This is a genomic window from Pelagibacterium nitratireducens, assembly GCF_037044555.1.
GTDB lineage: Bacteria > Pseudomonadota > Alphaproteobacteria > Rhizobiales > Devosiaceae > Pelagibacterium > Pelagibacterium nitratireducens.
On sequence record NZ_CP146275.1, the window covers coordinates 1 to 57,671 of the forward strand.

The 57,671-nt window shown below is 62.6% G+C and carries 49 protein-coding genes and 2 pseudogenes (1 of these 51 running past the window's edge); 20 read left to right on the forward strand and 31 right to left on the reverse strand.

Going from position 1 to position 57,671, the window contains the following annotated elements; all coding sequences use genetic code 11:
- The first annotated feature begins 36 nt into the window (after positions 1-36).
- The 4 genes from dnaA to gyrB all read left to right on the forward strand — a co-directional run bounded on the left by dnaA (position 37) and on the right by gyrB (position 6,784).
- Positions 37-1,473, forward strand: coding sequence for a chromosomal replication initiator protein DnaA (gene dnaA / locus V6617_RS00005; protein WP_338608323.1), 1,437 nt, complete (start codon positions 37-39; stop codon positions 1,471-1,473).
- Positions 1,474-1,803: 330 nt separating this feature from the next.
- The gene (gene dnaN / locus V6617_RS00010; RefSeq protein ID WP_338608324.1) at positions 1,804-2,922 is read left to right on the forward strand and encodes a DNA polymerase III subunit beta; all 1,119 of its coding nucleotides are present in this window, start codon (positions 1,804-1,806) and stop codon (positions 2,920-2,922) included.
- Between the two features lie 169 nt (positions 2,923-3,091).
- Positions 3,092-4,216 (forward strand): DNA replication/repair protein RecF, encoded by a 1,125-nt coding sequence (gene recF / locus V6617_RS00015; RefSeq protein ID WP_338608325.1) that lies wholly within the window; start codon positions 3,092-3,094, stop codon positions 4,214-4,216.
- Between the two features lie 111 nt (positions 4,217-4,327).
- Positions 4,328-6,784, forward strand: coding sequence for a DNA topoisomerase (ATP-hydrolyzing) subunit B (gene gyrB, locus V6617_RS00020; protein WP_338608326.1), 2,457 nt, complete (start codon positions 4,328-4,330; stop codon positions 6,782-6,784).
- Positions 6,785-6,898: 114 nt separating this feature from the next.
- Here gyrB and V6617_RS00025 read toward each other — a convergent pair whose 3' ends face one another.
- Complete coding sequence (locus V6617_RS00025) at positions 6,899-7,780, reverse strand: AraC family transcriptional regulator (RefSeq protein WP_338608327.1); 882 nt, start codon at positions 7,778-7,780, stop codon at positions 6,899-6,901.
- A 134-nt stretch (positions 7,781-7,914) separates the two neighbouring features.
- Here V6617_RS00025 and V6617_RS00030 point away from each other — a divergent pair, with 134 nt between their 5' ends.
- Positions 7,915-8,886, forward strand: coding sequence for an aldo/keto reductase (locus tag V6617_RS00030; protein WP_338608328.1), 972 nt, complete (start codon positions 7,915-7,917; stop codon positions 8,884-8,886).
- 166 nt (positions 8,887-9,052) lie between these two features.
- Here V6617_RS00030 and V6617_RS00035 read toward each other — a convergent pair whose 3' ends face one another.
- Entirely contained in the window at positions 9,053-9,280 is a 228-nt protein-coding gene (locus tag V6617_RS00035; RefSeq protein ID WP_338608329.1) for a hypothetical protein, read from the reverse strand.
- A gap of 233 nt (positions 9,281-9,513) precedes the next feature.
- On the opposite strand from V6617_RS00035, the gene V6617_RS00040 reads away from it, so the two are divergent.
- Positions 9,514-11,667, forward strand: coding sequence for a transglycosylase domain-containing protein (locus V6617_RS00040; protein ID WP_338608330.1), 2,154 nt, complete (start codon positions 9,514-9,516; stop codon positions 11,665-11,667).
- 73 nt (positions 11,668-11,740) lie between these two features.
- On the opposite strand, the gene V6617_RS00045 is transcribed toward V6617_RS00040, so the two are convergent.
- The gene (locus V6617_RS00045; RefSeq protein ID WP_338608331.1) at positions 11,741-12,475 is read right to left on the reverse strand and encodes a SprT family zinc-dependent metalloprotease; all 735 of its coding nucleotides are present in this window, start codon (positions 12,473-12,475) and stop codon (positions 11,741-11,743) included.
- Positions 12,476-12,761: 286 nt separating this feature from the next.
- On the reverse strand, positions 12,762-13,205 hold the full coding sequence (locus V6617_RS00050; RefSeq protein WP_338608332.1) for a DUF2852 domain-containing protein: 444 nt from the start codon (positions 13,203-13,205) through the stop codon (positions 12,762-12,764).
- Positions 13,206-13,338: 133 nt separating this feature from the next.
- Between V6617_RS00050 and V6617_RS00055 the strand changes: the two genes are divergently transcribed.
- The 3 genes from V6617_RS00055 to V6617_RS00065 all read left to right on the forward strand — a co-directional run bounded on the left by V6617_RS00055 (position 13,339) and on the right by V6617_RS00065 (position 16,927).
- Complete coding sequence (locus V6617_RS00055) at positions 13,339-14,682, forward strand: ActS/PrrB/RegB family redox-sensitive histidine kinase (protein WP_338608333.1); 1,344 nt, start codon at positions 13,339-13,341, stop codon at positions 14,680-14,682.
- Positions 14,683-14,755: 73 nt separating this feature from the next.
- Positions 14,756-15,310: an ActR/PrrA/RegA family redox response regulator transcription factor gene (locus V6617_RS00060; protein WP_338608334.1), complete on the forward strand. Its 555-nt coding sequence runs from the start codon at positions 14,756-14,758 to the stop codon at positions 15,308-15,310.
- Positions 15,311-15,340: 30 nt separating this feature from the next.
- On the forward strand, positions 15,341-16,927 hold the full coding sequence (locus tag V6617_RS00065; RefSeq protein WP_338608335.1) for an MBL fold metallo-hydrolase: 1,587 nt from the start codon (positions 15,341-15,343) through the stop codon (positions 16,925-16,927).
- 57 nt (positions 16,928-16,984) lie between these two features.
- Here the strand turns inward: V6617_RS00065 and V6617_RS00070 are convergent, their stop codons facing one another.
- The 15 genes from V6617_RS00070 to V6617_RS00140 all read right to left on the reverse strand — a co-directional run bounded on the left by V6617_RS00070 (position 16,985) and on the right by V6617_RS00140 (position 34,333).
- Positions 16,985-18,067: a hemolysin family protein gene (locus tag V6617_RS00070; protein WP_338608336.1), complete on the reverse strand. Its 1,083-nt coding sequence runs from the start codon at positions 18,065-18,067 to the stop codon at positions 16,985-16,987.
- Positions 18,068-18,134: 67 nt separating this feature from the next.
- A complete protein-coding gene (ybeY, locus tag V6617_RS00075; protein ID WP_338608337.1) occupies positions 18,135-18,623 on the reverse strand; it encodes an rRNA maturation RNase YbeY in 489 nt (162 codons plus the stop codon).
- Positions 18,620-19,657, reverse strand: a complete 1,038-nt coding sequence (locus V6617_RS00080) for a PhoH family protein (protein WP_338608338.1) — start codon at positions 19,655-19,657, stop codon at positions 18,620-18,622. Before V6617_RS00080 ends, ybeY begins: the two co-directional genes overlap by 4 nt.
- Positions 19,658-19,706: 49 nt before the next feature.
- Positions 19,707-21,092, reverse strand: coding sequence for a tRNA (N6-isopentenyl adenosine(37)-C2)-methylthiotransferase MiaB (gene miaB, locus V6617_RS00085; RefSeq protein ID WP_338608339.1), 1,386 nt, complete (start codon positions 21,090-21,092; stop codon positions 19,707-19,709).
- Positions 21,093-21,101: 9 nt separating this feature from the next.
- The gene (locus V6617_RS00090; RefSeq protein WP_338608340.1) at positions 21,102-21,884 is read right to left on the reverse strand and encodes a lysophospholipid acyltransferase family protein; all 783 of its coding nucleotides are present in this window, start codon (positions 21,882-21,884) and stop codon (positions 21,102-21,104) included.
- Between the two features lie 113 nt (positions 21,885-21,997).
- Positions 21,998-22,441: a Fur family transcriptional regulator gene (locus V6617_RS00095; RefSeq protein ID WP_338608341.1), complete on the reverse strand. Its 444-nt coding sequence runs from the start codon at positions 22,439-22,441 to the stop codon at positions 21,998-22,000.
- A 36-nt stretch (positions 22,442-22,477) separates the two neighbouring features.
- The gene (gene rimI, locus V6617_RS00100; RefSeq protein ID WP_338608342.1) at positions 22,478-22,957 is read right to left on the reverse strand and encodes a ribosomal protein S18-alanine N-acetyltransferase; all 480 of its coding nucleotides are present in this window, start codon (positions 22,955-22,957) and stop codon (positions 22,478-22,480) included.
- Entirely contained in the window at positions 22,954-23,550 is a 597-nt protein-coding gene (gene tsaB, locus V6617_RS00105) for a tRNA (adenosine(37)-N6)-threonylcarbamoyltransferase complex dimerization subunit type 1 TsaB (RefSeq protein WP_338608343.1), read from the reverse strand. Before tsaB ends, rimI begins: the two co-directional genes overlap by 4 nt.
- A gap of 123 nt (positions 23,551-23,673) precedes the next feature.
- A complete protein-coding gene (locus V6617_RS00110) occupies positions 23,674-24,240 on the reverse strand; it encodes a NifU family protein (RefSeq protein ID WP_338608344.1) in 567 nt (188 codons plus the stop codon).
- Positions 24,241-24,456: 216 nt separating this feature from the next.
- The gene (locus tag V6617_RS00115; RefSeq protein WP_338608345.1) at positions 24,457-24,951 is read right to left on the reverse strand and encodes a universal stress protein; all 495 of its coding nucleotides are present in this window, start codon (positions 24,949-24,951) and stop codon (positions 24,457-24,459) included.
- Positions 24,952-25,039: 88 nt separating this feature from the next.
- The gene (gene trpS, locus V6617_RS00120) at positions 25,040-26,074 is read right to left on the reverse strand and encodes a tryptophan--tRNA ligase (protein ID WP_338608346.1); all 1,035 of its coding nucleotides are present in this window, start codon (positions 26,072-26,074) and stop codon (positions 25,040-25,042) included.
- Positions 26,075-26,141: 67 nt separating this feature from the next.
- Positions 26,142-27,704, reverse strand: coding sequence for a murein biosynthesis integral membrane protein MurJ (gene murJ / locus V6617_RS00125; RefSeq protein ID WP_338608347.1), 1,563 nt, complete (start codon positions 27,702-27,704; stop codon positions 26,142-26,144).
- Between the two features lie 229 nt (positions 27,705-27,933).
- Complete coding sequence (locus V6617_RS00130) at positions 27,934-30,744, reverse strand: [protein-PII] uridylyltransferase (protein ID WP_338608348.1); 2,811 nt, start codon at positions 30,742-30,744, stop codon at positions 27,934-27,936.
- Positions 30,704-33,409: a DNA mismatch repair protein MutS gene (gene mutS / locus V6617_RS00135; RefSeq protein ID WP_338608349.1), complete on the reverse strand. Its 2,706-nt coding sequence runs from the start codon at positions 33,407-33,409 to the stop codon at positions 30,704-30,706. Before mutS ends, V6617_RS00130 begins: the two co-directional genes overlap by 41 nt.
- 81 nt (positions 33,410-33,490) lie before the next feature.
- Positions 33,491-34,333 (reverse strand): GNAT family N-acetyltransferase, encoded by an 843-nt coding sequence (locus V6617_RS00140; protein WP_338608350.1) that lies wholly within the window; start codon positions 34,331-34,333, stop codon positions 33,491-33,493.
- A 118-nt stretch (positions 34,334-34,451) separates the two neighbouring features.
- On the opposite strand from V6617_RS00140, the gene V6617_RS00145 reads away from it, so the two are divergent.
- The 4 genes from V6617_RS00145 (at position 34,452) to V6617_RS00160 (ending at position 40,045) form a co-directional block, all read left to right on the forward strand.
- Positions 34,452-35,501, forward strand: coding sequence for a LacI family DNA-binding transcriptional regulator (locus tag V6617_RS00145; RefSeq protein ID WP_338608351.1), 1,050 nt, complete (start codon positions 34,452-34,454; stop codon positions 35,499-35,501).
- 127 nt (positions 35,502-35,628) lie between these two features.
- Positions 35,629-37,092 carry a xylulokinase gene (gene xylB / locus V6617_RS00150; protein ID WP_338608352.1) on the forward strand — a complete coding sequence of 488 codons (1,464 nt, stop codon included), beginning with the start codon at positions 35,629-35,631 and terminating at the stop codon, positions 37,090-37,092.
- A complete protein-coding gene (gene xylA, locus V6617_RS00155) occupies positions 37,089-38,396 on the forward strand; it encodes a xylose isomerase (protein ID WP_338608353.1) in 1,308 nt (435 codons plus the stop codon). Before xylB ends, xylA begins: the two co-directional genes overlap by 4 nt.
- A 71-nt stretch (positions 38,397-38,467) precedes the next feature.
- Positions 38,468-40,045, forward strand: coding sequence for a glycoside hydrolase family 43 protein (locus V6617_RS00160; RefSeq protein ID WP_338610768.1), 1,578 nt, complete (start codon positions 38,468-38,470; stop codon positions 40,043-40,045).
- Positions 40,046-40,097: 52 nt separating this feature from the next.
- Here V6617_RS00160 and V6617_RS00165 read toward each other — a convergent pair whose 3' ends face one another.
- Positions 40,098-40,526 (reverse strand): organic hydroperoxide resistance protein, encoded by a 429-nt coding sequence (locus tag V6617_RS00165; RefSeq protein ID WP_338608354.1) that lies wholly within the window; start codon positions 40,524-40,526, stop codon positions 40,098-40,100.
- A gap of 138 nt (positions 40,527-40,664) precedes the next feature.
- Between V6617_RS00165 and V6617_RS00170 the strand changes: the two genes are divergently transcribed.
- Entirely contained in the window at positions 40,665-41,120 is a 456-nt protein-coding gene (locus V6617_RS00170) for a MarR family transcriptional regulator (protein ID WP_338608355.1), read from the forward strand.
- Positions 41,121-41,222: 102 nt separating this feature from the next.
- On the opposite strand, the gene V6617_RS00175 is transcribed toward V6617_RS00170, so the two are convergent.
- Positions 41,223-42,623 carry a helix-turn-helix domain-containing protein gene (locus tag V6617_RS00175; RefSeq protein ID WP_338608356.1) on the reverse strand — a complete coding sequence of 467 codons (1,401 nt, stop codon included), beginning with the start codon at positions 42,621-42,623 and terminating at the stop codon, positions 41,223-41,225.
- A gap of 176 nt (positions 42,624-42,799) precedes the next feature.
- On the opposite strand from V6617_RS00175, the gene V6617_RS00180 reads away from it, so the two are divergent.
- Both V6617_RS00180 and aceA read left to right on the forward strand, forming a co-directional pair.
- Positions 42,800-43,021: a hypothetical protein gene (locus V6617_RS00180; RefSeq protein ID WP_338608357.1), complete on the forward strand. Its 222-nt coding sequence runs from the start codon at positions 42,800-42,802 to the stop codon at positions 43,019-43,021.
- A 42-nt stretch (positions 43,022-43,063) separates the two neighbouring features.
- The gene (gene aceA, locus V6617_RS00185; protein WP_338608358.1) at positions 43,064-44,359 is read left to right on the forward strand and encodes an isocitrate lyase; all 1,296 of its coding nucleotides are present in this window, start codon (positions 43,064-43,066) and stop codon (positions 44,357-44,359) included.
- A 92-nt stretch (positions 44,360-44,451) separates the two neighbouring features.
- Here the strand turns inward: aceA and V6617_RS00190 are convergent, their stop codons facing one another.
- Together V6617_RS00190 and V6617_RS00195 are read right to left on the reverse strand one after the other, a co-directional pair.
- Positions 44,452-44,874 (reverse strand): DUF1294 domain-containing protein, encoded by a 423-nt coding sequence (locus tag V6617_RS00190; protein ID WP_338608359.1) that lies wholly within the window; start codon positions 44,872-44,874, stop codon positions 44,452-44,454.
- Between the two features lie 69 nt (positions 44,875-44,943).
- Positions 44,944-46,326 carry an MFS transporter gene (locus V6617_RS00195; RefSeq protein WP_338608360.1) on the reverse strand — a complete coding sequence of 461 codons (1,383 nt, stop codon included), beginning with the start codon at positions 46,324-46,326 and terminating at the stop codon, positions 44,944-44,946.
- 160 nt (positions 46,327-46,486) lie between these two features.
- Between V6617_RS00195 and V6617_RS00200 the strand changes: the two genes are divergently transcribed.
- Entirely contained in the window at positions 46,487-48,067 is a 1,581-nt protein-coding gene (locus V6617_RS00200) for a peptide chain release factor 3 (protein ID WP_338608361.1), read from the forward strand.
- A gap of 140 nt (positions 48,068-48,207) precedes the next feature.
- Here the strand turns inward: V6617_RS00200 and V6617_RS00205 are convergent.
- The 3 genes and pseudogenes from V6617_RS00205 to V6617_RS00215 all read right to left on the reverse strand — a co-directional run bounded on the left by V6617_RS00205 (position 48,208) and on the right by V6617_RS00215 (position 50,714).
- Positions 48,208-48,777, reverse strand: a pseudogene (locus V6617_RS00205) (DinB family protein).
- On the reverse strand, positions 48,774-49,190 hold the full coding sequence (locus V6617_RS00210; RefSeq protein WP_338608362.1) for a GNAT family N-acetyltransferase: 417 nt from the start codon (positions 49,188-49,190) through the stop codon (positions 48,774-48,776). Before V6617_RS00210 ends, V6617_RS00205 begins: the two are co-directional and overlap by 4 nt.
- Before the next feature lies 1 nt (position 49,191).
- Positions 49,192-50,714, reverse strand: a pseudogene (locus V6617_RS00215) (YifB family Mg chelatase-like AAA ATPase).
- Between the two features lie 301 nt (positions 50,715-51,015).
- Between V6617_RS00215 and V6617_RS00220 the strand changes: the two are divergent.
- Entirely contained in the window at positions 51,016-51,378 is a 363-nt protein-coding gene (locus V6617_RS00220) for a response regulator (RefSeq protein WP_338608363.1), read from the forward strand.
- Positions 51,379-51,536: 158 nt separating this feature from the next.
- Positions 51,537-52,376 (forward strand): GH25 family lysozyme, encoded by an 840-nt coding sequence (locus V6617_RS00225; RefSeq protein ID WP_338608364.1) that lies wholly within the window; start codon positions 51,537-51,539, stop codon positions 52,374-52,376.
- A gap of 22 nt (positions 52,377-52,398) precedes the next feature.
- Here V6617_RS00225 and V6617_RS00230 read toward each other — a convergent pair whose 3' ends face one another.
- The 4 genes from V6617_RS00230 to rsmI all read right to left on the reverse strand — a co-directional run bounded on the left by V6617_RS00230 (position 52,399) and on the right by rsmI (position 55,310).
- Positions 52,399-53,034 (reverse strand): MarC family protein, encoded by a 636-nt coding sequence (locus V6617_RS00230; RefSeq protein WP_338608365.1) that lies wholly within the window; start codon positions 53,032-53,034, stop codon positions 52,399-52,401.
- Positions 53,035-53,105: 71 nt separating this feature from the next.
- A complete protein-coding gene (gene gshB, locus V6617_RS00235; RefSeq protein WP_338608366.1) occupies positions 53,106-54,047 on the reverse strand; it encodes a glutathione synthase in 942 nt (313 codons plus the stop codon).
- Positions 54,048-54,070: 23 nt separating this feature from the next.
- Positions 54,071-54,457 carry a YraN family protein gene (locus tag V6617_RS00240; RefSeq protein ID WP_338608367.1) on the reverse strand — a complete coding sequence of 129 codons (387 nt, stop codon included), beginning with the start codon at positions 54,455-54,457 and terminating at the stop codon, positions 54,071-54,073.
- A complete protein-coding gene (gene rsmI / locus V6617_RS00245) occupies positions 54,426-55,310 on the reverse strand; it encodes a 16S rRNA (cytidine(1402)-2'-O)-methyltransferase (protein WP_338608368.1) in 885 nt (294 codons plus the stop codon). The genes V6617_RS00240 and rsmI overlap by 32 nt, the downstream gene beginning before the upstream one ends.
- Before the next feature lie 152 nt (positions 55,311-55,462).
- On the opposite strand from rsmI, the gene V6617_RS00250 reads away from it, so the two are divergent.
- The gene (locus V6617_RS00250; RefSeq protein ID WP_338608369.1) at positions 55,463-56,686 is read left to right on the forward strand and encodes a penicillin-binding protein activator; all 1,224 of its coding nucleotides are present in this window, start codon (positions 55,463-55,465) and stop codon (positions 56,684-56,686) included.
- Here V6617_RS00250 and hemW read toward each other — a convergent pair.
- Positions 56,683-57,671 carry the 3' portion of a radical SAM family heme chaperone HemW gene (gene hemW, locus V6617_RS00255; protein WP_338608370.1) on the reverse strand. The gene runs 163 nt beyond the window's last position, so 989 of the gene's 1,152 nt are visible here — the last part of the coding sequence; its start codon lies off the right edge, out of view; the stop codon is at positions 56,683-56,685. The two genes, V6617_RS00250 and hemW, sit on opposite strands and share 4 nt — an antisense overlap.

The window sequence follows — 57,671 nt, forward strand, 5'->3', positions numbered from 1 at the left end:
CAAAAGACGACAACAGGGGCGAAAGGGGAAACCAAGATGACGATGGATGCCGATCAGGTCTGGCTGCGCGTGCGGGCGCGGCTGAGGGCAGCGGTTGGCGAAGATGTCTTTACGTCGTGGTTTGCCCGGCTCGAGCTCGAGGAAGTGGTGGGCGATCTGGCCCATCTTTCGGTGCCCACGCGGTTCTTGTGCTCGTGGATACAATCGAACTACGTCGAAAAGATTCTCGAGGCCTTCAAAAGCGAGGACCAGTCCATCGGACGGCTGCACCTGACGGTCCGTGTCAACGGCCAGGCCCGGCCCCGGCTGGTGAGCTCGCAAGAGCCCTCGGCCGCCGAAGCGGACGCTCCGGCCGACACCCAGGCAGTGCGCACGGTGCCGGCGCTGGTCACCAGCCAGCCGGCCAGCGGCACCCGCGCCAACGCCCTTTCGGGCTCGGCGCTCGACCGCAAGCTGACCTTCGACACTTTCGTTTCGGGCAGCGCCAATGAAATGGCGCTCAATGTTGCCAAGCAGGTCGCCTCGGCTGCCGCCAACAATGTGGTGACCTTCAACCCGGTCTATCTTCATTCCTCGGTCGGGCTGGGCAAGACCCACCTTTTGAACGCCATTGCGTGGGCGGCGGGGGCGTCGGACACCTCGCGCAATATCGTCTATCTGACGGCCGACCATTTCATGTACCATTTCATAACCGCGGTGCAGCACCAGTCAGCGCTGGCCTTCAAGGAATGGCTGCGCGGGATCGATCTCTTGCTGATCGACGACATGCAGTTTTTGCAGGGCAAATCGGCCACCGAATTCGGCCATACGCTCTCGACCCTGATTTCGGGCACCAAGCAGGTTGTGGTGGCGGGCGATGCGCCCCCGCGCGATCTCGAAATGCTCGACGACCGTGTGCGCTCGCGGCTTTCGGGCGGGCTTGTGATCCCGATCACCCAGTTCGATCCCGAACTGCGCCGAGCCATCGTGCAGAAACGGGCTGACCAGGCGGCAAGCCGGTTTACCGGGCTGAGCTTTCCCGGCCCTGTCATCGATTACGTGGCGCGCTCGATCGTGAGCCATGGTCGCGATCTCGATGGAGCGGTCAACCGGCTGGTGGCCGCCAACCAGCTGACCGGCGAGCCGATCACCGTGGGGCTGGCCGAAAAGACCCTGCAGGACCTCATTCGCTCGCGGGACACACCCAGGGTGCGGATCGAGGACATCCTGAAAATCGTCGCCCGGCATTACAAGGTGCCGCGCAATGAGCTTTTGTCGTCGCGCCGCTCGCGCGATGTGGTGCGCCCGCGCCAGATCGCCATGTATCTGGCCAAGTCGCTGACCTCGCGGTCCCTGCCCGAAATCGGCCGCCGGTTCGGCGGGCGCGACCACACGACCGTGCTCCATTCGGTGCGCAAGGTGGAGCAGCTGATGAGCCAGGACGGGGAATTGACCCAGGAAATCGAACTGCTCCGCAGAATGCTGGAGGAGTAATCTGCCGGTCGCTGCGCGATCCAAAGCGCCGGTGGCGCTTTGGAAGGCAGACTGCGCCCGAAGAGCTATGCGCGAGGCCAGGCAGCGCCAAAGCCAATAGAGTGCCCCTTGCCCGCCGCCGCTGTGCGGTGCGCGCTCCCCAAGCGAGAGGCGGGCCGGGCTGGCTGCCAACTATCCACCAGATTTTCGCTTCGCCGGCGCCCTGCGGCCCGGTGGGGCCTTGCGTTTTTTTACCCGGCGATGCAGGGTCTGTGCCCGGCTTTTGCGCCGGTGATGGCCCGTCCAGGGCCAGCGAAAACCAGACAGAAAAGATCAGGGGTCCAAAAAGCCATGAAGGTCACGCTCGAGCGCAACCATCTGCTCAAGTCACTGGGGCATGTGCACCGCGTTGTCGAGCGGCGCAACACCTATCCGATCCTCGCCAACGTTCTGATGAGCGCCACGGGCGACGGGCTGGATTTGCGGGCCACCGACCTCGATATCGAAGTGACCGAAACCGTGCCGGCCATGACGGGCACGCCGGGCACGACCACCGTGCCTGCGCACACCCTTTATGAAATCGTGCGCAAGCTGTCCGATGGCGCCGATGTCGTGCTGGAGACCGACGGGAACGATCAGATGTTGATCAGTTCAGGCCGGTCGCGCTTTCATCTGGCGTGTTTGAACCCGGACGGGTTCCCTGACCTGAAATCGGGCGCGTTCACCCACAATTTCTCGATCAAGGTCGAGATGCTCAAGGATCTGATTGAGCGCACCCAGTTCGCGATTTCCAACGAGGAAACGCGCTACTATCTCAACGGGATTTTCGTGCACACCGTGGACGGCCCGGACGGGGTGGTGATGCGCGCGGTGGCAACCGACGGGCACCGGCTGGCGCGGGTGGAAGCCGAAGCGCCACAGGGTTCGGCGGGGATGCCGGGCATCATCATTCCGCGCAAGACCGTGGCCGAAGTGTTAAAATTGCTCGACGGGGTCGAGGACGAGGTCAAGGTCGAGCTTTCCGATACCAAGATCCGCTTTACGCTGGGCGGGGTGATCCTGCTCTCAAAGCTGATCGAGGGCAGTTTCCCCGATTACGAGCGTGTAACGCCCAAGAACAACGACAAGGCGCTGGTGGTCGATCGCGACAGCCTGGCACGGGCCGTGGACCGGGTATCGACAATTGCGTCCGAACGCGGCGGCAAGGCGGTCAAGTTGGCGCTGACGCCGGGGCAGCTCGAATTGAGCGTGACCAATCCCGATCACGGCACGGCGAATGAAGAGCTGGCCGTCGAATTCGACCTCGAAGGGTTCGAGATCGGGTTCAACGCGCGCTATCTTTTGGAAATCATCGCCCAGATCCGCACGGAAAGCGCGACCTTCATGTTCAACGACGCCGGATCGCCGACGCTGGTGCGCGAGGATGGGGAGACCAAGGCGCTTTTCGTCCTCATGCCCATGCGTGTGTGATTCAGGTAAGGACGGGCTGCAAGCCGCACATTTCTGCACTTCCGGTGCTCACGTACTGTAAGTGCGCTCCGCTCCGGTTCTCGAAATGTACGGCTTTCGCTCCGGCCTGACCTGAATCCGCCACCACGAGCGTTCAGGACATCCCATGCTGGCGGCGCGGACTGAACTCATGACCGATGCACAGCGCTATATTTCCCGGCTGCGGCTGACGGGGTTTCGCAATTATCCCAGCGCGGCGCTCGATCTCGATCATCGCCATGTGGTGCTGACGGGCGAGAACGGGGCGGGCAAGACCAATCTGATTGAAGCGATTTCGCTGCTGGCGCCGGGGCGCGGGTTGCGGCGGGCCGGGTTCGACACGCTGGGAACGGTCGGCGGGGACGGGCTGTGGGCCGTGGCGGCAAGCATCGAGACGGCGTTCGGGCCGGTCGATATCGGCACGGGCGCCAGCGCCGACGCCTCCGGGCGGCGGGTGCGGATCAACGGCGCCAATGCACGGGCCATCGAAGAGATGAGCGAGCATGTGCGCATCTTGTGGCTCACGCCATCGATGGACGGGTTGTTTACCGGCCCGGCCAGCGAGCGGCGGCGGTTTTTAGACCGGCTGGTCACCGCGCTCCATCCGGGCCATTCGAGCACCGTTTCCGATTTCGAGAAGGCCATGCGCCAGCGCAACCGGCTGCTCGAGGACAATGGTGACGCCGCCTGGCTGAGCGCCATCGAGGCGCAGATGGCCGAATTGGCCACCGCGATCTATTTCGCGCGCGCCGATTCACTGGCCCATCTGCAGGCGCTTATGGAGAAGTCGGTTGCCGATACGGGTTTTCCCGCGGCGCTGCTGGCGATTACCCCGATGATGGAAGGGGAGATTCCGCAAACCGCCAGCGGGCTGGAAGCGGCGCTGAGCGGGCTGTGGCGGGCGGCCAGGGGGCTTGATCGGGCGGCCGGACGCACCACATTAGGACCACACCGCATCGATCTCGATGTGACCCATGCGCCAAAAGCGATGCCGGCGGGATTGTGCTCGACAGGCGAGCAGAAGGCGCTTTTGATCGGGCTGGTGCTGATCCATGCGCGGCTGGTTTCGACAATGACCGGGATCACCCCCATCCTTTTGCTCGACGAGATCGCCGCCCATCTCGATCCGGTGCGGCGGGGCGCGCTGTTCGATGCGCTCGAGAAGCTGGGAACCCAGTGCTGGATGACCGGCACGGACCCTGTGCTTTTCGCCGCTTTGGGCGACCGCGCGCAACCGTTTTCGGTGCATTCGGGCGTGGTGCGGCCCGTGGGCTGAAAAAGCCGTCACATTGTGGTGCTGGAAAGCCAAAAACGGGCCAAATTGCTTGGGGATAAGCCCCCAATCAGGTACAAGTTATCAATTCCCAACAAGGCTGATTCTTCTTTCATGAGCGACACGCCCCCGATCCCCAATGATGCAGAGTATGGCGCGGATTCGATCAAGGTCCTAAAGGGCCTCGATGCGGTCCGGAAACGGCCGGGCATGTATATCGGGGACACCGACGACGGCACGGGCCTGCACCACATGGTCTATGAGGCCGTCGACAATTCGGTCGACGAGGCGCTGGCCGGCCATGCGGATCTGGTTTCGGTGACGCTCAATGCCGATGGCTCGGTGACGGTGACCGACAACGGGCGCGGCATTCCCACCGATATCCACAAGGAAGAGGGGATTTCGGCGGCCGAAGTGATCATGACCCAGCTTCATGCGGGCGGGAAATTCGACCAGAATTCCTACAAGGTCTCGGGCGGTTTGCACGGGGTGGGAATTTCGGTGGTCAACGCGCTTTCGGTCTGGCTCAAGCTCAAGATCCGCCGGGCCGGTGGCATCTACGAGGTGAACTTCACCCATGGGGTGGCCGACGGGCCGCTCAAGCGGATCGGCGACTATGTCGAAGACAAGCAGCCGGGCACCAATGAGGGCCGTTCGGGTACGGAAATCACCTTCATGCCCTCGAGCGAGACCTTCACCATGGTCGAGTTCGACTTCAAGACGCTCGAGCACCGGTTGCGCGAACTGGCGTTCCTCAATTCGGGCGTCCACATCATCCTGCGCGACAAGCGGCATCCCGAGATCGTCGAGATCGACCTGATGTATGAGGGCGGGCTCGAGGCCTTCGTTCAGTATCTCGACAAGAACAAATCGGCGCTGCTCGACAAGCCCATTTCGCTGATTTCGGAAAAGGACGGGATCACCGTGGAAGTGGCGCTGTGGTGGAACGACAGCTACCACGAGAACGTCTTGTGCTTTACCAACAACATTCCCCAGCGCGACGGCGGCACGCACCTTGCGGGGCTGCGCGGCGCGCTGACGCGGCAGGTCAATGGCTATGCCGAGCAGAGCGGGATCACCAAGCGCGAAAAGGTCTCGCTGACCGGCGACGATACCCGCGAGGGGCTGACCTGCGTGCTGTCGGTCAAGGTTCCGGACCCCAAGTTCTCGTCTCAGACCAAGGACAAGCTGGTCTCGTCCGAAGTGCGGCCGGTGGTCGAGAACGTGGTCAACGACAAGCTCAACCAGTGGTTCGAGGAACATCCCGCTGAAGCCAAGGCCATCGCCACCAAGGTGGCCGAGGCCGCGGCGGCGCGTGAAGCGGCGCGCAAGGCGCGGGAATTGACGCGGCGCAAATCGGCGCTGGAAATCTCCTCGCTTCCGGGAAAGCTCGCCGATTGCCAGGAGCGCGATCCGGCCAAGGCGGAGATCTTTATCGTCGAGGGCGATTCGGCCGGTGGTTCTGCCAAGCAGGGGCGCGATCGGGCTACCCAGGCGGTGCTGCCGCTGCGCGGGAAAATCCTGAACGTGGAACGCGCCCGGTTCGACCGGATGATTTCGTCCGACCAGGTGGGTACGCTGATCACCGCTTTGGGCACGGGCATCGGGCGCGAGGAGTTCAACCCCGACAAGCTCCGCTACCACAAGATCATCATCATGACCGACGCCGACGTGGACGGCGCCCATATCCGTACGCTGCTTTTGACGTTCTTTTACCGGCAGATGCCCGAAATCATCGAGCGCGGGCACCTCTATATCGCCCAGCCGCCGCTCTACAAGGTGACGCGCGGGCGCTCCGAGCAGTATCTCAAGGACGAGCGGGCGCGGGAGGATTATCTTCTGGCCGGCGGGGTCGAGGATGCGGTGCTCACGACGCGGGCCGGGACAACCCATGCGGGGGCCGATCTGCTTTCGATCGTGGAACAGGCACGCGACCTCAACCATCTGATCGACAACCAGAACGCGCGTTACAACCGCCAGATGATCGAACAGGCCGCCGTTGTCGGCGCGCTCGATCCGGCGGTCATGGACACTCCCGAGACCGCCCAGGGACTGGCCGACCGGGTGGCCAACCGGCTGAACCGCATGTCGGACGAGACCGAGCGCACCTGGGAAGGCGCCCTGGACGGCGAGGGCGGATACATCTTTTCGCGCGTGGTGCGCGGTGTGACCGAGAGCCACACGCTCGATGCGGCGCTGCTGGGCTCGGCCGATGCGCGCAAGCTGCGCAATCTGGCCGGCAAGCTCGACGAGATCTATGGCGGCGTTCCGACGCTGATGCGCCGCGAGATCAACCAGGAGGTCTATGGACCGCGCTCGCTGTTCGCGATCGTTCAGGCGGCGGGCGCCAAGGGCGTTTCCATGCAGCGCTACAAGGGGCTGGGCGAAATGAACGCCTCCCAGCTGTGGGAAACCACTATGGACAAGAACGGGCGCACGCTTTTGCAGGTGCAGATCCGGGAAACCGACGACGCGGATTCGATCTTTTCCCAGCTGATGGGCGATCTTGTCGAGCCGCGGCGCGATTTCATCCAGGACAATGCGCTCGCGGTTTCCAACCTCGATATCTGATGGGGTCGGGGTGCGGCTCGGGCGGCGGGTTTCGCCGCCACACGCCGCTCATCGGTAGCACGCGCGCATAATCTGGTAAGCTGCCGCCTTTTGCGAACGCGATGATGCCGGGCTTTATGGACCGGCTTCAACAATCGCCTGCAAGGAATCCGCGTCACGACGCGGCGGAGCACCGAACAGCCTTTTGTACTCGCGTGAGAACTGGGACGCGCTTTCATATCCAACGGCATAACCCACGGTCGCGGCCTCGGCATGTTCAGTCACGAGGCGCCGGCGTGCCTCGTGCAGCCGAACATGCTTCTGATATTGCAGCGGGCTCACGCCGGTCACCGCCTTGAAACGGCGATGAAACACCGACACGCTCATGCCGGCAATCGCCGCCATGGCGCTAATGCTGAGATGGTCGGCATAATGGTGGCGAACGTAAGCCATCGCCCGGCGAATATGGGACAGCCGCGTGTCGGCCCCGGCAATCTGGCGCAGCAATGCACCATGCGGTCCCATCAGCAGACGAAACATCAGTTCATGCTCGAGGTGAGGCGCAAGGACCGGGATTTCCTGAGGTCTGTCGAGCAGGCTGGCGAGCCGGTGCCACGCATCAAGCAGTGCGGGGCCGGCTTTGGCAACGCCGAAGCCCGAGCCGATGGCAGGCTCGGCGAGCGCGTTCATGTCGAGCAGGATCGTCGAAATCACCGCAGGATCGAGAAAGAGATTGAGCGCCACAAAGGGCTCGTCGGTCGAGGCTTCGCAGACCTGTCCCATCGCCGTCAGCTCGGCCGCCACGACCATGCAATCACTGGCGCCATATTCGAGCGCTCCATCTCCGATAAACGTGCGTTTGCGGCCCTGCAGCACGAGGCAGACGACCGGCTGATAGATCAGGCCATTGGCGTCGGTCGGGTTGTCGATGCAATAGGCATGAAGACGCGGCATCTGCGGGTGCGGCGCGCCGGCATGGCGCAGCGCAATGGCGCGAATGTCGTCAAGTTGTGTCATGGCGCCATTCCACAGCGCTTGCCTCAAAAGGTCAATGGGTCGGCAGAATCAGGCAATCATCCGGGACCATCAGACATCCGCATTGGCGAGAGCATCCCTACATTGTGCCCGTACACGCACGAAAGGATATTGCTATGCAAAAGCGCAGACTCGGCAAGGACGGACCCGAAGTGTCAGCTCTCGGCTACGGCGCCATGGGATTTCACCTCGCTTATGGCGCGGCCGACACGCAAGCGGGCCCGGACCTGATCAAGCACGCCTATGAGATGGGCGTTACCTTGTTTGACACCGCCGAACTCTATGGCTGGGGCGAGAACGAGAAATTCATCGGAAAGGCGGTAGAGGGCTTTCGCGACGACATCGTTATCGCCACCAAATTCGGCTTTGCCCTCGACAATGGCAATTACGGCACCAACAGCCAGCCTGACCATATTCGCAAAGTGACCGAAAACAGCCTTCGCTATCTTGGTGTCGACCATATCGACATTCTCTACCAGCACCGCGTCGATCCCGATGTGCCGATCGAAGACGTTGCCGGGACCGTCAGGGACCTGATCGCCGAAGGCAAGGTCAAGTATTTCGGCCTCAGCGAAGCTGGGCCGCAGACCATCCGCAAGGCCCATGCCGTGCAGAAGGTGACGGTCCTGCAGACCGAATATTCGGTTTTTGAACGCGACGTCGAAGCGGTCCTGCCCACCACGCGTGAACTGGGCATTGGATTTGTCGCCTATTCGCCGCTTGGCCGTGGCTTTCTCACCGGGTCCGTAAAGCCTTCGGCAGAATATGAGGAGGACGACATGCGGCGCTTTGATCCACGCTGGCAACCAGGCAATTTTGAAAAGAACCTCGATGCCGTCCGCCAGCTTGGCGAGCTGGCCCAGACCAAGGGCATAACGGTGTCTCAGCTGGCGCTGGCCTGGCTCCTGGCCCAGGGCGACGACATCGTGCCGATCCCCGGAACGCGCCGGATCGAACGTCTCGAGGAAAACCTGGCCGCTGCGGATTTAACGTTGTCGACCGATGATCTGGTCCGCATCGCAACTATCCTGCCGGACGGCGCTTTCGGTGCGCGCTACGCCGGCGGCATGGTCCCGGACTGGATCTGACAGACAATGGGTGGCTGGCATTGCTTGCCACCCATCATCGAACAGAAGCACCGCTTCACAAAAAGATACGCTGAACGCGCAGACGCGTGCAAACGAAGATGTTTTTCCAGCGTTATGGCCTTGAGAAACAGTGTTGCGAGCCGAATTCTCGATTGCGCAGGACCGTTTAAAATCCCTTTTCGCCGCGCGAACTGACGGCCAGTTTCTCGACGAGGTCATCGGGGATGGGTTTGCTTGCCGAGAATGTCACGCCGGTCCTGGTGGCCTCGAGGTTTAGCGACGCAATCTGCTTGGCATGGGCGGCAATTGCGCCGGGATCGACATAGAGACCACATTTTTTGCTAAAGGCGGCACAGCCTGCGACGATCGTTTCCTCGATCTGAAATCCGGGCATCCGCGAGAGCGGGCCTTCCTGAAAAGGCCATTCGGCAATCGATGCCGGAACAAATTGCGACCCTCTCCCCCCGGTTAGGCAAAAACCGTTGCCGTGCTGCCACACTGGCGGGTAAGAGTGGAAAAATTCACATAAACGCGCCACAATTGAACGCGATAGCGGTAGGCATCGCGTTTGCGCCCGGACGATGGCGCGCGTCGATTTTTCACGACCATGCTCGAAAGTGATCTTTGATGGATCTTCGTCTCTCTCCCGATGATCGCGTCGATGGCGGCCCGCAGCGCAAGGCCAGGGGCCAGCGCGCGCAGGCCGGATCAGGCTCCAATGGGCCCAAGGGTGGCAAACCCCGCCGGCCGCAGAACCGCAAGGTGAAGAAAAAGCGCTCGGGCGGGATGCGGTTTATCGTGGGATTTGCGTATTTCTGCTTCACGATGCTGCTTTTGGGCGGCGTCGCGGTGGCCGGAATCGTTGTCTATTACGGGCAGGATCTGGGATCGTCCTCCACCTGGGAAGTGCCCCAGCGTCCGCCCAATATTCGGGTTCTGGCGTCCAACGGGCAGCTTTTGACCAATCGGGGGCAGACCGGCGGGGAGGCCGTGGGCATCCACGAATTGCCGCCCTATGTGGGCCAGGCCGTGGTGGCGAGCGAAGACAGACGCTTTTACAGCCATTTCGGGGTCGATCCGATCGGGCTGGCCTCGGTGGGGATCGAAATGATCCGCGCGGGCGGCATCACCCGCGGCGCCTCCACCATCACCCAGCAGGTTGCCAAGAATTTGTTTCTGACCCCCGACCAGACGCTTGGCCGCAAGGTGCAGGAAGCGCTTCTGGCGGTGTGGCTGGAACAGAACTATTCCAAGGACCAGATCCTGGAGCTTTATCTCAACCGCGTGCATTTCGGGTCGGGTTCGACCGGAATCGAAGCTGCGGCGCAAACCTATTTCGGCATTTCGGCGCGCAATCTCTCGCTGGGTCAGGCGGCCATGCTGGCCGGCATTCTGCCCGCGCCGAGCTATTACAACCCGCGCACCCATCCCGACCGGGCCGCCGAGCGGCAGCGGCTGGCGCTGGCCAACATGGTGCGTGAGGGCTACATCACCGAGCAGGAGGCCCATGCCGCTGCCCAGAACATGGATGCCAACATCACCACCGAGCGGGTGGCGGGCACCGAATATTACGTCGCGGACTGGGTGGAATCGCTCATGAACGACTATCTGGGCGAGGTGAACGAGGACGTCGTGGTTTCGACCACGCTGGACTGGGACATGCAAAAGCAGGCCGAATTCGTCATCAAGGAAGCCGTCGCCTCACAGGGCGAGGACCTGGACTTTTCCCAGGCGGCCTTTGTGGCCATGGACACCGAAGGCCGGGTGCGTGCCCTGGTGGGCGGGGTCGATTACAGCCAATCGAGCTACAACCGCGCCGTGACCTCGCGTCGTCAGCCGGGATCGGCCTTCAAGCCCTTTGTCTATCTTGCCGCCCTGCAGCAGGGCTATACGCCCGACACGCTGATGGTGGACGAGCCGCTCGACTATGAGGGCTGGCAGCCGGAAAACTCCAATGGCCGCTATGTCGGGCCGGTGCTGTTGCGCGACGCGCTGGCCTTTTCCATCAACACGGTATCGGCGCGCCTGGCCATCGATATCGGGCCAGAAAATGTGGTGGAGACGGCCTATCGGATGGGCTTTTCCACCAATTTCCAGCCGGTGCCCTCGATCGCGCTGGGCACTCAGGAAGTCTCGCTGCTCGAGTTGACGAGCGCCTATGCCCCGTTTGCCAATGGCGGTTATGGGGTGGTGCCCAATGTGATCACGCGGATCACCACAACCGATGGCGAAGTGCTGTTTGAAGAAACGCCAGCCGGACCGGGCCGTATCCTGACCGATGAGCAGGTGGGCATGATGAACGACATGCTCCAGACCGGCGTTCAGGCCGGAACGGGCACGCGGGCGCAACTGGGCAACTGGCCGATGGCCGGCAAGACCGGTACGACCCAGCGCAACCGCGACGCGCTGTTTGTCGGTTACACCGCAAGCCTTGTGGGCGGCGTGTGGCTGGGCAATGACGACGACACCCCGACCCGGGTGTTCGGCGGACAGATACCGGCCCAGATCTGGCGCGACATCATGGCCGAAGCCCATGAGGGCCTGCAGAGCGCGGCGCTGCCTGGCAATTATGTCAAGCTCCAGGACCGCGTGGCGGTGCCGATGCAGGACACCATGCCGGCGACCGGAACGCCCGTCACGATCGACCAGATCCAGGGTCAGCCGGGTCAGCAGCCTGCCCCGTTGCCCCAACAACAGATCCAGCCGCAACAGCAGCAGCCCGTGGCGGTCCCGGCCGATGACGGGATCGGCGGCCTGCTCAACGGGCTGTTTGGCGAGTAGGATCGGCGGCGCTGGACGTTTGAGAAAGCCCGGGTTTATGCCCGGGCTTTTTTGTTGCGGCCTGGGGCGTTGTTCAGAGCGCCATCAGCGCTGCGCCATTGGCCTTGAGCCAGGCTTTGGGGCGCTCGTAATGGGGACACGTTTTCGCGACGGTGCGCCAGAAGACCGGCCGATGGTTCATTTCGAGAATGTGGGCCACCTCATGGGCGGCGACGTAATCGAGAACGTCGGGTGGGGCGAGGATCAGGCGCCAGTTGAAATTGAGGCTGCCAGAGGACGAGCACGATCCCCAGCGGGTCGATTGATCGCGCAGGGTGATGGCAGAAACCGTCACGCCCAGATTTTGCGCGTGGCGGGTGCAGGCGGTCTCAAGATCGTGGCGAGCCTCTTTCTTGAGCCAGTCTACAAGGCGGCGGCGCATGTGGTCGGGGCCGCCGGGCACGTGCAATTGTGGCTCGTCGCCCTCGTTGACGACGGTGACGAGACCGCGTAGCCGGCTGAGGCCGACCAGGCGGTGGGGGCTGCCGCGCAGGGGAATGATGGCGCCGGGGGCGAGTGCGTAAGGGCTCTGGATGCGGCTGAGCCGGGCGGATAGCCAGCCGGTGTTGCGCTCGAGAAAGGCTTGCGCCTCGGGCCAGCGCCCGCCGCGCGGCACAGTCAGAACCGGCTCTCCCCGCGCCGAAACGCTCAAGCGATAGGACCGGGCCCGGGCGTTGACCCGCACGGCTACTGTAACCGGACCGGACGCGATGACGAGCTCGGTCGTTTCAGGGATCGCGGTTCGGGCAAAAAGGCGGGGCAGCCCCATCCATTGTCTCTTTGGCAGAAAAGGGAATCGCGGGCGCCATTATGCAGGCTGGCCGAGCTGACAAAACAAAAAAGAAGCGGCACGTCGGAAAGGAGCGTGCCGCTTCTTATCGTATCGCGCTTTTGGACAGGCGGAGGCGGCCTGTTTTTCAAAGCGCGATCAAAGGGTGCCTTGGGCGGAGGCGGCCCAAGGCGCGGCCGGGGACCAAAGGGAGGGGGAACAATCCACCGGCCGAAGGGAACTCTTGAGGGCGATCACCGGCCCCTGGGCCGGCGATCTGTCTGGTTTAGTACCCCTGACGCTCGCCGCCATCGTCATTGCGGTTGTCGTCGTGGCGGGGGGCATTGCGGTCCCGCATGAAGCGGTCGAACTCTTCGCGATCACGCGCCTTGCGCAGATTGGCGAGGTGTTCTTCGAACGCCTGGCGGTCTTCTTCGAGTTTACGGCGTTCCTCATCGAGGCGCTTGAGCTGCTCGTCGCGATACTCGTCGAAGGCGGCATTGCCGGTGGCCGAAGCGCGATAGTGGCGCGGGCCACAGCCGCGGGATTTGAAGTTTGACTTCTGGCCGGCGATCCAGCTTTCAGCCTTTTCACGGCTGCCGCCCATATATTCGCCCCATAAAATGTAGGCGAGGACGGCCATGCCTAGCGGCCAGAAGATGATAAAGCCCAGAACCATCAAAGCGATGGTTAGCGGGGACCATGCGGGTTTGATAATTGCACTGTTCATGTTGCGGTCTCTCCAGTCTCGAACACAACAAAACTTGGGGTCGCCGGCGCCCGCATCAAGGGTTAGCGCATAAATTTATCGCTCTTGAAAACTGATATAGAGTGCCCATAGACCCGCCCGGAGAGACAAAAAAATGAGCGAAATCACACAGTCCAGCGCTCCGGCGCCGGCGCGCAGCGCCAATCCCATGCGGCTTGAAACGCTCGTGCTTTTGCGCTGGCTGGCCATTTCGGGCCAGCTGATCACCGTTGTGGTCGTGCGCTACGGGCTGGGCTACGACGTGCCGCTGGGGGCGTGCCTGTTGCTGATCGCGCTTTCGGTGCTGGTCAATGCGGGGCTGTTGATCCGCTACGGGCCGGGTCACCGGCCCTCGACCCGGCTGGCATTCCTGCAGCTTGCCTATGACAGTCTGCAACTCGGAGGGCTGCTTTATCTCACCGGCGGGCTGGGCAATCCGTTTGCCATATTGCTGCTCGCGCCGGTTTCGGTTTCCGCTTCGACGCTGGCTTCGCGCGAAACGATCTGGGTGGGCACGCTGGTCATTGCGATCGCTAGCGCGCTGGCTTTGTTTCACATGCCCTTGCCGTGGATCGAAGGGGTCAGTTTCGAGCCGCCACGCATCTATCTCACCGGGGTGTGGATTGCGATCCTGTGCGCTGTGGGGTTTGTCGCCGGGTACACCAACAAGGTGGCTCATGAAGCCCGCCAGCTTGTCGATGCGCTGACCATCACCGAGTTGGCCCTGTCGCGCCAGCAACAGCTTTCGGCGCTCGACGGGCTGGCGGCGGCCGCCGCCCATGAGCTGGGCACCCCGCTGGCCACCATTGCGCTGGCGGCCAAGGAAATCCGGCGCGACCATGGGGAAGGGGAGCTGGCCGAAGATCTCGATCTCATCATGGATCAGGTGGCGCGCTGCCGGGCGATATTGGGAAAATTGCGAAACCTGCGGCCATCGGGATCGGACCTTTTCGACAGCGCGACACTGTCCGACATCGTGGCCGAGCTGGCCAAGGCCCATGAAGGGCCGGCGCTGGTCGAGGGCAAATCGATCAATCTGGCCCAGACCCGGGCTGAGCAGGACGAGCCGGTGATCGCGCGCAATGTGGCGCTGCTCTACGGGCTGGGCAATCTGATCGAAAATGCCGTGCAGTTCGCAAAGGTTGAGGTGACGATCCGGGCCGTCTGGGACGGGCGGCGGGTGATGATCGCCATCATGGACGACGGACCGGGATTTCCGCCGGACCTTTTAAGCCGGCTCGGGGAACCCTATCTGACAACAAGGACGAAAGACCGGTTCGATCCGCGCCAACCCGATGGCGGGGGCGGGCTGGGATTGGGCGTGTTCATTGCCAAGACGCTTCTGGAGCGGACCGGCGCGACGCTCAAATTCTTCAATGCCCGGGCAAACGGGCATGCCTGTGTGGAAATCAGCTGGCCGCGTGACACCCTGGTCCGAAATGCCGCACGCGACGTATGAGGTATCTTGTGTGTAAGCTTTTGACGTTTTCGCCACAATTGGCCATAAGCAAGACGCGAGAGGATCAAGGCCAATGACAGAGATTTCCGAGCTTCCCGACACCGAGCGCACCCTGCTGCTGGTCGACGACGACAAGCCCTTCCTGACCCGGCTCGAAAGGGCGATGGACAAGCGCGGCTTTATCGTTTCGATCGCCGATACGGTGGCTGGCGGGCTGGCGGCGGTCAAAGCCAACAGTCCGGCCTTTGCGGTGGTCGATCTGCGGCTCGAGGACGGAAACGGGCTGACCGTGGTTCAGGCGCTGCACGAAAACCGGCCCGACGCCCGTGCCGTGGTTCTGACCGGTTATGGCAATATTGCCACCGCCGTCACGGCGGTCAAACTGGGGGCCGTAGATTATCTCGCCAAGCCGGCCGACGCCGACGATATCGTCAAGGCGCTTTTGGCCGGCGAGGACGATATCAAGCCCGAGGCCCCCGAAAACCCCATGTCGGCGGACCGTGTGCGCTGGGAGCATATCCAGCGGGTCTATGAGCTTTGCGACCGCAATGTTTCGGAGACGGCGCGGCGGCTCAACATGCACCGGCGCACGCTGCAACGCATTCTCGCCAAGCGCGCTCCGCGCTGATCGTTACTCAGACCATCCCAGGAGACCTCCATGGCCGTCGAGCTGAGCTTTAACGGTGCGGCGGGCACCGTTACGGGGTCGTGCTACCGGATCGTCCACGACAGGGGCAACTTTCTTGTCGATTGCGGACTGTTTCAGGGCACCAAGACCGAGCGCGAGCTCAACGAAAAGCCGTTCCCGTTTGATCCGGGAGCGATCGATTTCGTCCTTTTGACCCATGCCCATATCGACCATGTGGGGCTGGTGCCGCGACTGTATGCCAAGGGATATCGCGGGCCGCTGCACGCAACGGCGGCGACCAATGGGCTGATCGAATATCTTCTGGCCGATGGGGCGAGCATCCAGGAAAGCGAGGCTGAGCGCGAAAACAAGAAGCGCCGGCGCCGGGGCGAAGCGCCCGTGCCGCCCCTCTATACCTTGGCAAATGCCGAGGAGGCGCTCAAACACCGGTCCGATCATCCCTACGGCGAATGGATAGAGCCCGGACCGGGAGTTCGGGCGCGGTTCTGGAATGCCGGGCACATCCTTGGGTCGGCTTCCATCGAAATCGAGGTCGAGGACAACGGCAAGCCGGTGCGCTTGTTGTTTTCGGGGGATCTGGGGCCTGACGAAAAGGTTTTCTATCTCAAGCCAGGCGCCCCTTCCGATTTCGACTATGTGATTTGCGAATCAACCTACGGCGGGCGCGAACGGGCCGATTACACGCTGGAAACACGCCGCGCGGCGCTGGCTGAGGAAATCAACGCGGCGCTGGACCGCGGCGGCAATCTGGTGATCCCGGCCTTTGCCGTGGAGCGCAGTCAGGAATTGCTGCACGATATCGGGACGCTGATCGAAGACGGGACGATCAGTCCCAAGCGGGTGTTTCTCGACTCCCCACTGGCGCGGCGGGTAACGCAGGTCTTTGCCCGATACGCCCACGAGTTCGACGATCTCGAACTTTCCCCCGAGCAATTGTTCAACAATCCACGCTTTTCGATCACCGAGAGCGTCGAGGAGTCCAAGGCAATCAACATGATTGCCGGCGGCGCCATTATCATTTCGGCCTCGGGCATGGCCGATGCGGGGCGGATCAAGCACCATTTGCGCAACAATCTGATCCGCCACAATGCGACGGTGCTGTTCGTCGGCCATCAGGCGCGCGGCTCTCTGGGGCAGGTTATCCAGTCGGGGGCCAGGGAGGTGACCATTCACGGATCGCAAGTCCCAGTCCGCGCCAAAATCCGCTCGATCGACAATTATTCGGCCCATGCCGATCATTCCGAACTCATCGCCTGGATCAAGGGGCGGCTGCCCATCCATGGGACGCTGTTTCTGACCCATGGCGAGGACGAAGAACGGGCTGCGCTGCGCAAAGCGGCCATGGCGTTGGGGCTGGCCGGCGACCAGATCATCGCTCCAGAGCTCGATGACCGGGTGGCGTTGCAAGCTGGCGGCACCAGCCGGATCGTGGCGACAGGCACCGGGCGGATCGAAACCAGCCAGATCGGTCATGACTGGCACAATGGCTATGCCGAACTGATGATTGCGCTGTCAGACGCGCTGCGTGCCGCGCAATCGGATTCAGAGCGGGAAGAGATGATCGAAAGGCTCAAAGCCGCGCTAGCGGCCAAATAAGCCCTTTTTTGCATCGTCCTTCCGGCAAAAGTGGCATCCACTTTTGCCGGAAGCGCACTATTCCGCCGCCTGCTGGTTTTCAGGTTCGGGATGTGACGGGCTCTCGCTCTTGGGACCGGCGATCAACAGCCGCTGCTTGCGGCGGCGGCGGGTGATGCGGACCTGCTTGACCCGGCGGGCATCGGCGCGGGTGATCTCGAATTCAAAGCCCTTGAGCTTGGAGACCACTTCGCCCCGTACCGGCACGCGGCCGAGCATGGCCACCATGAGCCCGCCCAGAGTATCGACTTCCTCGGCATATTCACCGGGATCGAAATCGGAGCCGATGGCCTCGATCAGATCGACAAGCTCCACGCGGGCATCGGCGATGAAACTGTCCTCATCGACCGTGCGCAGCATCGAAGCTTCGCTCTCGTCATGCTCATCCTCGATGTCGCCAACCACCGCTTCGAGCAGATCCTCGATGGTGACCAGCCCGTCGGTGCCGCCATATTCGTCGATCACCACCGCCATATGCATGCGGGTGGCCTGCATGGAGGCCAGAAGATCGGTTACGGGCATCGAGGGGGGCACGAAGAGCACCTTGCGCACCAGGTCGAGCTTGCCGATGCGCTGTTTGAGCGTCGGGGTGACGAATTTGACCGGGCTTTGAGTGTTGTGGCCGTTCGAGCCATTGCCGGCGGTCGGGGCGGCCGATTTGGCCGGCTCGGTGACCTTTTCAAGTACGTCCTTGATGTGAATCATACCCGCGACATTGTCGAGGCTCTCCTCATAGACGGGCATGCGCGAATGGCCGACCTGGCGGAAGCGGTCGATGACATAGCCGACATTGACGCTGGAATCGACGGCCTCGATATCGGCGCGGGGCACCATGACATCCTCGACGCGCAATTCGCCGAGCTTGAGCACATTTTGCAAAATGGCACGCTCGGATGCGGAAAATGTCGTGTCGGTGGACAGGAACGGGCCCTCGAGCGCTTCCTTGAGATCGGTGCGCAAGGACGCGGGTCTGCCCGGCAGATGGGCACGAATCCGCGCCCATAGCGATGGCTTGTTGTCGCTTGAAGTTGACTGTGTCTGGTCGCCCTCAGGGCGATGCGGCCGGCGCGCCGCGGCGCTAGATTGATCGCTATCGGTCATTTGGGGTGCGGCGGGCGTTTGTTTTTTCGGCCCAACCGTCGGCACTCCGTATCTTGTTGCGCAAAGATCAGTCGTTCAAAAGAACCTGACCATCATAGGGGTCTGGATACCCCAGCAGCTCCATAATATCTGTTTCTCTTGCCTCCATGGCAAGGGCTTCGTCTTCGGTTTCGTGGTCATAGCCCAAAACATGGAGCATTCCATGCACCAGAAGATGGGCGAAATGGTGCTCAAAAGGCTTTTCGAGATCGTCGGCTTCGGCCACCAATGTCTCATAAGCGAGCGATATGTCACCCAGAAGACCTTCTATGGGATCGTCGGCCTCGAGCGCGGGAAACGAGAGCACATTTGTCGGCTTGTCCTTGCCGCGCCACTCGCGGTTGAGCGCCTGCTGGGAGCGATTGTCGGTCAAGAGCACCGAGATTTCGCAGGGGCCATCGATTGCAAAGCCCGAATTTTCCAGCGCCGCACCGAGGACCGTTTCGGCGAGGGGCTGGAGGGTTTGCGGCCAGTCCCCGGCCTCGAGATTGATCTCGACGGACAGTTCGGGCGTCAAACCTCGAGCTTTCCTTCGGAGGCCGGGCTCTTGCCGGTTGCGCCTTCATAGGCCCGCACGATGCGCGCAACCAGAGCGTGGCGCACAACGTCCTTGTCGGTAAAGCGCGTCGTGTGAATGCCTTCGACATCGGAGAGAAGATGGAGGGCCTCGACCAGCCCCGATTTTTCGCCACGCGGCAGATCGACCTGGGTGGGATCGCCGGTGATGATCATTTTCGAATTTTCACCCAGCCGGGTCAGAAACATCTTCATCTGCATCGAAGTGGTGTTCTGGGCCTCGTCCAAAATGACGGCGGAATTGGCCAGGGTGCGCCCGCGCATGAAGGCGAGCGGAGCCACTTCGATGGCCCCGGACGCTATGCAGCGCTCGACCACTTCGGGCTGCATCATGTCGTAGAGCGCGTCGTAAAGGGGCCGGAGATAGGGATCGACCTTTTCCTTCATGTCGCCGGGCAGAAAGCCGAGACGCTCGCCCGCTTCCACGGCGGGGCGGGAGAGGATGATGCGATTGATTTCGCCGCGCTCGAGAAGGGTCGCCGCATGCGCGACGGCGAGATAGGTCTTGCCGGTGCCCGCGGGGCCGACGCCGAACACCATCTCGAAGCGGTCCATGGCGCGAATATAGCCATCCTGGGCCGGATTGCGGGCGACGATGGTGGCCTTGCGCGTGGCGATCTGGGCCATGCGCACCTTGCCGCGCTTTTCGAGCGTGGGGAGCGAGAGCTGGCTGTCCTCGGACTGAACCATGCGGATGACGCCATCCACATCGGCGGGGCCGACGGCCTTGCCCTCTTCGAGCATGTCGTAGAGCGATTCAAGCGCTCGGCGCGCTTGGTCGACGGCGTTGGCGCCACCGCGCAACATCACATGATTGCCGCGCGAATTGGCCTGGACCCCCAAGCGCTGCTCGATGAGCGCCAGGTTCTGGTCGAATTCGCCATACAATTGGGAGACGAGCCGATTGTCTTCGAACGCCAGTTCGAGATGGGCGGCGGCGGACTGGTCGGGTTGCGACCGCAAATTCCGTGTCAAACGCGGGAGCTCCAAGGCAGCGTTGCGACTCTTAACAAGGGTAAGGCTATCAGACCGCGATTCGATCCGCTGTGACAATTGTGCCTTCGAGCGAATTTTTTGCCTGAGCGATGATTTCGACCGGCAGGATCTGGCCGATCAGGCTTTGATCGGCACTGATATGGACCGCCTGCAGATAGGGCGAGCGGCCCGCCACCTGACCGGGATTGCGGCCGGGCTTTTCGATGAGCACCGGCAAGGTCATGCCCACACAGCCGGCGTTGAATTTTTGCGACTGGCGGGTGATTTCGGCCTGCAGCACTTCGAGGCGCTCGGCCTTGACGTGTTCTTCGATCTGATTGTCCATCTGCGCGCCCGGCGTGCCCGGGCGGGTGGAATATTTGAACGAGAAGGCCGAGGCGTAGCCGATCTTTCTGACCATATCCACTGTCGCTTCGAAATCGGCATCGGTCTCACCGGGGAAACCGACGATGAAATCGCCCGAGAGCGCCATATCGGGGCGGGCGGCGCGAATGCGGTCGATGATCTCGAAATATTCGGCAGCGGTGTGGCGCCGGTTCATGGCTTTGAGGATCGAATCCGAGCCCGACTGCACCGGCAGATGGAGATAGGGCATCAACTGGGGCAGATCGCGGTGGGCGGCGATCAGTTCGTCATCCATGTCGCGCGGGTGCGAGGTGGTATAGCGGATGCGCTCGATGCCATCGATTTCGGCCAGCATGTGGCAGAGCGCGCCCAGGCTGACGCTGTGACCGTTTCCATCCAACCCGTGATAGGCGTTGACGTTCTGGCCCAGAAGGGTGATTTCGCGCACCCCGGCATCGGCCAGCCCGCGCGCCTCGGCGAGAACCTGTGCGACGGGGCGGGAGACTTCAGCGCCGCGCGTATAGGGGACGACGCAGAACGAGCAGAATTTGTCGCACCCTTCCTGAACGGTCAAAAATGCCGTCAGGCCGCGGGAAATGGTCACTTCCTTTTTTGGCGCCGGAAGATGGGCGAATTTGTCTTCCTCGGGGAAATCGGTGTCGATGACCCGGCCGTTTTGCGCCTTCGAGAGAAGTTCGGGCAGGCGGTGATAGGATTGCGGGCCAAAGACCAGGTCCACCGCCGGGGCGCGGGCCATGATTTCCTCGCCCTCGGCCTGGGCCACGCAGCCGGCCACCCCGATCAGCATTTTTTTGGCGCCGGGCTCGCGCTCATTTCGGAAATCGCGGATGCGGCCGAGTTCGGAATAGACCTTTTCGGCGGCCTTTTCGCGGATGTGGCAGGTGTTCAAAAGCACCAGATCGGCCTCGCCCATCTCCGAGGTCGGCGTATAGCCGTGCGGGGCCAGCGCGTCGGTCATCCGATCGCTGTCATAGACGTTCATCTGGCAGCCATAGGTCTTGATGAAGACCTTCTTGGCGTTGGGGAGATCTGGCTGTTTGTCGCTCATGGGCGCGGTTTACACCACTTCCCCATCTCTTGGCAAAGGGTCAGCGCGATTGAGGGCGTTGAGCATGCGCCGGACAGTGGTTTGGGCCCGTTTTGCGACAAGTTTGCGATCGATCGTGGCGGGTATGGGCGCGCCGAAGGCGAGAACCACATCCTTGGGGCCCGATCCGAGGATGGCGGCGAGATTGTCCGTGATACCCATATCGCCGATCCAGGCGATCTGGCGGCGTTCGGACCGCGAGAGGGGGAGGCCGGAGATTTTGGTATAGGCGATGGCGAGGGGCTGGATGCTCGCGCCGTCCTTTGGGGCGGCGCCGACAAGGGCCGAACGGAACGGCAGCACATGGGTGCCGATGCCGGAGGTGCCTTCAGCAAACAACAGCACGGGAACCCCTTGGGCGATGCGGGCGCTCATTTCGGCCGCGGTGCGGCGGGTGTCGGTGCGGCGGGCGCGGTCGACGAAGACGGTTTTGTGCATTCTGGCCAGGGTGCCGATCAGGGGCCAGCGGGCCACATCGGACTTGGCAACGAAGCTCACCGGGACTTTGCTGGCGACGGCGATGATATCGAGCCAGCCAATATGGTTGGCGACGACGAGAACGGGGCCCTTTGCCAGCGGTTGACCGGCCAGCGCCACGCGCAGGCCCAGAGTGAAAGCGAGGAGCTTGAAAAAGATCGAAGGCAGAAATTGCCAGCCCGGCAGGCCCGTTCGCACGATCACAAACTGGATCGGCAGGCCCAAAAGGGTGAAGGGCAGGACGACAAGCCCAAAAAACACAAGGCGCAGGGCCACGGGGCTCTCCCTAGAGCCGTTCAGGATTTGATTGACTCAAATCCTTGGCTCTAAACCCTGGTTTTCTCGCGCGTCCGAACTGCAAAAACCGCTCCACTTATGCTGGACACGCTCTAGCTGTCCCTGGTCTTGTCCTTCAGGGGAATTGCGTAAAGTTCGAGGCGGTGGTCGACAAGCTTGTAGCCGAGCTTTTTGGCGATCACTTCCTGAATGGCCTCGATCTCTTCGTTGCGGAATTCGATGACCTTGCCCGAGCGGATGTCGATCAGATGATCGTGGTGTTCGTCGGGGATCTGCTCGAACCGGGCGCGGCCGTCCTTGAAATCGTGCTTGGTGACAAGCCCCGCTTCCTCGAACAGATTGACGGTCCGATAGACCGTGGAGAGCGAAATGCGCGGATCGATGGCCGAGGCGCGGCGGTAGAGCTCTTCGACGTCGGGGTGGTCTGTGGCCGCTTCGAGGACGCGGGCGATCACCCGGCGCTGGTCGGTCATGCGCATGTTGCGCGTCACGCATTGCTCTTCAAGCGTTGCTTCGGTGAAAGGCTCGTTGCCCATGCCCGCCTCGCGCATCTGTGCCGATAGGTGATCGGGTTAGCCGATCGGCGCGGCCATGACAAGGGCGGTGGCGGCGCTGCCATCGGGCTTCGGGTAATAGCCCTTGCGGGTGCCGATATCGGCAAAGCCGAAGCGCCGATAGAGCGCGATGGCCGGCGCGTTGGTTTCATCGACTTCGAGAAAGAGCGTTCTGACCGGGCTCATGGCCAGATCGGCAAAGGCCGCGCCAAGCAGCGCGCGCCCGAGACCGCGGCTGCGTTTTCTGGGATCCACCGCTATGGTGAGCAATTCGCTCTCGTCGCCGGAAATGCGCAGCATGGCAAAGCCGGAAATGATGCGTTTGGCGTCGGTTGCGATATAGGCGGGGGTGGTTTTGGGATCGGCAAGATAGGCTGCGAAATCGGACGTGGGCCAGCCGCGATAAAAGCCCTGGGCATGCAGTTTTGCCAGAGCGGCAGCGTCGCGGGTTTCGCCGCGCGCGATGTGCAGGCCGTTGGGGGCCGTCCAGAAATTCATTTGCGTGCCACCCCGAAGCCGAGCTGGGGTTTGGCGTCGGCGGCGCGGATATAGGTGGGATCGGGGGGGAAATCGATGGCGCGCGCGCGGGAGGCAAAAGCGGCCATACGCGCGATATCGATCATCGGATCGTCCGGCGTTGTGCGGGCGGCGACCTGGAGGATCTGTTTGAGATCGACGAGGTCTGCCTTGTCACGTGGCTTGCCGGGGGCCGAAAAGCTCTGGCGATAGGCTTCGCCGCGCTTGGCATCGACGATCAATTCGCACGGCCCCTGGCGCGAGAGCGAAAGGGCGAGCAGAGAGGGGATGCCGATGACCGGGATATCGAGCGCAAGGCCGAGCCCTCGGGCTGTCGAAAGGCCGATGCGCAGGCCGGTAAACGAGCCGGGGCCGGTGGAAACCGCAATGCGACTGAGGGCGTTATAGGTCAGCCCGCACCGGTCCAGAAGCGTCCCGATGGCGCCGAAGATGATTTCGGCGTGACCCTTTGCGATGTCGCGAATTTCGGTTTCCAGGGTGCCGTTCGACAAGACAAGCGCCAGTTGCAGGCGGTCGCGGGCTGTATCAATGGCAAGGGTGACGGGCGTGCTCATGGCGGTTTCGATAGGCCGAAACGAAAAACCCCGCAAGCGGTTTGGGCTTGCGGGGTTTTTGTGTGGCTGCGTTGGCAGCCCCGTAAGGCGTGAGGCCTATTGGTATGATTTGAACGCAGGTTTTTAGATCTGCTGAACCTGTTCAACGCCGGGAACGAAATGACGCAGCAGGTTTTCGATGCCCGATTTGAGCGTCGCGGTCGATGACGGGCAGCCCGAGCAGGCGCCCTGCATGTGCAGGAAGACCGTGCCTTCCTTATACCCCTTGAAGGTAATGTCGCCGCCGTCCATGGCGACTGCGGGGCGGACGCGGGTAGCGAGGAGTTCCTTGATGACTTCGACGGTTTCGGCGTCATCATCTTCGAAAAATTCATCGCCCGTATCGACAGGCTCGGACGCTGCGCCTTCGGCGAGAATGGGCTTGCCGCTCATGAAATGTTCCATGACGGCGCCCAGAATGGCGGGCTTTATGTGCGCCCAATCAATGGGTTCGTCCTTGGTCACCGATACGAAATCGGAGCCCAGAAACACACCCGAAACACCATCGACGGAAAACAGGGCCGAAGCGAGCGGGGAGTTGCGGGCCATATCGGCGTCGCGGAAATCGCGCGGTTCGCCGGGCAGCACGTCGCGGCCGGGGAGGAATTTGAGCGTTGCCGGATTGGGGGTAGCTTCGGTCTGGATGAACATTTTTCCGCCTCTCGAGGCTCTTTAGAATTATTCCAAGTTGGTTTGGAAGATAATCCTTTTGCAGACAAATGCAAGAGGCTGGGAGGGTGCGGCGGCGCGGGGGTGGCATCTTCCACCATCGTCATCCCGGGCGAAGGCCGGGGTGACAGCGGGTGGGTTTGACGGGGCTGGGTCCAGGGCCGGGATAGGCCGCTACACCAGCGGGCATGACCCCATTCAGCACAATGCGGCGAGATCGGCGTCCGAAATGGTGCCGGGAACCACGGTGACCGGAACGCGGAACGCGTTGGCGCCGCGTGCGGCGATCGAGGCAACGAGAGGGCCGGGGCCTTCCGAGGAATCCGCGGCCGCGAGCACGAGAATGGCGACGGCGGGGTCCTCGGCGATGTGGGCCTCGATGGCGTCGGTCTTTTTGCCCTCGCGAATCACGCGTTCGACCTTGATCGAACCGAAGGCGGCGATGTTGGCGGCGTAGCGGGCCTGCAGCGCTTCGATATTTTCGTAGGCCTCGGCGCGCATCACCTCTTCGACACCCAGCCAGTGCTGGAAATTGTCGGGCTCGATGATCGAGAGCAAGGCCACTGTGCCGCCGGTACGGCGCACGCGCAGGGCGGCAAAGGTGACCGCCTTGGCGCATTCGGGGCTTTCGTCCACGACGACCAGGAACTTGCGTTTGTATTCGTCGTCGTAGCGATCCTGGGTGTCGGGCAAGCGCTTTTGTCCGGAGCTGATTTAGGGATGGCGATGCTGCCACAGCGCGCGATGGGCGCGCAAGTGGCTCCATGATGTCCAATTGTGCTCAGCGAATAAAGCCCACAATGTCGCGGACTTCGAGCATGGTTTTCGCGGCGATCTCGCGGGCCCTGTCGGCGCCATTGCGCAGGATGGTTTCGATCTGGGCCGGGTCGGCGACCAGCCGGCGCATTTCGTCGGCCTGGGGGGCGAGAACCGAAACGGCGAGATCGGCAAGGGCGGGCTTGAAGGCGCCGAACCCTTGTCCGCCATATTCGGCCAGCACCTCGGCGACCGATTTGTCCGAAAGCGCGGCGTAGATGCCGACCAGATTGGCCGCTTCGGGACGGTTTTCCAGGCCCTTTTCTTCACTGGGCAACGCGTCGGCGTCGGACTTGGCCTTCTTGATCTTTCTGGTGATCGTTTCGGCGTCGTCCATCAGATAGATGGTGGCCATGTCCGAGCCGGATTCGGACTTGCTCATCTTCTTTGTCCCATCGCGCAGGCTCATCACCCGTGTGGCCGGGCCGGTGATGACCGGTTCGGGGAGCGGGAAATACGCCTCGTCGAGCCCGTTGGCGGCGATCGAGGGGGCAAAGTCGTGATTGAACTTGGCGGCGATGTCGCGGGAGAGTTCGAGATGCTGTTTCTGATCCTCGCCGACCGGAACGTGAGTACCCTTATAGAGCAGGATGTCGGCGGCCATCAGCGAAGGGTAGGCGAACAGGCCCAGCGAGACGTTTTCGGAATTTTTGCCCGCCTTGTCCTTGAACTGGGTCATGCGGCTCATCCAACCCATGCGCGCCACGCAATTGAATACCCAGGCCAGTTCGGCGTGTTCGGCAACCTGGGACTGGTTGAAGATGATGTGGGCGGAAGGATCGACGCCGGCCGCGATATAGGCGGCGGCGATTTCATAGGTCCAGCGCTTGAGATCGGCGGGGTCCTGCCAGACGGTGATCGCATGCATATCGACGACGCAATAGATGCACTCGAAATCGTTCTGCAGCGGCACGAAACGGCGGATGGCGCCGAGATAATTGCCGAGATGCAGATCGCCCGAGGGCTTGATGCCGGAAAAGACGCGATCGGTGAAAGGCATTGGACTTACGGTCCCTTAATGTTTGACGAAACATGCCCGGAAACGGGCAGCACAAGGGTTTAGAGCCTCAGCGCCGCCGCCGCAAGCGCCCGAGAACCGCGCCGAGCGGCTGGACGCCGCTGACATGGAGCAGCGCGAAATAAAGCCCGGCGCCCAGAGCGCAGATGGCAAGCAGGGCCAGCGCCTGAAGCGGGAAGAAAAAGCCCGGGGCAAAGACCGGGCCGGCAAAAAGAGCCAGCCCCCACAGCGCCAACCCCATGACAATGGCGACGCCGAGCGTGCCGGCAAGGGTCAGACCCTCGCCGCCTGCGAGCCGGAAATGGCCGCGCCGGGCCAGGAACAGGACGAGTAGGCCCACATTGACCCATGCGGAGGTCGAAGTGGCCAGCGCGATGCCGATGTGTTGGAGGTGCGGGAACAGGGCCAGCGAAATGGCGATGTTGACCACCAGCGACACCCCGGCAATCAGCGTCGGGGTCCTGGTGTCCTTGCGTGAGAAAAAGCCCGGCTGGAGAACGCGGACCAGCACGAAGGCCGGCAGGCCGAGCGAAAAGCCCATCAGCGTGTGGGAGACGGCAACCGTTGCCGTCGCATCGAAGGCGCCGCGCTCGAACAGGACCCGCACGATGGGTTCGGCCAGCGCAAAGAGCGCGACTGCGGCGGGCAGGGTCAGGACCATGGAAAGCTGGAGGGCCTGGCTTTGGGACGCCCGGGCCTCGACGTCGCGGCCCGAAGAGAGGTGGCGCGAAAGCTCGGGCAGCAGCACCGTGCCGATGGCGATGCCGATGATGCCGAGGGGAAGCTGATAAAGCCTGTCGGCGTTGGCGATAATCGCGATGGCGGCATCGGCCTGGGAAGCGATGACGGTGCCCACGAAAATATTGATCTGGATGATACCGCCCGCCGCGATGGCCGGCAGCGCCAGCAGCCAGAAGCGGCGCACTTCATCGGTATAGCGCGGTATGCCGATGGCGGGCAGGAAGCCGGCGCGGCGGATGGTGAAAAACACCAGAGCCAGTTGCGCGACACCGCCGGCCATGGCCGCAACCCCGAGCCAGAAGGCGACATCGGCGGGGTTCTCCAGCGTCCAGACGGCAAGGGGGACCAGAACAGCGATGTTGACGAGGTTCAAGAGCACCGGAGCGAAGGCGGCGGCAAAGAATTTGCCCAGCGAATTGAGGATCGCGCCATAGGCCGCCATGAGCGACATGCAGGCGAGATAGGGAAACATGATGCGCGAGAGAAAAACCGTCAGCTCGAATTTTTCGGGATCGGCCACAAAACCGGGGACGAACACCATCATCACCGGCTCCATGAAGATTTCGGCGAGGATGGTGACGATCAGAATAGCGGCGACCAGCCAGCTCATGATGCGGCCGGCCAGTTTTTTGGCACCGTCCGTCCCATCGGTTTCCAGCGCGCCGGAAAACATGGGAACGAAGGCGGTATTGAATGCCCCTTCGGCAAACAGGCGCCGGAACAGATTGGGCAGGCGGAAGGCGGCCTGGAAGGCATCGGCGGCGGGGCCGATACCGAGAACGGCGGCGATCAGCGCGTCACGGACAAAGCCGAAAACGCGCGAGAGCAGGGTAAGCCCGCCCACGCTCATGGTGTTGCGAAAGAGGCTCATGGGCGGGGGGCCGGCAATTCGATGGGGCGTGCGGGCACGATCCCAATTTGTGCTGAGTTTACTGGATCCCGGCTCAAGGCCGGGATGACAGCAGAGGTAGTGGGGGAAAATTCTCCAAATTCCCGATCGTCATCCCGGGCAAGGACCCGGGATCCAGTAAACCCCATAGTGGCAAAGGGGGCCGACCGACGACATTGAACTGGAGCCCCCACCGACCAGAATGGAGTGCTCACGCTGAAGCCTTTTCGCGGCGGGCGGGGACGAAGACCGCTTCGAGGGCTTCGTGGATGCGTTTCTGGCGGACCTTTGAGGTGATCTTTCCGCCCGTCAGATCGGTGACGTAGAAAACGTCGACCGCCTTTTCGCCATAGGTGCCGATATGGGCCGAGCCTATGGTGAGGTTGAGATCGGAGAGCGCGCGGGTCAGGTGATAGAGCAGGCCGGTGCGGTCGAGGCCGGAAATCTCGATGACGGTGAACTTGTCCGAAAGCGCATTGGAGATGAAGATCTCGGTGGGGACCGAAAAGGGCTTGAGACGCCGGTTGTAACGCGAATCGACGCCAAGGTCGGCGGGGAGGTATTTGCGGCCTTCGAGCAAGGCCTTGACCATGTCGGTGATGCGCGAGGCCCTGATCTTTTCGTCTTCATCGGACGTGAAAGCGCGGCGCAGGCGGAAGGTATCGAGCGCGTAGCCATCCTTGGTGTTGAAGATCTGCGCGCCGATGATCGAGGCATCGGCGGTGGTGCAGGCTCCGGCGATCAGCGAGAGAAGGCGCGGGTGATCGGGGGTGTAGAAGGTCACCTCTGTGATGCCTTCGAACGCCTTGATGGACGTGAAGCCGGCAAAGCTCGAATTTTTGGCTTCCGCCGCGTCGATCATGCGCGCATGGGCCAGTTGCAGTTCGGGTTCGGCGCGCAGCCAGTAATTGGGGAACTGGCGCTCGATATAGGCATCGAGCCGGCTGGGGGTCCAATCGGTCAGCCCGACGCGCAAAGCGTCCTGGGCCTCGATGATCCGGTCGCGCTGGGACACCTGGGAATGGCCGCCCGAGAGCAGCGGTTCGGTGGCGTAATAAAGGGCGCGCAGGAGCGAGCCCTTCCAGCCGGTCCAGGTGCCAGGACCCACGGCGCGGATGTCGCAGGCGGTGAGAATCATCAGGAGCGCCAGGCGCTGGGGGCTTTGCACGATCTGGGCGAAATTGCGCGCCGTGTCGGGGTCCTGAATGTCGCGGGACTGGGAAATCTCGCTCATGAGCAGATGGTAGCGCACCAGCCAGGCCACGGTATCGGTTTCGGCCGCCGAAAGCCCCAGGCGCGGACAAAATTTGCGGGCGATGGCTTCGCCGGCCTCGGAATGATCCTCGGGGCGGCCCTTGGCGATATCGTGGAGGAACAGGGCCACATAGAGCAGGCGCACATCGGAGAGATGGGGCAACAGCTCGTGGGTGAGGGGTAGCTCGTTTTTCAGCCCGCCATTGGCGATGTCGGCCATGACGCCGACGGCGCGGATGAGATGCTCGTCCACCGTATAGTGGTGATACATGTTGAACTGCATCAGAGCGACGATCTTGCCGAATTCGGGGACCAGCTTTCCCAGAACGCCGGACTCGTTCATGCGGCGCAGGATGCGCTCGACCGATTTGGGGCTGGTGAGAATTTCGAGGAAATAAGCGTTGACCCGCTCGTCGGCTCGCAATTTCTTGTCGATCAGGCGCATGGAGCGGGTCAAAAGCTTGAGCGCGTCGGGGTGGAACATCACGCCCTCGCGGCCAGCCACCCAGAAGATCTTGACGATATTGACCGGGTCTCTTTCGAACACTTCGTCATCGGCGACGGTGATGCGGCCGTGTTCGAGGACGAAATCGGGTTCGCCCCGGATCTGGCGGCGCGCCTTGCGGAAATTGCCGAACACGCGGCCGAAGGCATCGACCTTTTTGGCGTGGGCGAACTCGAGCGAGGTGCAGAAAATGCGGGTGAGATCGCCCACATCCTTGGCGACGAGGAAATAGCGCTTCATGAAGCGCTCGACCCCGAGCATGCCGGCGCGGTCGTGATAGCCCATGCGTTCGGCCATTTCCTGCTGGATCTCGAAGGTCAGCCGGTCATCGGCGCGACCGACGAGGAAGTGCAGATTGCAGCGCACGGCCCAGAGGAAATCCTCGGCGCGCTGGAAGGCGCGATATTCGGTTTTCGAGAACACGCCTTTCTCGATCAGTTCGGGATAGGTCTGGACGCGATAGAAATATTTGCCGATCCAATAGAGGGTATTGAGATCGCGCAACCCGCCCTTGCCGTCCTTGACGTTGGGCTCGACCACGTAGCGGGTGTTGCCCTGGGCATCGTGGCGGGCGTCGCGCTCGGCCATCTTGGCGGCAATGAATTCGGGGCCGGTCTTTTCCACGATCTCGGTTTCGAAGCGCTCGCGCATCTGGGTGAACAGCATGTCGTCGCCGACCAGAAAGCGGCTTTCGAGCGTTGCGGTGCGCACTGTCATGTCCGAGCGCGCCATGCGGATGGAATCATCGACCGAGCGGACGGCGTGGCCGACCTTCTGGCCCAGATCCCAGAGCATATAGAGCACGTATTCGGTGACGCTTTCGCCCCAGGGGGTTTGCTTGTAGGGCAGGATGAACAAGAGATCGATATCGGAGCCGGGGGCCAGCGTGCCGCGGCCATAACCACCCACCGCGGCGATGGCGAGGGATTCGGCGCCGGAGGGGTTTTCGCGCGGATAAACGTAGCGGGTGGCCCAGAGGTGAGCGGCGGCGATGAGTTCGTCCTGGGCGGCGGCGAGCATCTGGGCGCAGCGGGTGCCGCGTCGGTTGGCGACGAGTTCGGCCTCGGCGGCGATGCGGGCGTCCTTGAGGCCCTGACGCAGGGCCGCGAGCAAAGCGGCGCGGGCGGTCTGGCTGTCGGGCGCGGCATCGCCGATTTCGCGGCGCACGGCAGCGATCAGCGCTTCGGCACTGGGAAGTCCGGCTTTCTTGCGCGCAATCGGTTCAATGGTCGCCGTCGGCATGGGCAGCCTTTTTGAGTTCATAAATCCATTCGAGCGCGGCCCGGGGGGAGAGATCGTCGGGGCGCACGGTCTCTATCATATCGGTAACCGGGTTAGCACGAGGTTGAGGCACGGTTTTGTCAGCAGGAGCCGGCATATGGGCAAAGAGCGGCAAATCCGCAAGGGCCGAGCCCGGATTGGACTGGCCGCGCGCTTCGAGCAGATCGAGCACCTGACGGGCGCGGGTGATGACCGGGGCGGGGAGCCCGGCCAGCTTTGCAACCTGAATGCCGTAGGAGCGATCGGCGGCACCCTGGGTGACTTCGTGGAGGAACACCACGTCGCCCTTGTATTCCTTTACGCTCATTGTGTGGTTGGAGACACGCGACAGCGTCGCCGAAAGGGCCGTGAGCTCGTGATAGTGGGTGGCGAAGATCGCCCGGCAGCCTGTGGTTTCATGCAGGGTTTCAACGCAGGCCCAGGCGATGGACAGACCATCGAAAGTGGCGGTGCCACGGCCGATCTCATCGAGGATGACGAGGGAGTGGCGGGTGGCCCGGTTTAAAATAGCGGCGGTTTCGACCATTTCGACCATGAAGGTCGAGCGGCCCTGGGCGATGTCGTCGGACGCCCCGACGCGGGAGAAGACCCTGTCGACCACGCCGATATGGGCAGAGGTGGCCGGGACGTATGAACCCATCTGCGCGAGAATGGCGATGAGCGCGTTCTGGCGCAGGAAGGTCGATTTGCCGCCCATATTGGGACCGGTGACCAGCCAGAGCTGGCCGGCTTCATCGGGCCCGGGGGCCGAGAGATCGGCGTCGTTGGCGACGAAGGTTTTCCCTTCCGCTTCGAGGGTCCTTTCGACGACGGGGTGGCGACCGCCCTCGATTTTAAAGGCGAGGGAGGCATCGACCTGCGGGCGGCACCAATTGCGCTGGGCAGCGAGATTTGCAAGCGCTGCGGCAACGTCGAGTTCGGCCATGGCATCGGCGGCCGCCATAAGATCGCGGCTTTGGGCGAGGGCGGCTTCGCGCAGGCGGGCGAAGATGGAAAGCTCGATTTCGACGGCAATTTCCTGGGCGCGGGCGATCTTGCCTTCAAGCTCGGCCAACTCGGTCGTGGTGAACCGCATGGCGTTGGCGAGGGTCTGGCGGTGGATGAAGACGCTGTCTTCGATCAGGCGCGACCCGTGGGAGGCGGGGACTTCGACGAAAAAGCCCAGCACGTTGTTGTGCTTGATCTTGAGCGCGCGCACGCCGGTCTTTTCGACGAGCGCGGCCTGAAGCTCTGCCACCACCTTGCGGCTTTCGGACCCGAGGCGGCGCTGGGTGTCGAGTTCGCCATCATAGCCCGAGGCGACGAAGCCGCCGTCGCGGGCCATGAGGGGCGGTTCGTCGACAAGGGCTTTTGCGAACTCGTCGGCGAGGATTTGGGGAGCCCGGCCAAGGGTTTGTGCGATGGCGGCAAGTTCGTCGCCGGGGTCGGAGAGGCCGGCCAGCAGATGGCCCAGCGCGCGAGCCTGGGTGATGCCGCGGCCGATGGCGCCCAGATCGCGCGGGCCACCGCGTTCGAGAGTCAGCCGGGTGAGGGCGCGGGCGATGTCGGGGGCGGCGCGCAGGCCCTTGCGGATGGCGTCGGTTTCCATCGCGTTGGCGATCAATGTGTCGATGGCGTCGAGGCGGGCGTTTATGGAAGCCGGATTGTTGAGGGGAGCGGCGAGGCGGGCGGCAAAGAGCCGTGCGCCGGCGCCGGTCACCGTCATATCGACGCTTGCCCGCAAGGCGCCACGCACATCGCCGCGCTGGGTCACGAGCAGTTCGAGAGACGAGCGGGTCGCTGCATCGATCTGCATGTGATCGGTGGGCGCTTCGAGGCGCGGCTGGCGCAGGGGGACACCGGCCCCTTTTTGCGTTTCGGCCACATAGGCGATGAGCGCGCCGAGCGCAGCGCGGGCCGTGCGGGAAAACGCCGTGGGATCAATGGCATTGTCGAAGGTCTCGCGCAAAAGGCGGGACGCGGCTTCAGATTCAAAGCTTTCGTGCGGGCGGCGGGTGGCGTTGGCCAGCCGGTCGGACGAGAGGGCGCGCTGTTCGGCCAATTGATCGGCGAGACGGTCGGACAGGATCAACTCTGCCGGATCGATGCGGGCGATCTCGTCGGCAAGGGACTCCTTGTCGAGATCGGCGACAAGCAATTCGCCGGTGGAAATGTCGGACCAGGCCATGGCGTAGCCCTCACCGTCCGAGCCGAGCCGGGCGAGGGACAAAAGGAAATTGTTGCCCCGGGCGGGCAGCAGATCATCCTCGGTCAGCGTACCGGGGGTGACGAGCCGGACGACGTCGCGTTTGACGACCGATTTGGACCCGCGCTTTTTGGCTTCGGCGGGATCTTCGATTTGTTCGCAGACGGCGACCTTGTGGCCGAGCGCAATAAGCTTTTTGAGATAGTCCTGGGCGGCGTGAATGGGCACGCCGCACATGGGGATATCCTCACCCAGATGCTTGCCGCGCTTGGTGAGCGTAATGCCAAGAGCGGCGGAAGCGATTTCGGCGTCGTCAAAGAACAGCTCGTAAAAATCGCCCATGCGATAGAACAGCAGATAGCCCGGATTGACGCCCTTGATCTCAAAGAACTGGGCCATCATGGGCGTCATGGCCGTGGCGGCGGGCGCAGCATAATCGGCCTGTGGCTCGGTTTGCGTCATGAAGCGGTCTAAAATTCCGGGGACAGGGCTCTTAAGCGGTGGGGCACGCTAAGCCAAAATTTTGGCGATTCCAACCGCCGATCACAGCCTGGGATGAACACGCCCGGTAACCCGTTCGACGCGTTTGCGATAGGCCATGGGGGCGGCGGCGAAACGGGCGAGGACAAAGACATCTGTCGTGCCAAATTTTTCGTCCACAAAGGCGTGGCTGGAAAACACCGCATTGACCCGCAGATAGCCGCGCACAAGGGGTGGCATGGCGCGCAGGGCGGCGTGGCGGTCGGTCATTGCACCCGGGAGCATGTCCATGGGGATGGCGTGCCCGGCGCGGGCTGGCGCTTGCCAATCGAAGGGCGCGCGGGCCGTGTGATAAAGGTGGGAGAGGGCCGGGGCATGGGCGCGGGGATCGGTGCCGGGAAAACTCGCCGCGCCGAAATAGGCGTCGATGCCATTAAGGCAGGCATAAGACCAGAGCCCGCACCAGAGCGCATCGATGGTGCGCATGGAGCGATAGGCGGGAGCAACGCAGGAGCGACCGACCTCGCAAAAGCGCTGGCCGGGATGGCGGGCAAGGAGCGGGCCAAGGGCGAATTCGTCGTCGGCGTACCAGCCAAGGCCGGGAGCCGGGCTGGTCATGACGCGGTAGGTCCCGACGATGGGCGGGGTTTCGCCCAGGGCGCGGGCGGCGGTATCGATGACGATGATGTGGTCGCAATGGGGATCGAAGGCATCGGCTTCGATATGATTGGCGTGGTCCATCCACGGGGCGTTCACGCCGCGCTCGCGGTGGAACACTTCGTAACGCAGCCGGTAGGCGGCGAAGCGCTCAGCGTCGGTCCGGGCAAGGCGCACGGCAAACTGACCCAGGCGGGCGAGTGAGGCAACAAGCGGAGCGGCATCGGGGAAAGGAGCGGTTTCGATCATGGCGCTTTTGTATCGGAGTTGAGCACCTGAGGGAATTGTATCGGGGCGCAAAAGCCAATCTTGACGCGGCCATCGAGAACGGGCATGAGTTACGTACCTCACGGGAGGAGGATGCGTTTTGGAAAGCAATGGGCGCGTGACGGTGCATGATCTGGCGCGGGCGGCGGGCGTGTCGCTGGCGACGGTGGACCGTGTGCTCAACGGCCGACCCGGCGTGCGCAAGGGGACGATCGAGAAGGTGGAGGCCGCCATTGCCGAAATCGGGTTTCGGCGCGATCTGACCGCCTCGATGCTGGCGCGGGCCCGCGACATCGTTCTCAAGATCATTGTGCCGGAAGGCACCAACCAGTTTTTCGGCAAGCTGGCCGATGCTGTGGAAAGCGTTGGCGCCCAGATGCGGGCCGAGCGGTTGCGGCTCGATCTCTTGCGGATCAGGGCCATGGACACAAGGGCGCTGGTCGCGGCGCTCGATGGCATTGGTGCCGAGGAGGCCGATTGCGCGGTGATCGTGGCGATCGACAAGCCCGAAATCCACGCCGCGGTGGCGCGGGCCGTGGGGCGAGGGATCAAGGTGATCGCGCTGGTCTCGGACCTGCCCGGCTCGGCCCGGCACGGGTTCGTGGGAATCGACAACCGGGCGGCAGGACGGATCGCGGGATCGCTGATGGGGCGGTTCGTGCCGCAGGGGGGCATGATCGGGCTGGTGGCGGGGTCGCTTGAACTGATCGATCATGCCGAGCGGATCGGAGGATTTTCCGAAATCATGACAGCCGAATTTCCGGGGCTGGACCTGGTGGGACCGATCGAAGGGCAGGACGAATTCACAGCGACCTATGAAAAGAGCCTGACGCTATTCGACGCGCATCCCGAACTTGCCGGGATCTATAATGCAGGTGCCGGCAATGCCGGGCTTTTGATGGGCCTGAGCGAACGTGGCCTTGCTGGAAAAGTGCGGGTGATCGGACACGAACTGACCGGGCCGACACGGGCCGGGCTGGAAACCGGCGCCATCGACGTTATTCTGGACCAGAGCCCGGAAGACGAAATTCGTGCCGTTTGCGCCACAGCACGGCGCCTGGTGCTGGGAGCGGACGCGGCCCCACCGCAGACACAATTGGAAATCAGGGTTCTGGTGCGGGACAATGTTCGCCAGGAGGCGGGGATTTAGGTGATGGCTGGCTGCATCGTTTTCATCCAGCCCTGACCTCAATCTCCAAACTCTGGATCCTTGAACGGAGGAGACTCTTGATGACAGAATTTGAGGTACGCACCTCATATCAGGCAACGGAGGTGGCATGACCTATCTCGGACTCGATATCGGGACGTCCGGCGTCAAGGCGGTGCTGATCGATGGTGAGGGCAGCGCGCTGGGCGAGGCCAGTGCGCCCTTGAGCGTTTCGCGGCCCCGACCCGGATTTTCCGAACAGGATCCGGCCCATTGGTGGGACGCGGTGCTCAAGGCCGTCGATGCACTCAAAGAGCGCTATCCGGATCTGGTCAGCGCGATAAGGGGGATCGGGCTTTCCGGGCAGATGCACGGGGCGACGCTGCTCGACAGGGACAATCAGGTGATCCGCCCGGCCATTTTGTGGAACGACGTACGCTCGGCCGCCGAGTGCGCAGAAATGGAAGAAGCGCTGCCGGCGCTGCGCAAGATTGCGGGCAATATTGCCATGCCGGGCTTTACGGCGCCGAAAATTCTCTGGGTCAAAAAGCACGAACCGGACAATTACGCGAAAATCGCCAAGGTGCTGTTGCCCAAGGACTATGTGCGGTTCCTTTTGACCGGGACCTACGTTTCGGACATGTCGGACGCCTCGGGCACGCTGTGGCTCGATGTGGAGTATCGCGGCTGGTCGGACGATCTGCTGGCGGTGACCGGACTGACCACCGAGCACATGCCGACGCTGGTGGAAGGGAGCGAGCCTTCGGGCCATCTTTCGGGCGCGCTTTGCCGCCGGTGGGGGATTGCCGAAACGCCGGTGGTGGCTGGTGGCGGCGGCGACAATGCCGCTTCGGCCTGCGGTATCGGCGCTGTGGAGCCGGGAACCGGGTTCGTCTCGCTGGGCACCTCGGGGGTGCTGTTTGTCTCCAACGACAAATTCCGGCCCAATACCGAAGGGGCGGTGCATGCGTTTTGCCACGCCATTCCCGACACCTGGCACCAGATGGGCGTTTTCCTTTCGGCGACCGATAGCCTCAACTGGTTTGCCAAGCTGGTGGGTCAGGATGCGGCAGGCGTCACGCAGGCCGTTGCCGAGACTTATTCGGCGCCGGGGGAGGAAATTTTCCTGCCCTATCTCTCCGGCGAGCGCACGCCGCACAACAATGCCGCTGCGCGCGGCTCGTTTGTCGGGCTGTCGCACCTGTCGGATGCCCGGACCATGGGGCAAGCGGTGATGGAAGGCGTGGCGTTTGCGGTGCGCGACTGTCAGCGGGTGCTCTCTGACGCGGGAACGCAGATCGATACGCTGATCGCTGTGGGCGGGGGCTCGAAATCCGATCTCTGGCTCGAAATGATCGCCACCAATTTGGGCATGGCGATTGCCGTGCCCGAGGACGGGGATTTCGGCGGGGCGTTCGGCGCGGCGCGACTGGGGCTGATCGCAGCGACCGGGGCCGACCCCAGGACCATCTGCACCAAACCGAAAATCGAAAAAACCATCGATCCAAGGGCCGATCTCAAATCGGCCTATGACGACCAATATGCGCGGTTTCGCGCGCTTTACGCGGGTATCGAGGAGGCCCGAGCACTATGAGCGATTTTTTCAAAGGCCTGAGCAAGGTTCAGTATGAGGGCCCGGACAGCGACAATCCGCTGGCCTTCCATCACTACAATCCCGACGAAATCGTCATGGGCAAGCGGATGGAAGAGCATTTACGCTTTGCCGTGGCGTACTGGCATTCGTTTGCCTGGGAGGGTGGCGACCCGTTTGGCGGGCGCACCTTCGAGCGGCCCTGGTTCGACGGCGGAATGGATGGGGCGAAACTGAAAGCAGATGTGGCGTTCGAATTGTTCACCCTGCTGGGGGCGCCCTATTTCTGCTTTCACGACGCCGACGTGCGGCCAGAGGGCGAGAGCTTTGCCGAGAGCAAGAAGCGGCTCGAGGCGCTGGCCGACATCTTTGAAGCCAAGATCGCCGAAACGGGCGTGAAACTGCTTTGGGGCACGGCGAATTTGTTCTCCAACCGCCGGTTCATGGGCGGCGCGGCGACCAATCCCGATCCGGACGTGTTCGCCTATGCCGCGGCGACCATCAAGGCCAATATGGATGTGACCCAGCGGTTGGGCGGCGAGAACTATGTGCTGTGGGGCGGGCGCGAGGGGTATGAAACCCTATTGAACACCAATCTGGGCCAGGAAATGGACCAGATGGGGCGCATGCTCTCCATGGTGGTCGATTACAAGCACAAGATCGGGTTTTCGGGCGCCATCCTGCTCGAGCCCAAGCCGCAGGAGCCGACAAAGCACCAGTATGATTACGACGTCTCGACGGTTTACGGCTTTCTCAAGAAATACGGGCTGGAAAACGAGGTTAAGGTCAATATCGAAGTGGGGCATGCCATTCTGGCCGGGCACACCTTCGAGCATGAAGTGGCCATGGCGGCGGCGCACGGGATTTTCGGCTCGATCGACATGAACCGCAACGACATGCAGTCGGGGTGGGACACAGACCAGTTTCCCAACAACGTGCCCGAAGTGGCGCTGGCCTATTACCACATCCTCAAATCCGGCGGCTTTACCACCGGGGGCACCAATTTCGACGCGAAGCTACGGCGCCAGTCGATCGATCCCGAGGACCTTTTGCACGGCCATATCGGAGGCATGGACACCTGTGCGAGGGGGCTGAAAGCTGCGGCGGCGATCATCGAGGACGGGACCTATGATGCGTTTCTCGCCGATCGTTATGCCGGGTGGGGCGGCGCCGAGGCGCAGGCGATGTTTAAAGGCGAGCGAAGCCTTTCCGATATCGCCGCGCGGGTTGAAGCCGAGGGGATCAATCCGCAGCCCAAATCGGGGCGCCAGGAATATCTGGAGAATTTGATCAACCGGTTCGTTTAAGCGCATTCGGGCCCGCCGCGCATCGCGTCGGTGGGCCTTTTTTCTTCGCTCTGGGAGGAGACCCAATGCCCATTCGCCAAAACCCGATTCTGCCGGGGTTCAATCCCGATCCCTCGATCTGCCGCGTCGGGGAGGATTATTACATCGCCACCTCGACCTTCGAGTGGTTTCCCGGGGTGCAGATCCATCACTCCAAAGACCTTGCGAACTGGGCGCTTCTGACCCGGCCGCTCACCCGCAAGAGCCAGCTCGACATGCGGGGGAACCCCGACAGCTGCGGCATCTGGGCGCCATGCCTTACCCATGATGGGGAAAAATTCTGGCTGGTCTATACCGACGTCAAACGCAAGGACGGCAATTTCAAGGACGCGCATAATTATATCGTTACGGCCGATGAGATCACCGGGCCGTGGTCGGAGCCGATCTATGTCAATTCGTCGGGGTTCGATCCGTCGCTGTTTCACGACGATGACGGGAAAAAGTGGTTCGTCAACATGCTGTGGGACCACCGGGAGGGATATCACCGGTTTGCGGGGATTGCGCTTCAGGAGTTCGATCCGGTGGCGGGCAGATTGGTCGGGGAGCGGAAAAACATCTTCAAGGGCTCGCCGCTCAAGCTGGTCGAGGGGCCGCATCTCTATAGGCGCGATGGCTGGTACTATCTTCTGACCGCCGAGGGCGGGACCGGATACGAGCATGCGGCTACACTGGCGCGGTCACGCAATATCGACGGGCCATATGAGCTGCATCCCGACATGTATCTGGTGACGGCCAAGGACAATCCGCTCAATCCGCTGCAGCGGGCCGGGCATGGGGATATCGTGGAAACCCCCGATGGCCAGACCTATCTCGTGCACCTGACCGGGCGGCCGACGACCCAGAAGCGCCGCTGCGTGCTGGGGCGCGAAACGGCGCTGCAGAAGTGCGAATGGCGTGCGGACGGGTGGCTGTATCTGGTGGGCGGCACGAATCTGCCGGCCTCCGAAGTGAACGTGCCGGGGACCTACGATCAGGCCGGGTTCGATGCCGAGCGACGCTATGGGTTCGATGGCGAATTGCACATCGATTTTCAATGGCTGCGGACGCCGGAGCCGGAACGGATTTTCAGGCTCGAGGGCGGAAAGCTCATCCTGATCGGGCGGGAATCGATTGGCTCTTGGTTCGAACAGGCGCTGGTAGCACGGCGACAGACCCATTTCGATTTCGAGGCGGAGACCGAAGTGAGCTTCGAGCCGCGCGACGAGCGCGAAATGGCTGGGCTCACCGGGTATTATGGGCGGTACAATTTCCATTACCTGCACCTGACCGCCGATCCGGACGGACAGCGCGAGCTCAATATCTTTTCCTCGGTGGTGAGCCACCCGGACGGGAAGCTGACCTATTGGATCGATCCGGTGCCGGTTGGGGTCGGTCCGGTGCGCATGAAGATGCGGGTGGAGAACTCGGCGCTGCAGTATTTCTATGCGCAGGAATCAGACGACTGGCAGAAAATCGGGCCCGAACTCGACGCCTCGATCCTGTCGGACGAATGCGGCGGCCATGCCGAGCATGGCAGCTTTACCGGGGCGTTCGTTGGGATGGCGGCGCAAGATCTCAATGGGACGTCGCGCGAAGCGGGCTTTTCCCATTTCGTCTATCGGCCGCTGTAAGGCACAGACGGGCGCCGGCGGTTTCACGTGAATCCGTCGGCGCCGCTATAGATCAGGCGGTCTTGAGTTCGACTTCGATATTGCCGCGCGTTGCGTGGGAATAGGGGCACACGATGTGGGCCCGATCCATCACGTCCTTGAGCGATTCAGCATCGAGGCCGGGGGCCGAAGCGGTGAGGATGACCTTGAGGCCAAAGCCCTGGCCATCGTCGCGCTTACCGAACCCGACCTGAGCATTGACAGTGGCTTCGGGCGGTAGCTTGACCTTGGCCTGGCCGGCGGCAAAGCGCATGGCGCCGAGAAAACAGGCCGAATAGCCGGTTGCAAAAAGCTGTTCGGGGTTGGTGCCATCGCCACCCGACCCCCCCATTTCCTTGGGCGTCGAGAGTTTCACATCGACTTTTCCATCGTCGGTTTTCGAGTGACCGTCTTCGCGGCCACCGCCGCTGGCCGTGGCGTGGGCGGTATAGAGGATTTCCATGATGCACTCCCATGAGTGGTGATTGTTTGGACTGGAGGGTGAATGCGTTCGGCCCGGTCGGGTTCGCCATTCATCGAAGTCGCGACCTTATGCGCAATTTATATTGTGCGCAATATAATTTTGTGCGATATTTCTGTCATGAACGAGATCGATACGCCCATCCTCGCCCCCGAACAGCAGCTTTGCTTTGCGGTTTATGCCGCGGGACAGGCCTTTGCGCGGCTTTACCGGCCGCTGCTCGAGCCGCTGGGGCTGACCTATCCTCAATACCTGGCCATGCTGGTGCTGTGGGAGGGTGAGCCCATCTCGGTAACAGGAATCGGGCAAAGACTGGGACTGGATACGGGCACGTTGACCCCGCTGCTCAAGCGGCTGGAAAACGCGGGGCTTGTAAGGCGAACGCGCAGCACCACCGATGAACGTCGGGTCGTCGTGAGCCTGACCGACAGCGGGCGGGCGCTCAAGGCGCGGGCGCAGCCGATTCCCGAGGCGGTGGCGTGCGCCAGCGGGCGGGATTTGCCGGACGTTATCAAGCTTCGCGACGAGATCAATGCGCTGAGCAAGGCACTCGATGCGTCGCGGGCCTGCGGATAGGGCAGGAACAGCGCTCAGCCGTCCCGGCCCTCGCCGCAGGCTCTGGCGTTCGTCGCTCGAAAGATCCACTCGACCTTTTCGTCCGGCAAGGCCGAACCGCTCCTAACCCATATAGAGATTTTCCATGCGCTTTGTGTCGTCGGTGGCAAAGCGGTGATCGGCTTGCGGGTGGGCGCGCTGGCCACATTCCTGACGCGGGCAGATGCGGCACCCCACCCCAATGGGCACTGCGCCGGGGGGCGCTGAAAGGTCGATGCCATCGGCATAGATCATGGCCGAGGCCTGCGAGACATGACAGCCGAGCCCGATGGCGATGTGGCGGCGCGGGGCGTTATAGGAATAGCCGCCCTTGGCGATGGCCTTTGCTATGCAGAAATAACGCTGACCGTCGGGCATCTGGCTCAGTTGAATATTGATCTGGCCGGGGTTGAGGAAGGCCGCATAGATGTTCCAGCGCGGGCAGGCGCCCGAATGGCGCGGAATGTGGATGCCCGAGAGCGAAAAGCGCTTGGAGATGTTGCCGGCGATGTCGGTGCGGACAAGATGGAGCGGTATGCCGCTCATCGACGGGCGCTGCAGGGTGGTCATGCGGTGGCAGACCTGCTCGAAACTGGCGCGGAAGCGGCGGGCCAGCCGTTCGATATCGTAACGGGTGTCGCGGCAGGCTCGAAAAAACGCTTCGTAGGGCATGATGAGCGCCGCGGCGGCATAGGATCCCAAAACGTTACGAGCCAGACCCACACTGTCGGGCTGGGGTAGGGTGCTGTTTTCGATCAGCTCGCGAATTTCCCCATCGGCGATCAATAGCGCGAGATGCTGGGCGAGGGCGAACAGCGCGGACTCGGGCTCGAGCGTGTCGGCGACAGCCAGCACGCGGCCATTGTCCTCGAGGCGGCGCACCACGCCGTTGGGCAGAGAGGCCAAGCGCGCCTCGATGCCGAAGACGTTGAAGAGGTAAGCCTTGAGTCCGGCTTCAAAACTGTCCGATGCATTGTCGATATCGTGGCGTACACGCTCGGCGGCGGCCTCGAGCGTTGGAAAGTAGTTGGCATTTTCCTGCAGGAAATCGGAAACCGCCTCGGTGACCACATTGTGGCCCGCGGCGAGATTTTCGCCCTGTGCGGTCGAATTGGGCGCCTGCAGGTGGCGCAGCTGGTCGAAGAGTTTGAGAACGGCGCGGCCAACGGCGGGATGATGGGTGGCCAGATCGCGGATGTCGGTGTTGGTGAGGTCGGAATCGGCGAAAATATCGTCGCCAAACATTTCCATGAGATCGCCCGACAGCCTCGCATCGTCGCTTTCGGCCAATTCTCCCGCCTCAACCCCGAAATAACCCGCGACGCGGAACAGCAGCGGCACCGTGATGCGGCGCCGATTGTGCTCGATGAGGTTGAGATAGGACGCTGAAATCTCCAACGCCGCGGCCAGTTGGGCCTGGCTGACCGACTTCTGGCGCCGCAACCGCTTGATGCGGCCTCCGATCTGCAGATCGAGTTGGTTCATCGGTCCTTCTCCCTGCTGTAAATCTTTACAAAGTTTACAAATTTGCCATCGTGGCTTTGCAAGAATTTACAGCTTAACATGCTGTTATTGCGTCTTTTCTTGCCTTTTTGACCTCGATTGTCAATTCTTTACTCAACCGGGCACGATGTTGTGCTCATCAGCAGGAGACAAGAGCCATGAGCGCTCATCAGACAATCGATACGGCCAGCGAAGATTTCATCACCATCATTGCGCCTTCGATGGCCGAGGTGATGGAGAGTTTCAGAAGCCAGGGGCTGGCCGAGCGGGATTATTCCATTGTCCACCGGGCCGGAAAGCACAGCTTTACGATGGCCGGCGGCGAGGCGCTGTTTGGCGGCACGCAGATGGTGGCCGCGACCTTTTCGCGGCGCGGCTGATCTCGTTTTCACCGCTTACGATTTCAAAAGGAGGAGTTCTCAATGCTCGACAAGTCACCCGACCCCCAGACCTTCGAGGCCCCCGAATGGGCCCCGGACCGCTGGAGGAACGTCGCGCGCGACTATACGCCCGACGATGTGGCCCGGCTCTCGGGCAGCCTGCCCATCCGGCATACGCTGGCCGAGAACGGGGCGCGACGGCTGTGGGAATTGCTGCACAGCGAGGATTTCGTGCCGACCCTTGGCACCTTTACCGGCAACCAGGCCGTCCAGCAGGTGAAAGCTGGACTGAAGGCCATCTATCTTTCGGGCTGGCAGGTGGCGGCGGACGCCAATTCGTCGGGCAACATGTATCCCGACCAGTCGCTTTATCCCGTCGATTCGGTCCCCTCGGTGGTCAGGCGCATCAACAAGGCGCTGCAGCGGGCCGACCAGATCCAGACCATGGAGCGCTATGAGGACAAATCTGACGCCGACACGGATTATTTCGTGCCCATCATTGCCGATGCGGAAGCCGGGTTCGGCGGGGCGCTCAATGTGTTCGAGCTGATGAAGGCGATGATCGAGGCGGGCGCCGCGGCGGTTCATTTCGAGGACCAGTTGGCCAGCGAGAAGAAATGCGGCCATCTGGGCGGTAAGGTTCTGGTGCCGACCCGGACCTTTGTGCGCACCCTGAACGCGGCACGGCTGGCGGCAGACGTCATGGGCGTTCCCACGCTGATCATGGCGCGCACCGACGCTGAGGCGGCGCAGCTGATCACCTCCGATGTCGATGACTACGATGCGCCGTTCATTATAGGCGAGCGGACAGACGAGGGGTTTTATCGGCTCAAGGGCGGGTTCGAAGCTGCGATTGCGCGCGGGCTGGCCTATGCGCCCTATGCGGATTTGATCTGGTGCGAAACTTCGACGCCAAATCTTGAGGACGCGCGGCGGTTTGCAGAAGCTGTCCGCAAGGAGCATCCCGACCAGATGCTGGCTTACAATTGCTCGCCATCGTTCAACTGGGCGAAATATATGGGCGAGGCGGATATGGCGGCGTTCCAGCGCGAGCTGGGCGCGATGGGGTATAAGTACCAGTTCATCACCCTGGCCGGATATCACAACCTTTCACTCACCACATTCAATCTGGCGCGCGGATACAAGGACCGGGGCATGGCTGCCTATTCCGAACTGCAGCAGGCCGAATTTGCCGCCGAAAAGGACGGATTTACGGCCACGCGGCACCAGCGCGAAGTGGGCACGAGCTATTTCGATGCTGTGGCGACCGCCGTGGGTGGCGGGTCGAGTTCGACAACCGCCATGGCGGGTTCGACCGAGACGGCCCAGTTTCACTGAGGTCAAGGCCGAAGATAGCCGGACCAATTTATCCCCCGCCCCCGCTTTTTGATTCACGTGAAGCAATCGAATTCTGCTTCACGTGAATCAGCCTATTCGAGCAAGGCCGCCAGTTCGGCGTAAGACAGCGCGCCGACGACAATGCCGGCCAGCACCAGCCCATGCGTGACCGCAATCGCGCCCGTGGTCAGGGCGAAGCCGGGCTTTGCGGTCTTGTGTCGGAAGACCTGCTGGGCGAGCAGCCCGCCGATGATACCGAAAACGGCATCGAGGCCGTGCAATCCTGCCTCGCTGATCCGCCATCGACCGGCAATGGCGGCCTGTTTGTCCATCCAGTAGGCGAGCCAGGACGTGCCGCCCATTATGGCGTAGGGCGCGATCAGCCAGAAGGGTGCCCTATCCAGGACAATGGACGTAAAAACCAGCACGAGCAGGCCGACAGCAGCCCAGACACGAAGATCTTCGCCCTCGGGCCATCGGGCTTGATAAAGCCAAAGCCCCGATCGTCGTCCCATTCGATCAGCGTGCCCTTTTTCATGTCCGACTTTCCTCGCCGCCTAACCGTAAGGAGAGCCGGTGAGGCCTTAAGATTTGATTGTCATGGCGCGGGCGGCGGCGACGGCCGGGAGCGACAGTACGGCACAAAGGGCGAAGGTGATGACCAAGGCGGCGGTCAATTGCTGGGTGGTTTGGGCCGAGGCGATGCCGGCGGTGTTGGCGATGAGGCCTGCGATGGCCGCTCCGATGCCATAGCCCGCTGACTGGATGGTGGGCAAAAGGGCCGAGGCCCTGTCGCGTTCGCCGGGGCGGGCGGCTTCCATGATGGTTTGGCTGGTATAGGCCCATGAAGTGCCATAGGCCACACCGATCAGGATCTGAGCCAGGATGACAAGTGGGAGCTGGCCGATAGCAAAGGCGATGGCGAGCAGCGCGAGACCGGCAACGAGCAGGACAGGGCCGAGGCGAATGAGGCCGGGGCGGGCGGTTTCGGACACGTTGGCGACAAGGATGGCCGTGGTTGACCAGGTGATCGCCATGGCCGCGCCGATGACACCGGCGAGGGTCGGGCCGAAGCCGAAAATGTTTTGCAGCGCATAGACCAGGAACACTGCCGCGCCGGCCTGGGCCAAGGGCATGAGGAGGATCACCCAGAGACCGGCACCCACAACGTCATTAAAGCGGAAGGCATGGGTTGGGAACAGCGGGGTGGTGGCGGTACGATCGCGGCCGATGACGGCGAAAAGCGTTGCGCCGGCGATGAGAAGACACAGGGCGGTGAGAAGCGGCGAATCGAGCAGGCCGCCAACCGAGACGGCCATGATGGCGGCGCCGATCAGCAGCAGCCGGACGATGGGCAAGCGGCCGGAAGATTTTTCGCGCAGACCAGGTGGCACGATCGTGAGAACGAGGCCGATAAAAATGGCTCCGATGGGCAGATTGACGGCGAAGGCGGCGCGCCAGGAGAGGGTTTCGGTCAAGGCGCCCGAGAGCACCGGCCCACCAAAGGCGGCCAGCGCCCAGACCACCGATTCGGCGCCGAACACCTTTGGCACCAGGGCAGAGGGAAAGAGTTCGGGGATCAGCGCGTAGCATATGGCCGCGACGATGCCTTCGCCCAGCCCCTGAAGGGCGCGGCCGACAAGCAGTTCGGGCATGGAGCCGGCGATTGCGGCGAGGAGCGAGCCAACAAGGAAAACCGAGGCGGCGGCGACCAGCGCCATGCGGGCGCCCAGCCGCGCCTTGAGCAGTGCGCCGCCGGCCCCGCCCATAATGGCAAACACCAGAAAGACCGTTGTGGCCCAGGACAACAGCGCCACGCCGCCCAGCTCATCGACAGCGGTGGGCAGGGCGGTGGAGACCAGAAAGCCGTTAAAGGCCAGGAGCGCGACGCCGAGGCACAGGGTGATCGTGGCGCCGAGATAGCGCGGGGAGACGATGGCGGACCATCCGGAAGCGGTGTTGGACATGGCGGAACCCATTTAAACAAGTACTTTCTTGGTAAATTGAGTTCGAGGGGCTGTCCAGCGGAAAAGCGAGGGGCTTTTTAGGGCCGCCGATTTGGTATAGTCAGGCGCACGAACCATATGGGTTTACCAATCGCCTTCATCTTCCCGGAGATCTGCCCCAGTGAGCCTTGAGTCCACCGGCTATAAAAGCCGCCGTACCTTCGCGATCATTTCGCACCCGGACGCCGGCAAGACGACGCTGACCGAAAAACTGCTGCTCAATTCCGGCGCCATCCATCTGGCGGGCGAGGTGAAAGAGCGCGGCGAGCGGCGTCGGACCCGCTCGGACTGGATGGAGATCGAGCAGAAGCGCGGCATTTCGATCACTTCGAGCGTGATGACGTTCGAACATGACGGGCTGACGCTGAACCTGCTCGATACGCCGGGCCACGCGGACTTTTCCGAAGACACCTATCGCACGCTGACGGCGGTGGATTCGGCGATCATGGTGATCGACGCGGCCAAGGGCATCGAGGCGCAGACGCGCAAACTGTTCGAAGTGTGCCGGCTGCGCGACATCCCGATCATCACCTTCGTCAACAAGATTGACCGGGAAGCGCGCGATACGCTGGAAATCCTCGACGAGATCATGGAGACCCTGGCGCTCGACACCGCGCCGATGATGTGGCCGGTGGGCGCTGGCGTCGACTTTAACGGGCTTATCGATCTCGAGCACGGGCGGTTCATTTCGACCGAGGGCAGGCCGGAGGCGGAGGCGCCGGGAATCGAGGCATTGGCGGGGCGGTTTGCCGATACGCAGAACCAGCAGATTGCCGCCTCGATGGAGGGGCTTGAGCTGGCCAACGGATCGCTGCCCAAATTTGACCAGACCGCGTTCGAGGAGGGCACGCTGACCCCGGTCTATTTCGGCTCGGCGCTCAAATCGATCGGCGTGCGCGAACTGCTCGAAGCGGTGTGCCGGTTTGCGCCCGAGCCGCGCACCCAGCCAGCCCGGCCCGAACCGGTTGACCCGTCCATGGCGGCGTGCACGGGGTTCGTGTTCAAGGTTCAGGCCAATATGGACCCCAACCACCGCGACCGCGTGGCCTTCGTGCGCGTGGCTTCGGGGACGCTCAAGCGCGGCATGCGGCTGAAAAACGTGCGCACGGGCAAGGATTTGAAAGTCGCCAACCCGATGTTCTTTTTCGCGCGCGAGCGCGAGCTGGCCGATGAGGCGGTGGCAGGGGACGTCGTGGGTATTCCCAATCACGGCACGCTCTCGGTCGGCGATACATTGACCGATGGGCCTGACGTGACGGTCACCGGCATTCCCAATTTCGCGCCCGAACTGCTGCGCCGCGTGCATCTTTCCGATGCTTCGAAAACCAAGCAGCTGGCCAAGGCGCTCAACGATCTGGCCGAAGAGGGCGTGGTGCAGGTGTTCAAGCCGACCTTGGGCTCGGGGTATTATGTGGGCGCTGTGGGGCCGCTGCAGCTTGAAGTGCTGACCAGCCGCGCGGCGGCTGAATATTCGGTGCCGATCCGGATCGAGCCGGCGCAATATGTGACGGCGCGCTGGGTCAAGGTCAACGACAAGGCACAGTTCGACAAGTTCGCAGCGCTGCATCGATTGAACATCGCCGAGGACCGTTATGGCGATCCGGTGTTTCTGGCTCCCAGCCAGTGGGAAATCGACCGGTGTGCAAAGGATTTTCCTCTGCTCGATTTCATGGCCACCAAGGATCGCGGGCTGGCGGCTTAAGTTGTATGGACAGTTAGGCGATGGCGGCCTGCAAACCGCAGCTTTCTGCGCTTCCGGTGCTCACGTACTGAAAGTACGCTCCGCTCCGGTTCTCGAAAACCACGGTTTTCGGCTCGCCCTGACCTGACTCTCCACACAACTCATTCATCCCCGAATCCGAGATCGGCTTCAGTCCAGCCGAACGCCGCCAATTCCCCGGCGCGGAATTTTGCGTCGTCGGAGACGATGAATTCGTCGAGTTGGGGCGGGGCGAGGGGCGTTCCGGCCAGCATGGCGTGGACCTGGCCGCGATGGTGGGTCTGGTGGGCGAAGAGGTGGTTGAGCACATCGTCGCAGCGTTCGGTCTGGATGCGGGACTAGCGGTGGATGGCGATGGGACGGGCGAGATCGGCAATTTCTAGCGCGTCGCAGAACGCGACAAGTTTTTCATCGCTCTGGCGCTGGGCAGCATAAAGCGCACGGGCCGTATCGAAGGGTTCTTCGTTTTCCCATGCCCATGGACCAAGAGTTCCGCCTTCCAGCGCGTCGATATAGAACCAATCGATGACAAGGATGTGGTTGAGCGTTGCCCTAAGGGAAGGGAAAAAGCTCACGCGCCTTGCCGTAAACTCGGACTGGTCGAGCCCGATGACGGCCTGCGCCAGGCGATGATTGGCGAGGGCGTTGTTGCGGGCGAGCTTTGTGAGCATGCGCAGGGCAGGGTCGATCATGGCGTCTTGACCATGACGCGCGCCATGCCGATCGAGGCGGGCATAACGGGCTGAAAACCGAATTTTCCATAGAGATGGCGCGCGTCGCCATCGACGATCAGCGAAACATAGGCCTTTTCGGGCGCTTCGCGCTCGAGCCAATCGATCAGCGCGGCCATGATAGCCTTGCCCAAGCCCTTGCCCTGATGGATGGGATCGACCGCGATGTCGGTGATCTGGTAGGCGGTGCCGCCATCGCCGATGATGCGGCCCATGCCGACGACGTGGCCCCTATGGACAACCAGAACGGCGAAAAGTGAATTGGGAAGGCCCTTTTCCATGCCATCCCGGCTGCGGGGCGACAGGCCCGATATGGCGCGCAGTCGGGCAAAGGTTTCGATATCGGGTATCCGCGCGACAATCTTGTAGTCCATATCAGGCATTGGCCATGTTGATACGATAGCTCAGGGCCTCGGCGATGTGGGGGCGCGAGACGGTTTCGCTGCCGGCAAGATCGGCCAGTGTGCGGGCCACTTTGAGCACCCGGTGATAGGCGCGGGCAGAGAGGTTGAACGTTTCCGCAGCCTTGAGCAGGAGGTCGCGGCTTTCGGCGTCGGGAGCAACGATCTGTTCGATGGCGCTCGAAGGGGCGGCGGAATTGGTGTGGACGCCCGAAAGGTCCAGTTCGGCATAGCGGCGGCGCTGGATATCGCGGGCCGTGGCCACGCGCTGGGCAACTACGACGCTGGGCTCTCGCCCGGTTTGGAGCCGATCATGTCCGTTGCCGACACCGCAGGAACATCGATGCGGATGTCGATGCGATCAAGGAACGGCCCGGACACGCGGCCCTGGTAATCGGCCGCGCATTTTTCGCCGCGCCGGCAGGTGTGGCCCGGCGTTCCCGCCATGCCGCATTTGCACGGGTTCATGGCGGCGACCAGCTGGAAGCGCGAGGGGTAGGTGACGCGCGCATTGGCGCGCGCGATGACCGTTTCGCCCGATTCGAGCGGCTGACGCAGGCTGTCGAGCGCCTGAGCCTGGAATTCGGGCAGCTCATCGAGAAACAAAACCCCATTGTGGGCAAGCGAGGCCTCGCCGGGGCGCACCCGCAAGCCGCCGCCGACCAGCGCGGCCATGGAGGCCGAATGATGGGGGGCGCGGAAGGGGCGATGGTCGGAAATCTGTCCGCCCTTCAACTCCCCGGCAATCGAGGCGATCATCGACACATCGAGCAGTTCGCGCGGATTGAGCGGGGGGAGGATGGAGGGCAGGCGCTGGGCCAGCATGGATTTCCCCGCGCCGGGTGGGCCGACCATCAAGAAATTGTGCCCGCCGGCGGCGGCGACTTCGAGAGCGCGGCGCGCCACCTCCTGGCCACGAATATCGGCGAGATCGGGGCCGGTGGCATTGGACAAGGCGCGGATGGGCTGGGGCCGGGCCGCCATCTGCCGTCCTGCCAGATGATTGACCAGCGCAAAAAGCGTGTCGATGGCGACGATATCGATATTTTCGCCGGCCCAGGCGGCTTCCGCGCCGCAGGCGGCCGGGCATATGATGCCCAGATCGCGCGCGTTGGCGGCAATGGCGGCGGGAAGGATGCCCGTGACCGGCGAAACGCGTCCATCGAGCGCCAATTCGCCCAGCACCATGAAGCGCTCCAGCATATCGCCGGGGATGGCGCCCATGGCAGCCATCAGCCCCAAAGCAATGGGCAGATCGTAATGACTGCCCTCCTTGGGCAGATCGGCCGGGGCGAGATTGACCGAAATATGCTTGGCCGGCAGCGCCAGACCCGAGGCGATCAGCGCGGCGCGCACCCGCTCGCGGCTTTCGCCCACCGCCTTGTCGGGCAGACCCACGATATTGAACCGGGGCAGGCCGGGCGAAATCTGCACCTGCACATCGACCGGCACGGCTTCGATGCCCAGAAAGGCTACTGTGGTGATCCGCGTTGCCATGCCGTCCCCTTGCATGGGTGAAAGTGACCCTGAAGCTAGCAAGAAACAAAAGCAAGAACAAGAACGTTTAGCGAACATGCGTTGACCGCATGGGCGATCACCAAGCTGTGCACGGCGCACAACGGAACGGATGGGTGACGGCGGCATTGGTATGGCGAACCGACCGGGTCGGCAGCCGCGCCATGTGGCTCCAGTCCCGGCCTATTAGCAACAAGCAGATCGACGCGAACGAGGGCGCGGCTGAGGGCCGCTGCCTTGTTTTTCGTTCAGGCGGCGATTTGAGATTTTTGGAGACCACACGATGTTACAGAGAAAGGACGCCCCGCTCATCCTTGTCGTCGAAGACGAGCCTCTGGTTCGTCTCGATATCACGCTGGCCATGGTCGATGCCGGATTTTCCGTGATCGAGGTGCCCGACGCCGAACAGGCTCTCGAACTGCTCGAGACGCGCGGTTCGATCGGGCTGGTGTTTACCGATGTCGAATTGGCCGGTGCGCTCAGCGGGTTCGATCTGGCCAACGCTGTCAAGGAACGCTGGCCACACATTCCGGTACTGGTGACGTCGGGCCGCGCTGCCCCGCGTGCCGATATCGCCGACAGTTTCATTGCCAAACCCTACGACACCAGCGCGGTCATTTCCCAGGCACGGGCACTGGCCGCCTGATCCACAGGCTGCATGGCCGGATAGAAAAATCTGTGCCCTGGAGGCCACGCTTCGGGGGCTTTCGGTTTTGTTAACCAAGCTTGTGAGGGGAGCGTTAAGGAGAATTGGGTCAATACAATTTGAGATAGATTTTCCCAAATTGCCGAGTTTTCCGCTCCATGCCCCTGCCGCGTTTTTTCCGCTCGCCCAAGCTGACCAAGACGATCCTGCCGCTTGCGGCCGGTCTCGCCCTCGTCGGGGTGCTGGCCGCCTGCGGGGCCAATTACTATCCCGCCAAGGGCGACAACAAGCCCCATCCGGGCGTGGCGCGCGCCCATTCTCTGCCCATCCACGGCATCGATGTATCGCGCCACCAGGGCAATATCGACTGGCGGGCCGTGGCGCAGGCAGGAACGCGCTTTGCCTATATCAAGGCCACCGATGGCGGGGATTATCTCGACCCCAATTTCCGCACCAATTGGGATCGGGCCCGGGCTGCCGGCATTCCGCGCGGGGCGTATCATTTCATCTATTGGTGCCGTCCGGCGTCCGAACAGGTTGCCTGGTTTGCCGCCAATGTTCCGGCCGAAGCCGACGCGCTGCCGCCGGTGCTCGATCTCGAGTGGAACAATGGCTCGTCGTGCAAGCACGACCTGACCCGCGAAGAAGTGCTCGACAAGGTGCGCGTTCTTCTGGCCGGCATGGAGGCCCATACGGGCAAGGTGCCGGTGATCTATACCGACATCAATTTCCACCGCGACGTGCTTGAAGGGGTCCAGATCGATAACCCGATGTGGCTGCGTTCGGTGGCCGCCGAGCCCCATGAGCGCTATTCGAACCGCCCCTTTACTTTCTGGCAGTACACACAGACCGGAACGGTGCCGGGCATCCGCACGGAAGTGGACCGCAATGCCTGGTTTGGGTCGGAAAGCGACTGGATTCAGTTCTTTTTGACCGGGTGCGACCCCCGCACCTATATGCGCCTTGCGGGTCAGGGCCGGTGCGCGCCGCTCAAATAGTTTTTTCTGGAAACGCTCCGAATCAGCCCGATCCGCCCAGAATCCCGCTGGTGCTGATGCCGTCGAAAACGAATTGGACGGCCAATGCAGTCAGAAGAATCCCGACGACACGGGAAACCACGGACATGCCGGTGAGGCCTAGAATGCGCTGAATGGGAATGGCGATAAGAAGTGCCAGCCAGGCGAGGGCGAGAGTCGCGATAAGCGCGGCGATCACGATCCAGAATTCGAGATCGGTGTTGGCACCGGTGGTCAAAAGGATCACGGCCGAAATCGATCCGGCCCCGGCCAGAAGCGGCATGGCAAGGGGAAAGACCGAAATGTCGGTCCGCGACATCCCTTCTGCCTCTTCTTCGGACGTGGTGCCGGTGGCGCCCGAATGGCGGGCAAACACCATGTCGATCGCGATCAAAAGCAGCAGGATGCCGCCGGCCACCCGCAGGGCCGGCAGGGTGATGCCGAAGATTTCGAGGATGGCGTTACCGGCAAAGGCAAAGAACAGCAGGATGCCGGTGGCGATCAGAACGCCGCGCGAGGCGAAGACGAAGCGCTGTCTGGCGGTATTGTTGCGCGTCAGTCCGGCGAAGATGAAGGCGATGTCGGCAACGCCGATCGTCGCAAAGAAAGTGGCAAACGCCACGAGAAAATTGCCCGACATCGTCCCGGCCCCCAATGTGCCGCTGTTCCACGTGAATCAGCGGCGACCATACCGGGGGCCGAAGCGCTTGACTACCGGCGGCTTTCGATGGCGTCCCAGACCATGACCGCGATGTCGGGACCGCCGAAGCGCTTGACCTCGCGGATGCCGGTGGGGGAGGTCACGTTGATTTCGGTCAGATAGCCGCCGATCACGTCGATGCCGACAAAGATCAGGTCGCGCTTTTTGAGTTCGGGGCCGATGATTTCGCAGATCTCATGCTCGCGCGCCGTGAGCTCCGAAAGCTCGGGCCGCCCCCCCACATGCATGTTGGATCGCGATTCGCCCGCGGCGGGGATGCGGTTGAGCCCGGCCACCGGCTTGCCATCGACCAGAATGATGCGTTTGTCGCCCTTGCGCACATCGGGAAGATAGCGCTGGATCATGAAGGGTTCACGGAAGCTCGCGTTGAACATTTCCAGCAGCGAGCCGAGGTTCTCATCGCCCTCGCGGATGCGGAACACGCCGGCACCGCCATTGCCGAACAGGGGTTTTAGGATGACATCGCCGAACTCTTTGCGGAAATCGCGGATCTCGGTTTCATCGCGCGTGATCAGCGTATCGGGCATCAGCTCAGGGAAGCTGGTAACGAGGATTTTTTCGGGCGCATTGCGCACTTCCTTGGGGTGATTGACCACCAAAGTCTCGGGATGCACCAGCTCGAGCATGTGGGTGGTGGTTATATAGTTCATGTCGAAGGGCGGGTCCTGGCGCAGCAGGATCACGTCGAACGTGGTGAGATCGGTTTTCTGCCAGTCTTCGAGCTTGAAGTGGAGGCCCTTTTCCCTGTCGTCGACTTTGACCCTGTGCACGCGCGCCGTCACCGTGCTGCCGCGCTGGGCGAGGGTTGAGGGCGTATAATAAGACAGCGTATGACCGCGCGCCTGTGCCTCGAGCATCAGAGCAAAGCTGGAATCGCCAGGCGGGTTGATGGCGTCGATGGGGTCCATCTGTACGGCGACGGAAAGGGACATGAAAAGATCCTCAAAGAAAAGCGTCAGGCGGTAAAGGCATTGACCAGATGGTGCGGCCAGCGTCCCGGTGCAAGCGTTATCACGTCGAAACGGAAATCATAGATTTGATAGGCGGGGTGGGACGACTGAAACCATTCGGCGCAGCGCACGATGCGGGCGGTGTTGACCGAAGCGAGCGCCTGGTCGCGGGCGAGGGCATTGCCCGAGCGCTGCTTGACCTCGATGAAAACCACGGTGCGGCCCCTTCTGGCAACGATATCGATTTCGCCGACCGGGGTTTTGTAGCGCGTGGCAACGATGCTGTAGAGCTTGAGACGCAGCAGCCAGCCCGCAAGCGTTTCCGCCGACCGCCCGGCGCGCTCGGCCCGGCGGCGCGGATCAGGCTTTGGCCTTGAGGGCGAGGGCGGCATCGTAAACCTGTTTGCGTTTGAGACCGAACTGGACGGAGATCAGATCGACGGCGGCGCGTAGCGGCATCTGGGCCATCGCTTCGTCCAGCGCCGCTTCCCAATCGCCACCCGCCTGTGGTGCTGTTCCGTCCGAGCCGGCAACCAGGATTACGGCTTCGCCCTTGGTCTCTTCGGCAAAGGTTTCGGCCAGATCGGACAAAGTGCCGGTTTCGAAGCGCTCGAAGCGCTTGGTGAGTTCGAGCGCCACGACCGCCTGCCTCTCGGGGCCAAGGGTTTGGGCCATGTCAGCCAGCGCCGCACCGAGGCGGCGGGGCGATTCGTAAAACACCAGCGTTTCAGGGCGAGCGATGAGCGGGGAGAGCGCATTGGTGCGCTGGCCGGTCTTGGAAGGCAGAAAACCGAAGAACGCAAAGGAATCGGTGGGCAGGCCCGCGCCGGTGAGCGCAGCCAAAAGAGCCGAAGGGCCGGGCACGGGAAAGATATCGATGCCGGCTTCGCGCGCCGCGCGGACCAGGGGAAAGCCCGGATCGGACAACAAGGGGGTTCCGGCGTCCGAGATCAAGGCGATTGCCCTGCCTTGGTCGATCTGATCGAGGATCGAGTCGATGCGGGCGCGTTCATTGTGCTCGTGCAGAGCGGTGCGGGGGGTTTTTATGCCATAGGCATCGAACAGCCGGGCCGAATGACGGGTATCCTCGCATAAAACGAGATCGGCTCCGGCCAGTATATCGAGGGCGCGCAGAGTGATGTCGCGCAGATTGCCGATCGGGGTGGCCACCGGATAGAGGCCGGGCGCCGGGCTTTGAACGAAGACGCGGTGGCCCGATATCTGGTAGGATTTGTCCTGGCTCACGCTTGCCCCTTGGATTGACGCCCTTCTTTTACCATCGCAAGGGGGTTTGTCGAGGCGGGCGGTGGTTCTGTCCGGCGCGAATCAGAGACAGGATTTACGGCGGGGCACAGGGAAAGGGAGTGGGGTTGCAGCATATGTGGACACGGGCACTGTTGAGCGTTGTCCTATTGCTGGCGGTTGCCGCCTGCTCGACGGGCCAGACGGGCATGACGGCCCCGGGCCTTGCCCAGCCCACCGCTCCAGCCGGGCCGGTGCTGGCGCCGGCGCAAGGTGAAATCATCGGCACCGGGCCTGTGCGGGTGGCACTGATCCTGCCGCTTTCGGGCAACACGGGAGCGGTCGGGCGGGCCATGCTCAATGGCGCGCGGCTGGCCATGGACGAAACCGTCCGGACCGGAGGCCAGCACATTCATGTTGTGGTCAAGGATTCAGGCCCCGGCCCGGAAACGGCGCGCACCGCGACCCAGCAGGCGCTGGCCGAGGGGGCCGAACTGATTCTGGGTCCGTTGACCGCCGATGCCGTCGGGCTGGCGGGCGCGATCGCCAAATCCTACGACACCCCGCTGATCGGGTTTTCCTCCACTGCGAGCGTGGCCACCGATGGGGTCTATCTGCTTAGCGTATTGCCCGAAGCCGAGATCATGCGGGCCCTCACCTACGCACGGGCACAGGGCCGCAACACGATTGCCGCGATCATTCCCGATACCCCACTGGGCAACGCTCAGGCCGACGCTCTGCGACTGGCGGCAGGAGAAGCCGGCATGCAGATCGTTGCCATTGAAATGTTCGATGGCGAAGCGCGGGCCCGAACCGCCGTCGAACGTCTCGCCCCGGCCATGCGCTCCAATCTGATCGATACGCTCTATATTCCCGATCGCGCCACGGCGCCCAGTTTCGGCATATTGCTCGATGCGGCCCGATTGCCGCGTGAGCGGGTGCTGATCGTGGGATCGGCGGACTGGGAGGGTGACGCGGCCATTCTCAACCAGCCCTTTCTGGCCGGCGCTGTCTATCCGGCAATCGATCCGGCGGGGCTTGAGGCGCTGACGCCGATCTATCGTTCGCGGTTCGGCGGCGAGCCGCATCAGTTGACGACCCTGGCCTATTCGGCGGTGCTGCTGGCCAACACGCCCAGCCTGAGCCTTGCAATGCCACCTTACGGGACCGGTCTGGTTTCACCAGCAGGGTTCACGGGGCGCGACGGGCCGTTCCGGCTCCATTTCGACGGGCGCGGAGAATATGGGCTGGTCATGCGGCAAGTGGGTGCGCAAGGCGCCGTCACCATCGACGCAGCCCGGCTGGGCGGCCTGCCGCTGGCTTCGAGCGGCGGAGCGAGCGTTGATGCGGGGATTCCGCCGGCGGCGGAATTTCGCTAGGCGGCCAGATCGGCCACCACCGCATCGAGCACCGGCCAGCCCTTGTCGGTCACCCGCAGGCGGCCATTGGGAAGGGTTTCGATGAAGCCGATGGATTTGAGGAAATCGATCTGGGTGGCGGTGAGCGCGCGGCGGGCGAGGGCCTGATAGCGGGCCGGATCGATCCCCTCGCGCAGGCGCAGACCCATGACGAGATATTCGTCGCCTTCCTCGTCCCAGGTCAGGGTATCGTCGGTGACCAGCCCATCGCCGGTCTCGATGACCTTTTCCCACCACTTGAACGGCATTTTTTCCGCCGCCGTGGCGTGGCGGGCGCCGCCCATGATCAGCCGGCCATGGGCGCCCGGGCCGATGCCGGCATATTCGCCATAGCGCCAATAGATCAGGTTATGCCGGCTTTCCTGCCCGGGGCGGGCGTGGTTGGAAATTTCATAGGCGGGAAGGCCGTAGGACGCCGTCAAGTCCTGGGTCATTTCGAACATGTCGGCGGAAAGGTCTTCCGACGGCATTTTCAGTTTGCCGGCGTTGAACAGGTCAAAATAGCGCGTGCCCGATTCGATGGTGAGCTGGTAGAGCGAGAGATGGCCTTCCGAGAGCGCCAGGGCCTCGGTGAGCTCGTCTTCCCACTGGCCCAGCGTCTGGTCGGGGCGGGCATAGATGATATCAAAGCTCGAGCGATCGAAAATCGATTGCGCCAGACGGACGGCGGCCACCGCATCCTCGACCGAATGCAACCGCCCCAGGCGGGCCAGCGGCTCGGGGCGCAGCGATTGTACGCCCAAAGACACGCGATTGACCCCGGCGGCGCGATACCCGCGGAAGCGCTCGGCTTCGACCGAGGTGGGGTTGGCTTCTAGGGTGATTTCGACCGTGTCGGCGACCTGCCAATTTTTAGCGATGGCATCAAGAATTGTGCCGACCGAAGCCGGCTTCATCAGCGAAGGCGTGCCGCCGCCGAAAAATATCGATTCGACCAGCCGCTCGG

Coding starts and splice junctions, on each gene's coding strand:
- V6617_RS00040 (WP_338608330.1), top strand. CDS start 9,514: ATGGATCTTCGTCTCTCTCCCGATGATCGCGTCGATGGCGGCCCGCAG.
- V6617_RS00190 (WP_338608359.1), bottom strand. CDS start 44,874: ATGGGACGACGATCGGGGCTTTGGCTTTATCAAGCCCGATGGCCCGAG.
- dnaA (WP_338608323.1), top strand. CDS start 37: ATGACGATGGATGCCGATCAGGTCTGGCTGCGCGTGCGGGCGCGGCTG.
- xylB (WP_338608352.1), top strand. CDS start 35,629: ATGACCTATCTCGGACTCGATATCGGGACGTCCGGCGTCAAGGCGGTG.
- gshB (WP_338608366.1), bottom strand. CDS start 54,047: ATGTCCCTTTCCGTCGCCGTACAGATGGACCCCATCGACGCCATCAAC.
- V6617_RS00025 (WP_338608327.1), bottom strand. CDS start 7,780: ATGACACAACTTGACGACATTCGCGCCATTGCGCTGCGCCATGCCGGC.
- V6617_RS00180 (WP_338608357.1), top strand. CDS start 42,800: ATGAGCGCTCATCAGACAATCGATACGGCCAGCGAAGATTTCATCACC.
- V6617_RS00110 (WP_338608344.1), bottom strand. CDS start 24,240: ATGTTCATCCAGACCGAAGCTACCCCCAATCCGGCAACGCTCAAATTC.
- rimI (WP_338608342.1), bottom strand. CDS start 22,957: ATGAATTTCTGGACGGCCCCCAACGGCCTGCACATCGCGCGCGGCGAA.
- V6617_RS00130 (WP_338608348.1), bottom strand. CDS start 30,744: ATGAACTCAAAAAGGCTGCCCATGCCGACGGCGACCATTGAACCGATT.
- recF (WP_338608325.1), top strand. CDS start 3,092: ATGACCGATGCACAGCGCTATATTTCCCGGCTGCGGCTGACGGGGTTT.
- V6617_RS00050 (WP_338608332.1), bottom strand. CDS start 13,205: ATGAACAGTGCAATTATCAAACCCGCATGGTCCCCGCTAACCATCGCT.
- V6617_RS00175 (WP_338608356.1), bottom strand. CDS start 42,623: ATGAACCAACTCGATCTGCAGATCGGAGGCCGCATCAAGCGGTTGCGG.
- dnaN (WP_338608324.1), top strand. CDS start 1,804: ATGAAGGTCACGCTCGAGCGCAACCATCTGCTCAAGTCACTGGGGCAT.
- V6617_RS00060 (WP_338608334.1), top strand. CDS start 14,756: ATGACAGAGATTTCCGAGCTTCCCGACACCGAGCGCACCCTGCTGCTG.
- xylA (WP_338608353.1), top strand. CDS start 37,089: ATGAGCGATTTTTTCAAAGGCCTGAGCAAGGTTCAGTATGAGGGCCCG.
- V6617_RS00165 (WP_338608354.1), bottom strand. CDS start 40,526: ATGGAAATCCTCTATACCGCCCACGCCACGGCCAGCGGCGGTGGCCGC.
- V6617_RS00220 (WP_338608363.1), top strand. CDS start 51,016: ATGTTACAGAGAAAGGACGCCCCGCTCATCCTTGTCGTCGAAGACGAG.
- trpS (WP_338608346.1), bottom strand. CDS start 26,074: ATGCCTTTCACCGATCGCGTCTTTTCCGGCATCAAGCCCTCGGGCGAT.
- gyrB (WP_338608326.1), top strand. CDS start 4,328: ATGAGCGACACGCCCCCGATCCCCAATGATGCAGAGTATGGCGCGGAT.
- V6617_RS00240 (WP_338608367.1), bottom strand. CDS start 54,457: ATGCCGCCCTCGCCCTCAAGGCCAAAGCCTGATCCGCGCCGCCGGGCC.
- V6617_RS00210 (WP_338608362.1), bottom strand. CDS start 49,190: ATGGACTACAAGATTGTCGCGCGGATACCCGATATCGAAACCTTTGCC.
- mutS (WP_338608349.1), bottom strand. CDS start 33,409: ATGACGCAAACCGAGCCACAGGCCGATTATGCTGCGCCCGCCGCCACG.
- V6617_RS00030 (WP_338608328.1), top strand. CDS start 7,915: ATGCAAAAGCGCAGACTCGGCAAGGACGGACCCGAAGTGTCAGCTCTC.
- murJ (WP_338608347.1), bottom strand. CDS start 27,704: ATGAGCCTCTTTCGCAACACCATGAGCGTGGGCGGGCTTACCCTGCTC.
- V6617_RS00225 (WP_338608364.1), top strand. CDS start 51,537: ATGCCCCTGCCGCGTTTTTTCCGCTCGCCCAAGCTGACCAAGACGATC.
- V6617_RS00055 (WP_338608333.1), top strand. CDS start 13,339: ATGAGCGAAATCACACAGTCCAGCGCTCCGGCGCCGGCGCGCAGCGCC.
- V6617_RS00095 (WP_338608341.1), bottom strand. CDS start 22,441: ATGGGCAACGAGCCTTTCACCGAAGCAACGCTTGAAGAGCAATGCGTG.
- V6617_RS00230 (WP_338608365.1), bottom strand. CDS start 53,034: ATGTCGGGCAATTTTCTCGTGGCGTTTGCCACTTTCTTTGCGACGATC.
- tsaB (WP_338608343.1), bottom strand. CDS start 23,550: ATGAGCACGCCCGTCACCCTTGCCATTGATACAGCCCGCGACCGCCTG.
- V6617_RS00195 (WP_338608360.1), bottom strand. CDS start 46,326: ATGTCCAACACCGCTTCCGGATGGTCCGCCATCGTCTCCCCGCGCTAT.
- V6617_RS00170 (WP_338608355.1), top strand. CDS start 40,665: ATGAACGAGATCGATACGCCCATCCTCGCCCCCGAACAGCAGCTTTGC.
- V6617_RS00035 (WP_338608329.1), bottom strand. CDS start 9,280: ATGCCCGGATTTCAGATCGAGGAAACGATCGTCGCAGGCTGTGCCGCC.
- miaB (WP_338608339.1), bottom strand. CDS start 21,092: ATGAGCGACAAACAGCCAGATCTCCCCAACGCCAAGAAGGTCTTCATC.
- V6617_RS00140 (WP_338608350.1), bottom strand. CDS start 34,333: ATGATCGAAACCGCTCCTTTCCCCGATGCCGCTCCGCTTGTTGCCTCA.
- V6617_RS00045 (WP_338608331.1), bottom strand. CDS start 12,475: ATGGGGCTGCCCCGCCTTTTTGCCCGAACCGCGATCCCTGAAACGACC.
- V6617_RS00070 (WP_338608336.1), bottom strand. CDS start 18,067: ATGACCGATAGCGATCAATCTAGCGCCGCGGCGCGCCGGCCGCATCGC.
- aceA (WP_338608358.1), top strand. CDS start 43,064: ATGCTCGACAAGTCACCCGACCCCCAGACCTTCGAGGCCCCCGAATGG.
- V6617_RS00065 (WP_338608335.1), top strand. CDS start 15,341: ATGGCCGTCGAGCTGAGCTTTAACGGTGCGGCGGGCACCGTTACGGGG.